General features: G+C 49.8%; 49 protein-coding genes and 1 pseudogene (1 of these 50 running past the window's edge). 16 read left to right on the forward strand and 34 right to left on the reverse strand.

The features are described 5' to 3' along the window. Positions 1 to 595 precede the first annotated feature (595 nt). From BLT02_RS12770 to BLT02_RS12785, 4 genes are all read right to left on the reverse strand, one after another. A complete protein-coding gene (locus BLT02_RS12770) occupies positions 596 to 2317 on the reverse strand; it encodes a bifunctional aspartate transaminase/aspartate 4-decarboxylase (RefSeq protein ID WP_242869810.1) in 1722 nt (573 codons plus the stop codon). Positions 2318 to 2471: 154 nt separating this feature from the next. After that, positions 2472 to 3101: a flavodoxin family protein gene (locus tag BLT02_RS12775; protein WP_092996194.1), complete on the reverse strand. Its 630-nt coding sequence runs from the start codon at positions 3099 to 3101 to the stop codon at positions 2472 to 2474. A 143-nt stretch (positions 3102 to 3244) separates the two neighbouring features. Beyond that, positions 3245 to 3802, reverse strand: a complete 558-nt coding sequence (locus BLT02_RS12780) for an NAD(P)H-dependent oxidoreductase (protein WP_092996197.1) — start codon at positions 3800 to 3802, stop codon at positions 3245 to 3247. Between the two features lie 34 nt (positions 3803 to 3836). Then, on the reverse strand, positions 3837 to 4508 hold the full coding sequence (locus BLT02_RS12785) for an HAD family hydrolase (RefSeq protein WP_092996200.1): 672 nt from the start codon (positions 4506 to 4508) through the stop codon (positions 3837 to 3839). A 318-nt stretch (positions 4509 to 4826) separates the two neighbouring features. Here BLT02_RS12785 and BLT02_RS12790 point away from each other — a divergent pair, with 318 nt between their 5' ends. Next, positions 4827 to 6884, forward strand: coding sequence for a BMP family ABC transporter substrate-binding protein (locus tag BLT02_RS12790; protein ID WP_092996203.1), 2058 nt, complete (start codon positions 4827 to 4829; stop codon positions 6882 to 6884). 158 nt (positions 6885 to 7042) lie between these two features. Next, positions 7043 to 7633, forward strand: a complete 591-nt coding sequence (locus BLT02_RS12795) for a metallophosphoesterase family protein (RefSeq protein WP_092996206.1) — start codon at positions 7043 to 7045, stop codon at positions 7631 to 7633. A gap of 221 nt (positions 7634 to 7854) precedes the next feature. On the opposite strand, the gene BLT02_RS12800 is transcribed toward BLT02_RS12795, so the two are convergent. The 3 genes from BLT02_RS12800 to BLT02_RS12810 form a co-directional block, all read right to left on the reverse strand. Continuing rightward, positions 7855 to 9402, reverse strand: a complete 1548-nt coding sequence (locus tag BLT02_RS12800) for a UDP-glucose--hexose-1-phosphate uridylyltransferase (protein WP_347474985.1) — start codon at positions 9400 to 9402, stop codon at positions 7855 to 7857. Positions 9403 to 9492: 90 nt separating this feature from the next. After that, a complete protein-coding gene (locus BLT02_RS12805) occupies positions 9493 to 10788 on the reverse strand; it encodes a galactokinase (RefSeq protein WP_092996211.1) in 1296 nt (431 codons plus the stop codon). A 291-nt stretch (positions 10789 to 11079) separates the two neighbouring features. Then, on the reverse strand, positions 11080 to 11922 hold the full coding sequence (locus tag BLT02_RS12810; RefSeq protein WP_092996214.1) for an AraC family transcriptional regulator: 843 nt from the start codon (positions 11920 to 11922) through the stop codon (positions 11080 to 11082). 262 nt (positions 11923 to 12184) lie between these two features. On the opposite strand from BLT02_RS12810, the gene BLT02_RS12815 reads away from it, so the two are divergent. The 8 genes from BLT02_RS12815 to BLT02_RS12850 all read left to right on the forward strand — a co-directional run bounded on the left by BLT02_RS12815 (position 12185) and on the right by BLT02_RS12850 (position 23514). Next, positions 12185 to 13225: an AraC family transcriptional regulator gene (locus tag BLT02_RS12815; RefSeq protein WP_092996217.1), complete on the forward strand. Its 1041-nt coding sequence runs from the start codon at positions 12185 to 12187 to the stop codon at positions 13223 to 13225. After that, a complete protein-coding gene (locus BLT02_RS12820) occupies positions 13209 to 15407 on the forward strand; it encodes an alpha-galactosidase (RefSeq protein WP_092996220.1) in 2199 nt (732 codons plus the stop codon). The genes BLT02_RS12815 and BLT02_RS12820 overlap by 17 nt, the downstream gene beginning before the upstream one ends. 373 nt (positions 15408 to 15780) lie before the next feature. Then, the gene (locus BLT02_RS12825; RefSeq protein ID WP_092996223.1) at positions 15781 to 17112 is read left to right on the forward strand and encodes an ABC transporter substrate-binding protein; all 1332 of its coding nucleotides are present in this window, start codon (positions 15781 to 15783) and stop codon (positions 17110 to 17112) included. Between the two features lie 122 nt (positions 17113 to 17234). Then, positions 17235 to 18125, forward strand: coding sequence for a carbohydrate ABC transporter permease (locus BLT02_RS12830; protein WP_092996226.1), 891 nt, complete (start codon positions 17235 to 17237; stop codon positions 18123 to 18125). Positions 18126 to 18144: 19 nt separating this feature from the next. Further along, positions 18145 to 18984 carry a carbohydrate ABC transporter permease gene (locus BLT02_RS12835; protein ID WP_092996229.1) on the forward strand — a complete coding sequence of 280 codons (840 nt, stop codon included), beginning with the start codon at positions 18145 to 18147 and terminating at the stop codon, positions 18982 to 18984. A 300-nt stretch (positions 18985 to 19284) separates the two neighbouring features. Then, positions 19285 to 19968, forward strand: a complete 684-nt coding sequence (locus BLT02_RS12840; protein WP_092996232.1) for a hypothetical protein — start codon at positions 19285 to 19287, stop codon at positions 19966 to 19968. A 229-nt stretch (positions 19969 to 20197) separates the two neighbouring features. Continuing rightward, on the forward strand, positions 20198 to 21019 hold the full coding sequence (locus tag BLT02_RS12845; RefSeq protein ID WP_092996235.1) for a YesL family protein: 822 nt from the start codon (positions 20198 to 20200) through the stop codon (positions 21017 to 21019). 233 nt (positions 21020 to 21252) lie between these two features. Further along, complete coding sequence (locus BLT02_RS12850) at positions 21253 to 23514, forward strand: alpha-galactosidase (RefSeq protein WP_092996238.1); 2262 nt, start codon at positions 21253 to 21255, stop codon at positions 23512 to 23514. Positions 23515 to 23992: 478 nt separating this feature from the next. Here the strand turns inward: BLT02_RS12850 and BLT02_RS12855 are convergent, their stop codons facing one another. The 10 genes from BLT02_RS12855 to BLT02_RS12900 form a co-directional block, all read right to left on the reverse strand. Beyond that, the gene (locus tag BLT02_RS12855) at positions 23993 to 24796 is read right to left on the reverse strand and encodes a hypothetical protein (RefSeq protein WP_092996241.1); all 804 of its coding nucleotides are present in this window, start codon (positions 24794 to 24796) and stop codon (positions 23993 to 23995) included. Positions 24797 to 24850: 54 nt separating this feature from the next. Then, positions 24851 to 25357 carry a GNAT family N-acetyltransferase gene (locus BLT02_RS12860; protein ID WP_092996244.1) on the reverse strand — a complete coding sequence of 169 codons (507 nt, stop codon included), beginning with the start codon at positions 25355 to 25357 and terminating at the stop codon, positions 24851 to 24853. Between the two features lie 68 nt (positions 25358 to 25425). Then, positions 25426 to 25926 carry a GNAT family N-acetyltransferase gene (locus tag BLT02_RS12865; RefSeq protein ID WP_092996247.1) on the reverse strand — a complete coding sequence of 167 codons (501 nt, stop codon included), beginning with the start codon at positions 25924 to 25926 and terminating at the stop codon, positions 25426 to 25428. A gap of 189 nt (positions 25927 to 26115) precedes the next feature. After that, positions 26116 to 26703, reverse strand: coding sequence for a helix-turn-helix domain-containing protein (locus BLT02_RS12870; protein WP_092996252.1), 588 nt, complete (start codon positions 26701 to 26703; stop codon positions 26116 to 26118). 189 nt (positions 26704 to 26892) lie between these two features. Further along, complete coding sequence (locus BLT02_RS12875; RefSeq protein ID WP_092996255.1) at positions 26893 to 27756, reverse strand: SPL family radical SAM protein; 864 nt, start codon at positions 27754 to 27756, stop codon at positions 26893 to 26895. A 105-nt stretch (positions 27757 to 27861) separates the two neighbouring features. Then, positions 27862 to 28077, reverse strand: a complete 216-nt coding sequence (locus BLT02_RS12880; protein WP_207649411.1) for an Imm32 family immunity protein — start codon at positions 28075 to 28077, stop codon at positions 27862 to 27864. Between the two features lie 16 nt (positions 28078 to 28093). Further along, positions 28094 to 28414: a nucleotide pyrophosphohydrolase gene (locus BLT02_RS12885; RefSeq protein WP_092996261.1), complete on the reverse strand. Its 321-nt coding sequence runs from the start codon at positions 28412 to 28414 to the stop codon at positions 28094 to 28096. A 78-nt stretch (positions 28415 to 28492) separates the two neighbouring features. Continuing rightward, positions 28493 to 29020 carry a hypothetical protein gene (locus BLT02_RS12890; RefSeq protein ID WP_092996264.1) on the reverse strand — a complete coding sequence of 176 codons (528 nt, stop codon included), beginning with the start codon at positions 29018 to 29020 and terminating at the stop codon, positions 28493 to 28495. A 520-nt stretch (positions 29021 to 29540) separates the two neighbouring features. Then, positions 29541 to 29864 carry a TfoX/Sxy family protein gene (locus BLT02_RS12895; RefSeq protein ID WP_092996267.1) on the reverse strand — a complete coding sequence of 108 codons (324 nt, stop codon included), beginning with the start codon at positions 29862 to 29864 and terminating at the stop codon, positions 29541 to 29543. A gap of 171 nt (positions 29865 to 30035) precedes the next feature. Further along, the gene (locus BLT02_RS12900) at positions 30036 to 31121 is read right to left on the reverse strand and encodes a helix-turn-helix transcriptional regulator (protein WP_175453833.1); all 1086 of its coding nucleotides are present in this window, start codon (positions 31119 to 31121) and stop codon (positions 30036 to 30038) included. A 1246-nt stretch (positions 31122 to 32367) separates the two neighbouring features. Between BLT02_RS12900 and BLT02_RS12910 the strand changes: the two genes are divergently transcribed. Then, a complete protein-coding gene (locus BLT02_RS12910; RefSeq protein WP_092996276.1) occupies positions 32368 to 35145 on the forward strand; it encodes a coiled-coil domain-containing protein in 2778 nt (925 codons plus the stop codon). Positions 35146 to 35169: 24 nt separating this feature from the next. Here the strand turns inward: BLT02_RS12910 and BLT02_RS12915 are convergent, their stop codons facing one another. The 4 genes and pseudogenes from BLT02_RS12915 to BLT02_RS17935 form a co-directional block, all read right to left on the reverse strand. After that, entirely contained in the window at positions 35170 to 35760 is a 591-nt protein-coding gene (locus BLT02_RS12915) for a metallophosphoesterase family protein (RefSeq protein ID WP_092996279.1), read from the reverse strand. A gap of 73 nt (positions 35761 to 35833) precedes the next feature. Beyond that, positions 35834 to 37579 (reverse strand): DUF2075 domain-containing protein, encoded by a 1746-nt coding sequence (locus BLT02_RS12920; protein WP_242869811.1) that lies wholly within the window; start codon positions 37577 to 37579, stop codon positions 35834 to 35836. A 162-nt stretch (positions 37580 to 37741) separates the two neighbouring features. Beyond that, positions 37742 to 38155 (reverse strand): hypothetical protein, encoded by a 414-nt coding sequence (locus tag BLT02_RS12925; protein ID WP_092996285.1) that lies wholly within the window; start codon positions 38153 to 38155, stop codon positions 37742 to 37744. A gap of 19 nt (positions 38156 to 38174) precedes the next feature. Continuing rightward, positions 38175 to 38276: pseudogene (locus tag BLT02_RS17935) on the reverse strand (ArsC family transcriptional regulator); the annotation flags it as partial. A gap of 740 nt (positions 38277 to 39016) precedes the next feature. Between BLT02_RS17935 and BLT02_RS12940 the strand changes: the two are divergent. Further along, complete coding sequence (locus BLT02_RS12940) at positions 39017 to 40159, forward strand: hypothetical protein (RefSeq protein WP_092996291.1); 1143 nt, start codon at positions 39017 to 39019, stop codon at positions 40157 to 40159. A gap of 158 nt (positions 40160 to 40317) precedes the next feature. Here the strand turns inward: BLT02_RS12940 and BLT02_RS12945 are convergent, their stop codons facing one another. The 4 genes from BLT02_RS12945 to BLT02_RS12960 all read right to left on the reverse strand — a co-directional run bounded on the left by BLT02_RS12945 (position 40318) and on the right by BLT02_RS12960 (position 43450). Further along, positions 40318 to 40950 (reverse strand): DUF5052 family protein, encoded by a 633-nt coding sequence (locus BLT02_RS12945; RefSeq protein WP_092996294.1) that lies wholly within the window; start codon positions 40948 to 40950, stop codon positions 40318 to 40320. 190 nt (positions 40951 to 41140) lie between these two features. Beyond that, positions 41141 to 42142: a TFIIB-type zinc ribbon-containing protein gene (locus tag BLT02_RS12950; protein ID WP_092996297.1), complete on the reverse strand. Its 1002-nt coding sequence runs from the start codon at positions 42140 to 42142 to the stop codon at positions 41141 to 41143. 55 nt (positions 42143 to 42197) lie between these two features. Continuing rightward, positions 42198 to 42614 carry an iron chaperone gene (locus BLT02_RS12955; RefSeq protein WP_092996300.1) on the reverse strand — a complete coding sequence of 139 codons (417 nt, stop codon included), beginning with the start codon at positions 42612 to 42614 and terminating at the stop codon, positions 42198 to 42200. Between the two features lie 164 nt (positions 42615 to 42778). Next, entirely contained in the window at positions 42779 to 43450 is a 672-nt protein-coding gene (locus BLT02_RS12960) for a hypothetical protein (RefSeq protein WP_092996304.1), read from the reverse strand. A 203-nt stretch (positions 43451 to 43653) separates the two neighbouring features. Here BLT02_RS12960 and BLT02_RS12965 point away from each other — a divergent pair, with 203 nt between their 5' ends. The 3 genes from BLT02_RS12965 to BLT02_RS12975 all read left to right on the forward strand — a co-directional run bounded on the left by BLT02_RS12965 (position 43654) and on the right by BLT02_RS12975 (position 46124). Continuing rightward, complete coding sequence (locus BLT02_RS12965) at positions 43654 to 44412, forward strand: AzlC family ABC transporter permease (RefSeq protein ID WP_092996307.1); 759 nt, start codon at positions 43654 to 43656, stop codon at positions 44410 to 44412. Further along, entirely contained in the window at positions 44405 to 44728 is a 324-nt protein-coding gene (locus BLT02_RS12970; protein WP_092996310.1) for a branched-chain amino acid transporter permease, read from the forward strand. Before BLT02_RS12965 ends, BLT02_RS12970 begins: the two co-directional genes overlap by 8 nt. 97 nt (positions 44729 to 44825) lie before the next feature. Further along, positions 44826 to 46124: a glycoside hydrolase family 10-like protein gene (locus tag BLT02_RS12975; protein ID WP_092996313.1), complete on the forward strand. Its 1299-nt coding sequence runs from the start codon at positions 44826 to 44828 to the stop codon at positions 46122 to 46124. 294 nt (positions 46125 to 46418) lie between these two features. Here BLT02_RS12975 and BLT02_RS12980 read toward each other — a convergent pair whose 3' ends face one another. The 3 genes from BLT02_RS12980 to BLT02_RS12990 form a co-directional block, all read right to left on the reverse strand. Beyond that, entirely contained in the window at positions 46419 to 48533 is a 2115-nt protein-coding gene (locus tag BLT02_RS12980; protein WP_092996316.1) for an ABC1 kinase family protein, read from the reverse strand. A gap of 16 nt (positions 48534 to 48549) precedes the next feature. Further along, the gene (locus BLT02_RS12985; protein WP_175453834.1) at positions 48550 to 49101 is read right to left on the reverse strand and encodes a DUF308 domain-containing protein; all 552 of its coding nucleotides are present in this window, start codon (positions 49099 to 49101) and stop codon (positions 48550 to 48552) included. 77 nt (positions 49102 to 49178) lie between these two features. Then, positions 49179 to 50108, reverse strand: coding sequence for a putative ABC transporter permease (locus BLT02_RS12990; protein WP_278277412.1), 930 nt, complete (start codon positions 50106 to 50108; stop codon positions 49179 to 49181). Between the two features lie 478 nt (positions 50109 to 50586). On the opposite strand from BLT02_RS12990, the gene BLT02_RS12995 reads away from it, so the two are divergent. Continuing rightward, positions 50587 to 51123, forward strand: a complete 537-nt coding sequence (locus tag BLT02_RS12995) for a methylated-DNA--[protein]-cysteine S-methyltransferase (protein ID WP_092996327.1) — start codon at positions 50587 to 50589, stop codon at positions 51121 to 51123. A 241-nt stretch (positions 51124 to 51364) separates the two neighbouring features. Here BLT02_RS12995 and BLT02_RS17230 read toward each other — a convergent pair whose 3' ends face one another. From BLT02_RS17230 to BLT02_RS13015, 6 genes are all read right to left on the reverse strand, one after another. Next, a complete protein-coding gene (locus BLT02_RS17230; RefSeq protein ID WP_175453835.1) occupies positions 51365 to 51538 on the reverse strand; it encodes a hypothetical protein in 174 nt (57 codons plus the stop codon). An 81-nt stretch (positions 51539 to 51619) separates the two neighbouring features. After that, the gene (locus BLT02_RS13000) at positions 51620 to 52726 is read right to left on the reverse strand and encodes a hypothetical protein (RefSeq protein ID WP_092996330.1); all 1107 of its coding nucleotides are present in this window, start codon (positions 52724 to 52726) and stop codon (positions 51620 to 51622) included. A 94-nt stretch (positions 52727 to 52820) separates the two neighbouring features. Then, positions 52821 to 52943 (reverse strand): hypothetical protein, encoded by a 123-nt coding sequence (locus tag BLT02_RS18125; protein ID WP_278277410.1) that lies wholly within the window; start codon positions 52941 to 52943, stop codon positions 52821 to 52823. Positions 52944 to 53001: 58 nt separating this feature from the next. Continuing rightward, a complete protein-coding gene (locus BLT02_RS13005) occupies positions 53002 to 54351 on the reverse strand; it encodes a radical SAM protein (protein WP_092996333.1) in 1350 nt (449 codons plus the stop codon). A gap of 183 nt (positions 54352 to 54534) precedes the next feature. Beyond that, positions 54535 to 54660: a hypothetical protein gene (locus BLT02_RS18130; protein WP_278277411.1), complete on the reverse strand. Its 126-nt coding sequence runs from the start codon at positions 54658 to 54660 to the stop codon at positions 54535 to 54537. Between the two features lie 294 nt (positions 54661 to 54954). Then, on the reverse strand, positions 54955 to 57671 hold the 3' portion of the coding sequence (locus BLT02_RS13015; protein ID WP_278277413.1) for a Cna B-type domain-containing protein. 6310 nt of this gene lie beyond the right edge of the window; only the last 2717 of its 9027 coding nucleotides appear in the window; its start codon lies beyond the right edge, outside the window — the gene reads right to left on this strand; the stop codon is at positions 54955 to 54957.

The following is a 57671-nucleotide window of genomic DNA, read 5'->3' on the forward strand; positions in this document are numbered from 1 at the left end:
GGTCGTTAATGACCTTCTAAATATAAGGAATATATTCAGGGTTGCATTTCTGTCTTGTTCTCATATAAGGTTGGAAATGTGTTCCGGAGCCTGCAGGGCAGGTCCCCGTTTTTGTTTTGCTGCCGTGCTTTTGTCTTGCGCGACAACTTCTATAATCTATCACAGCTTTTCGATTCTGTCAACAACTTTTTTTATTTTTTTAAAAGTTTTTTTGATGTGGTTTTTCGAAATCCTTTAATGCGGTTCTTTCGAAGTCCTCATCTTTTCTGACAGTCTCAAGCTGTTCAGCCGCTCTTTTTCAGCAGCGAAACAAATACTATCACACCAAAGCGCCCTGTGCAAGCACTTTTTTTGTTTTTTATATTTCCGCACACTATGTGTATTCTTCTTGATTTATCTGACAAATCAAGCCCGGTAATGTGAGGTTTTCAATTATCTTTTATCTGATAAATCAAGCCCGCCCGCGAGTGAAAAATCATCTGTCAATCTTCTGTCACCAGTTGATTTTTCACTCGCGGGCAGGCTCTTAAAAACCAGGGGCATTAGAAGTCCTTTTGCTCTTCCTCAGTCCACAGACAGAAGATGCCTGTCTTGATCATGCCGCCGGTTCAGCAGCCATTTCTTCTTCGTACTCCTTGTAATACTCGTCCATAAGTTCAATGAGCCTGTCCGCGATCTCAGCATAATCCCCGACATTCAGGTTAGCCAGGGAAATCCGCACCGTGCCCTTCGGTGCGCTGAAACCGGGGCCGTACATCAATACTACGCCCTTTTTTTCAGCCAGATCATTCAGAATATCCAGGTCTGTCCGGTTTTTAGACAGCCATTTTACAAAATCTTTTCCGTAGTGTTTTTTCACAAGAGCACGCAAATTCAGCAGGGTATAGTACTGCGTATTTTGATCCTCGTCGTCAGCAGGCAGATCCAGAGTTTCCATCAGTGTATGATAGCGCTCTTCCACCATTTCATTTGCCAGCTCGATATAAGGATCCTCTTCAGCATAAACCAGGTGTGTCAGTGCCATCATATCCATAAATGCCTGGCTCGGTGTAGAAAGGCCGCTGGTATGATACAGACCGATAGCGCGGCTGTCCGCCACGACCCGGTCCAGGAATTTTAACTCTTCCGGATCCGGAGTGATAATAGAGTATTCCTTTTTCAGGACAGTCTTGTCCTCCTCTCCCAGTTCTGAGAGCAGACGGTCGCAGACGTTTTCCTTATTCATCGCGATCAGGCCGACACGCCATCCTGTCACTCCGTAGAGTTTTGAAAATGAATAAACCAGAATAGTATTGTAGGGCAGCACACTATAGACGGTCTGGAAATCCTCCGCAAATGTACCATACACATCATCCGTCAAAATGATCAGATCCGGATTCTTCTCCACAACCTGCTTAAGTCTCTCAAGCGTTCTTTGTGAAAGTGCACGGGATGCGGGGTTGGAAGGATTCACCAGGAAAAAGGCCTTGACTGAAGGGTCCTCCAGCTTGGCCAGTTCCTCCTCTGAAATGTCCCAGTTGTCTTCCTCCGTGCTGCTTATGTCAATGGACACAAGGCCATAATTTTTTATAGAAGGAATCTCCAGATAGGGGGTAAAAATTGGAGTTGCGATCGCGATCTGGTCTCCGGCTTTTAAAAGCCGGTTGTGACTGAGCGCTTCAAAAATATATACCATCGCGGCACTTCCTCCCTCTGTAGGGAAGATCTGAGTTTCCGCCGCCAGATCAACACCATGGTACAAAGCAGACTGCAGGTAAGCATTTAAAATTGTTTCTGTGCAGGGCAGGCAGCGGCTGGGGGATGGATAATAATCTCCAATCACGGCATCCGCCAGTTCCTTCAGGAGCACATCCTTGTCCAGACCAAGTGTATCCGTACAATATTGAATCATATCAATAAGGAAAGCGTCTGTTTTGTCATCCGGATCCATTGCTTTATCGAACCGTTCTCCAATCCCTTCCTGGATGGCATGTCCAGCCATGCTGCCTTTTGAAAAATCGTTTTCACATTCTTCAATGGCAAAATTCATAAATCTGGTGAGAGCATACCGGGACTGTGTATTGATCCAGTTGGGATTTCCCCGGCCCGCATCCAGCACCGGGTATCCCGCTTCATTTTCCGCTGCCATTTCCCGGTGTTTTGCAGTGATCTCAAACGCGCTCACCTCTTTTTGGAGCTCTTCCTCCGCTTCCTGCTGCAGAGGGAAGGGAATAACCTTCTGATCTGCTTCCTCTGCGGCTGCAGCTGTCCCTGAAACTGTCCCCAGCATGCAAGTCATCAGGATTGCGGCACAAAGTTTTTTTACCCATTTTTTCATTGTTATTTCCTTCCTTCCAAGCAAAAGGCGCCGATGTGGTTATGAAAACCGAGGTGCTTTCGCTCTTTCTGCTATTCTGAATTCCTGAGGGAGACGAATCGTCCCATATCTCCCCTCCCTGCGCTCTCACTTGTAGAAACCTGCCTGTATAAACTTACTTGCCGTCCGCAAAGTTCGTGAAACATCCTGTTTCCAGTTCAGGATATCCATATTTTTCTTTTGCGTCTGCAAACGCCCTGATCATAAAGGTCATATTCCTGGCGAGGTTTCGCATGGTCTGAAGTCCTTCCAGGTCTTTCCTTACGTCATCCGCCGTAAATCCGTGCACCTGGTTCCAGTAGGTGCTGGAGGCCACCGGCATACCGCTGATCGTGAAATATTTGTTCAGCACATCAAATGTCGCCGTATTCCCGCCCCTCCTGCAGCTGACAACAGCGGCGCCGACTTTCATATGCTTGGAGAACGGCGTGCTGTAGAAAAGGCGGTCCATGAAGGAAAGGATGGTGCCATTAGGGCTTGCATAATAAACAGGGCTGCCCACTACAAGGCCGTCTGCCTTTTCAAATTTCGGAGCAGCCTGATTTACCAGATCGTCGTCGAAAACACATTTCCCCAGCTTGCCGCACTTGCCGCACGCAATACATCCCCTGATGCTCTTGCTGCCGACATGGATCAGCTCCGTTTCGATCCCTGATTCCTGGAATACGTTGATCATTTCATTCAAAGCTGTTGCTGTACAGCCATCTGCGTGAGGACTTCCGTTCAATAAAAGGACTTTTGCCATGTGAACCTCCTTATTCTCTCATTCACCACTTTATTCATTATACCGGCCTGTGCCGGCCGGTTTTCAACCATTACATTATTATCATTGTTATCATTGATTATCATTGTCAGAAATGTCTGTCAGTAAACCGGATACCCGACCTCTTACATCTGCCTGATACTTTCCATGCTTTTTTGCAGGATCTCTTCCGCGTCGGCTCCCTCAATATCCAGCCCTACGGCCTGGAACAGCCTTACATCTTCTATTCCGTAATAGCCCTGCGCCAGAGCTTTTACATACCCGAAGCCAAATTCTTCCGGTGTGTAATCGCCGCCGGCCGTCATCACGTAATAAACCTGCTTTGCTCTGCACAGTCCTTTCGGGATTCCCTCGGGTGTATAGGTAAAGGTGATTCCGCGGACATTGATATGTTCAAAGTACTGCTTCAAGGCTGCCGGAAAAGACAGGTCCCAGTACGGCGCGGCGATCACGATCTTGTCAGCTGCCGCGAACTGCTTTGCGAGAGAAAACGCAGGATTTGAAAAATCTTCTGCCTCGATCAGTTCATCCCGCTTTGTGAGAAAAGCCTCATTTGATACAGGAAAAACAATGTTTTCCAGACGAACTTCTGTGAATGGTTCGTCCAGTTTTTCCAGAAGGCATTCCGCCAGTCGTTTTGTTCTGGAATCCCTGCGTACGCAGGCATTGACATAAAGTATCATTTGCGGTCCCTCCCTTCTTTATATATTTACTTCTTTATATATTTAGTTCGTCCAGAGTCCTGATCACCCGTGCTCCGTCAAGAACAGCGGGCTCTTTGCGGGAAATGTAGATCGGGGTGATGCCGAGAAGCCGGGCCGGTTCAATGTCTGATGTCACGGAATCTCCTATAAGTACCGCTTCGTCGGGCTTCACTCCCGCGATTTCCATTGCTTTTTCAAAGATCAGCCTGTTCGGCTTGCAGGCACGGGCTGTCTCCGCTGAAATGATTCCTGCGGGGTGCAGGTCTTTTACACGCATGGATTCTTCCAGAAAACACATGTCATCGTTGGACAGGACATAGACGGGTAGTTTTGTCCTGTCAAAAAAAGGCTTTACATCTTCAAAGAGGGGGGCGTAAACCCACACTTTGTGCCATACCTCATGAATGTAGGCAAAATCACCCTTAAGGCCATGTTCCCTGGCGCAGTATTCCAGGATCAGATCGATCTTTTCATCGTTCAGGAGAAAGGAGTCCCCAAAACTTTTCGCTTCGATTATTTTAATCCTGGTCCAGACAACTTTCAGAATCTCATTTGGATCTTTCAGATCACTGTGGGAAGCAAAGTATCCGACCAGCTCCCTGGTGTATGGTTCATCCTCCTTGACCATGGTCCCGGTATAATCCATAAAAACAGCTTTGATCATAGTGTTTCCTTTCGTTCTCATGCCATTTCCATGCCAGTCATATCCTCAGGAGCTGTAACGAAATAATCTGCGTAGTCTGCACAGTTAATTCTGTTACAATTCCTTACTATAGAACTATAACACTTACGGGTTTGATTTTATAGATACTTGTTTGTGGCTGTGTTAAAATGGCTGTGTTAGAAACATGACAGAGCACGTTTGTCCAAAACATAATAGATCAGGACACATTCATTCAGGCTATTCTTATTCAGGGATCAATCATTCAGAAGATATTAGTTCAAAACATGATAGTTCAGGACATAATGATCCAGGACATGATATGAGTACGGAGGAAAAATTTTGACCATCGACTATGAAAAGGCAAAAAAACTGGGAGAGCGGGCTTACCGGCACGCACTGGTACGGGGAGAGTATCCCTATCTGCCGGCTCTGGAGGATATGGTTCCGGAAGTGGACCGATACCCTGAGATCAGTCTGGGGCTGTTCGAGATCCCGCTGGAACTGTTCGCAGGGACACGTACAAGCGGCAGAAAGACTGCCTTTGCGTCCAACTTCATGCCTTTGATGGAGGAAAACACGGAGTTTTCATTCAAATGGAGCGCGCTCTGCGACGCCCAGGTCGAGGAGGGGATCCGGGAACCTGTCAAAGCCTATGAGTTTATGAACCTCTTCTATGTCGAAGAGGGCAACAAGCGGGTCTCGGTACTGCGCTATGTGGGGGCAGTCTCAGTCCCCGCGCAAGTGATCAGGATCCTTCCTCCCAGGGACGATTCTGTCCAGAGCAGAATCTATTATGAATTCCTGGATTTTTTCAATGTCACGCGCATGTTCGAGATCACCTTCTCGGCACCGGGGCGTTACACCCGGCTGGCGGAGATCCTGGGACAGAATCTCCAGGAGCCATGGCCTGAAGAACTGCTTGAAAAACTGCACGCAGCATTTATCTCCTTCCGCTCTGCTTATCCGGCCCACCCGGCGCGGACCAGCGGAAAGCTTGTCCAGACCCCTGCCGACGCGCTTCTGGTCTATCTGGGTGTTTACAGCCTCGACAGTCTTTTGCGCGAGGACAGAAAGGAGATTGAAAGGCGTCTGACTCTGCTCAGGAAAGAGTTTCTTGCCGCTTCCCGGTCCGGAGAGATTGCACTGATCGAGAACCGGACAGACGCGGAGGCGGTCCGGAAGGAACATCCGATGGAAAAAGCGGTCCGCCTTGTGGAAAAAACCGGGGCAGCCAGTGTGGCCGGGGCAGCTCATTTCGCCGGAGCTGTGGCCGGGGCGGCGGCAGGGCTTGCCGCAGGCACAGGCGCGGCGGAGACCACAGCGGAAGTTACCAGAAAGGCTGTCGAGAACACACTTTCCCGCGTGGTCCCTCAGACTGCGGCGGATACCGGACAGAAAATAATCTCCCCGGCCCACCCCCTGAGGATCGCTTTTATCCATGAAAACAATATGAAGAACTCCGGCTGGGTCTACGGACATGAGCTTGGCAGAAATCATCTGAAAGAGGCGTTCGGGAGCCTGGTGGAAACCTTGTGTTTTGAAAACTGCACGGACGACAAGAGCATCCGCGAAGCCTTTGAGACAGCCAAAAAGGAAAACTGCGGGATGATCTTTACGACATCGCCCGCCCTGGTCCAGCCCTCCCTGCGGTTCGCGGTGGACAATCCCCGCGTGAAGGTACTCTGCTGCAGTCTGAATCAGTCACTCCCCACTGTCCGTTTTTATTATGGAAAAATGTACGAAGCCAAATATCTGATGGGAGCGCTGGCAGCCAGTCTGACAGACGATCACCGAATCGCCTATACGGCAGGCAGAAAAGATCCTGCCGCCCTGTCCTCCGTGAACGCCTTTGCCCTCGGCGCCCAGCTCATCGACCCCTACTGCCGCGTCAGCCTCAAATGGACCGGAGAAGACAACGCGTCTGTTTCTAAAGAAGACGAAGGAAGATGCGTTCATGTCTTTTCCGACATCGACATGGTCCGGCTGAGCGATGAAAACCGCAGATATGGCCTCTACCTCAAAGAGAAAGAGGGAGAATTCCGCCGTCTCGCCGCTCCCGTCTGGAACTGGGGATCTTTCTATGAACTCATCGTCCGCAGGATCATGGACGGCACTTATGACAATCTCCCCTCACAGCAAAAGGATCTCGCGGTGAATTACTGGATGGGACTCAGCTCCGGGATCATCGATATTGTGTTGTCCGACCACCTGCCCGCCCCCTCCTACAGGCTTATGGAACTTCTCCGCCGCGGGATCACGGAAGATCGTGTCCATCCCTTTGCCGGAGAACTGCGCGGCAGAGATGGAGCCATACATGGAGAAAAGGACTCGTCCCTGACGGCAGCACAAATCATGTCCATGGACTGGCTTGTGGAAAACATTGACGGAGAACTGTGATGACACCGATAATCTGAAGGAAAACCACCTTAGAATTGACAGACTAAAAAAGTGATCTGCCCCGGAATCAGCAGATTGCGAAAAAGGATTATCGTGAGAATGGCAGACAAAGGAAAGGAAACTATCGAGAAACCGGAAGACCGGGGGGGGAAAATGCTGTGAAGATACTTGCCATATCGGATATTGAATCCAAGTCCTTGTGGGATTATTATCAGCCCGAAAAACTTGCGGATGTGGATCTGATCATCTCCTGCGGAGATCTGGCTCCGGCTTATCTGGAGTTTCTGGTGACCATGGCACACTGCCCGCTCCTGTATGTGCACGGAAACCATGACGGAGGATACAACAAGACATCCCCGGAAGGATGTACATGTATTGAGGACAGGATCTTCCGGTACCAGGGACTGCGGATCCTGGGCCTGGGCGGTTCCATGCGCTATAAGGAAGGTCCGTTTATGTACACAGAAAATCAGATGCGTTCCCGCGCCTTTAAAGCCCATCTGAAATCTGTTTTTACAGGCGGAATCGACATTCTTGTCACCCATGCTCCCGCCAGAGGATGGGGGGACATGGAAGACCTTCCCCACAGAGGCTTTTCCTGCTTCAACAGTCTGCTGCGCACAACCAGCCCCCGCTTCATGATCCACGGCCATGTACATAAAGAGTACGGCCATTTCGTTCGGGAAAGAATGCATAAATACGGGACGAAACTCGTCAATGCCAGCGAGTATGTCTATTTAGAAATATAGACCTGCGCCGCTGCACCGGGAAAGCGCTTCCCCGAGCCGTTTGACCGGGAAACAGGAAACGGATCCCCAAGCCGCTAAGACAGGGGAATGGGGCAGACCAAAAGAAAACAAGTGTCTCCTTTTAGCCTGCCCCTGGCTCTTTCCAACCTGAGAAAAACACAAAAACAACAATGGCGGAGTTCCTGCTGTTCCATGCAGGGGCTCCGCCATTTTTCCAGTTGTCAGAGCAGCGAGGTAAATCTCTCAAATGCCGCGCTGCCATCGGGTGTGCGTTTAAATACTCCGGCGTCTTCGAGTACATGGGCGAAGACCTCTCCCACTTCCTGACGGAGGATCTGCCGCACGTTCCCGGGGGTCATTTCCGGATGTCTGTTCCTGACTTCCTGTGCCCACTGGGCATGGGAAGCTGTAAGGGGGTCAGCCTGAAGATCACTGCCGTCTGTCAGGCCTTTTTCTACAGCGGCCAGTTCGTCCAGGAGCCGGGCGGGCAGTACTGCCAGACCCATGACTTCGATCAGGCCGATATTTTCTTTTTTAATATGATGCTTTTCCGCGTGGGGATGGAAAACTCCCAGGGGATTTTCGGGTGTGGTAATGTTGTTGCGCAGCACCAGATCCAGTTCGTAATCCTCTCCTCTTCTGCGGGCGATGGGAGTGATGGTATTGTGGGGCTCCCCTTCTGTCTCGTGGAAGACAAAGGCTTCCGGGTCGTCATAGCCGCGCCATTTTTCCAGAATATGGGCAGCGAGCTCAATGATCCGGTTCCTGTCTGCCGCTTTGAGACGGATCACTGACATGGGCCATTTGACGATGCCCGTCTCCACGTCCTCATAGCCGGGGATGGTAAAGGGCTTCTCGATCTCTGCCCTCGCCATGGCAAATTCATATCTGCCGCCCTGATAGTGGTCATGGCTGAGTACACTGCCGCCTACGATCGGCAGGTCTGCGTTGGAGCCCACAAAATAATGCGGGAACATCGTGATGAAATCCAGCAGACAGCGGAAGGCGTCGGCATCGATGTGCATCGGGATATGCTCTTTGTTAAACACGATGCAGTGCTCGTTGTAGTAGACATAGGGGCTGTACTGGAGGAAGAAATCCTTTCCGCCCATGACGATCGGAATGATCCTGTGGTTCTGTCTGGCGGGATGGTTCAGGTGTCCCGCATAGCCTTCATTCTCGGCGCAGAGCAGGCACTTGGGGTAACCGGTGCTCTTCATTTTGCCCGCTTCCGCGATCGCTTTGGGATCCTTTTCCGGCTTGGAGAGGTTGATCGTGATGTCAAGGGTGCCGTATTCCGTGTCCACTGTCCACTTTTCGTCCCTGGCGATCCGGTCTCTCCGGATGTAGTTGGTATCACCGGAGAAGGTATAATACCAGTCGGTCGCCAGCGCAGGGGATTCCTGATACCGTTTCCTGAACCGGGCGATGACCTCCGAAGGACGGGGAACGAGAATTCCCGTCAGGGCCGTATCCAGCAGATCATAGTAGGTGGCGGATCTGCCTGCGATCACGCCGTGTTCGAAGGCATAGTCGCACAGACGATCCAGGATCTCCTGGATCGGAGGCAGTTTAATGCCCTCTTCCCCGGCAAGTTCGTCAGGATGAGAATTCTCACCTGCATTTACTGGAGAAAGAGATACAAGACCGTCAAATCCATCCATATGCAGGACTTCCAGAACACGGTTGGCGGCCCATACCCTGTCCTCTTCACTGATCCAGCACTTCTGCACTGCGTATTCGACCAGCTGGGAGATACACAGTTCCATATTCTCCATCAGATCCCTCCTTATTCTATCCACTGTTTAACCACTATTTATCCACGTATTGATCCATGAGCGTGACTCACTTCATCTTTATCATTCCACGAGCACACAGCCGCCCACGGGACGGATATAAGTCACTCTGCAGGCGCCGCTGCCCAGAACAGAATCCATGTCGGCCCGGAATCCGTCGACCATGTCGAGGGGGACGAAAGCCTGGATGGTGCCTGCGAAACCTCCGCCGTGGACCCTGAAGGCGCCTCGTCCTGCCAGATAATGGTCAGCCATGGCCAGCGCCAGGGCGACCGGCTGATGGGCAGGATCCCGGTAGGTGTCCACATTCTGCAGATACATATAGGAGGAATGTCCCGATTCAGTGACCAGGTCCAGAAAACGGTCAAATGCGTTCTCCTCCAGCGCCTTCACCTGCTGCTCTACGCGGCAGCAGTCGGCATAATAGTGGACCGCGCGCATGAGGGCGCGGTCACCCAGCTTTTTCCTGAGTTCCGGAACCGCTTTATAAAAGTCCTTTTCATCGACTTCAGAGAGTACCTCTTTGCCAAGAGCCTCTGCCACTGACCGCATTTCCGCAGGGACTGCGGCGTAGTCTGCCGTCAGGTCGGAATGATCCCCGCCTGTGTCGATAATACAGAGGGCATATCCGGCGGACGCAAAGTCATATTGCACCTCGTGGTATTCAGGCGCTTCTTTCTTGAAAAAGTCAATGGCAACTATTCCGCCCAGCGCGCACCCCATCTGATCCAGGAGTCCGGACGGTTTGCCGAAATAAACGTTCTCGGCATACTGGCCGATCCTGGCGATCTCAGCAAGGGAGATCTCATTTTTACAGAAAAGACCGTTGAGCATGACACCCACCAGCACTTCAAAACAGGCTGAGGACGAAAGTCCCGATCCGCCCGGCACGTCGGAGATAACAAAGGCATCAAAACCGGCAACGGAATACCCCTTTTCCGCGACCGCTGCCAGCATTCCGCGGATGATGGCTTTGGTCGTGTTTTCTTCTTCCTTCACAGGTGCCAGCGCACTGCAGTCGACAGCTGTCATGCCATATCCCTCGGAAAAGATCCGCACTGTACCGGTCCCGTTGGGAGCGGCGCAGGCAACGGCATCCAGGTCCACGGACCCGGTGAGCACTTTCCCGCGCTGGTGGTCGGTGTGGTTTCCTCCGATCTCGGTCCGTCCGGGCGCGGAAAAAATCGCCGCCTCTGTGTTTTCATCCCTGTCGAATTCTTTCATGAATCCATCGGCAACGCAGGTAATCCTGTCGCGGAAGGGCTGCAGCTGCGCGGCAGGACGACAGTAGATATGGGAAAGCAGCTGATCAAAGCCTCCCTGTGCCAGAGTGTTTTTTATGGAAATAATGGGTCTCATGCCTGATTCTCCTTTTTACAGATATTTAATTTGTATGTCGCAAAGTTTTGTGTGCTTTAAAACACTTTAATCAAAACACTTTGAATTAAATCTCTTTGAATTTAAATCTTTGAATATAAATCTGTGAATAAAAAATCTGTGAATATAAATACTTTGAATAAAAATTCTGTGAGTAAAAATTCTTTGTAAAGGCGCTAAATCTCCCGAATTTTCAGACATACACCTAAATTATATGATATCCGGGTCCTTCTTAGAATGAATAATCCTGCAGTATATATGGAAATATGACGCCTATACCCGATTTTTGTTTCTCCATTCGCGGGGCGGTATGCCGTAGACCCCCTTAAAAGCCCGGGAAAAATGGAGCTGGTTCTGGTAGCCGACCGAAACGCCGGTCTCTGCCACAGAGAGATCCGTTGTCTGCAAAATATCCGCGGCCTTGGCCATTCTGTAAGAAAGAAGGAAACCCTGGGGGGATTGTCCCTCTCTTTCCTTGAATATCTTGCCAAAATAACTCCGGTTCAGACCGACGCTTTTTGCGATATCCTCGACAGAAATATCATTCTGATAATTACTTTCTATAAAGGAAATGGCTTCATGGACATAGTAATCCCTGAGGCTGCTTCCCGAATAGGTGTTGACTTGTCTGTTGGACCGGATGAGGGAGTCAAAAAACAGATAGAGATGCCCGACCAGATGCAGCTGGGATTCCTCCGGATGTTCTGTGATATACAGGGCTTCCTCTTTTACCTGTTCCCGGTAATCCGGCAGTGAAGCCCTGTAAACAGGAGCATCCAGGGAAAATCCTGCCCGGTCGATCCCCTCTCTGACGCTCATACCGTCAAATTCGATCCAGACATATTCCCAGGGCTCATCCGCATCGGCGAAATAAGTCGTGACACAGCCCGGGAAAATGAGGAACCCCTCATTTTCCCGGATCACGTGTTTTTTCAACTCTCCTGATGAATCCGGACACAATAAAGTCCCTTTTCCTTTCAGCACATAATGAAACAAAAAATGTTCCCTGGACGCCGGACCAAACAGGTGTCCTGAGGGACATTGCTCATGCCCTGTCTGATACATCCCCAGATCAACAAAATGCCTTCCGGAATATATTTTAAAATTAAACAGCATTTCTCAGGTCCTCACTTTATTGTCCTTGCACTTCCCCGCGGAACAGTGTACAGACACCCCCGTCCCCCCTGTCTATATTTCCATATTACATCAAAATATACCAAAATGAGTCTATATTTATCGGTTTAGATTCAAACATTGCAAAATGGCATATAACTACTGGCTGTACGCCATACAAATATCGCATATTGGCATATTATAATGGCTCGAAAGGATAAGGAAGAGATATCACTTTTACGATAAGCACGGGCAGGGAGGCAGCATGAGTGAACAGGTAAAGCGATATAGGAAAGAGGCAGATAAGCTCTTCAGGGATTTTGCTTCCATACAAAATACACTGGAGGAAATACCTCCTCTGTATCTGGATTACTGCGGCATCGAGGAATGCCGTCCGGGCCACAGTTTCGGTCCCCACATCCGGGATGAATTTGCGCTGCACATCATACTGGATGGAAAGGGGGTATTTCATAACGGGAAGGATCGTTTTGAAATCGGACCGGACAACATGTTCCTCATCTATCCGGGGGATGAGACCTTTTATAAGGCAGATCTGCAGGATCCGTGGTATTACGTCTGGATCGGATTTCACGGTGCCAGTGCCGAACGCTTAATGGAGAATATCGGCTTTACAAAAACGAATCCCGTACTTCCTTTTGCCGATGGCAGTTTAGTGCTGGAGACTGTCCATGCCGCCATGCAGATTGAGACCGATGTCCTGGCGGAAGCTTTTTTCCGCCGTGCCTGCATAAACAGAGTGATCGGACTGATTTTAGACGGTTCCACCAACCGCAGGCCCCTGGGTATGGTCACGACTCAGGAGGTCTCCTATACAACCTATGCGGCGCGGTATCTGCAGCGTCATTTTTCCGAGCAGGTCCGGGTGAACAAGCTGGCTGAAAGAATCGGTATCTCCCGCAGCTATCTCGTCCGCCTGTTTCGCGAGCATTATGGTATCTCTCCCCAGGAATACCTGATCCGTCTCAGAATGGTACATGCATCAGAGTGTCTGCTCCTCACAGACGATTCCATCCACAATATTGCCCTGGAGAGCGGTTACCAGGATCCCCTGGCTTTTTCAAGATATTTTAAACAGCGTTTCGGTGTCAGCCCCCGCTTGTACCGGGAACAGCACAAACAGGACAGCGTGACACAGAAAGACCCAAATCCTTTTGAATCCGACACAGACAGTACATCTGATGAGCCCGCCCCCCATGACGGTCAGAAGGTTCATCACGACGATAAACAGACAGCACGGCTGCCCCGCCATCAAGAAAAAGGAGTTCACCATGGCAATTGTGTATAACGAAAACAAAAAGACCTTTTCCCTCCATACCGCCAGGACGACCTATCAGCTGAAGATCGGGAATCTCAACTATGTAAAGCACCTCTACTACGGAGCGACGATCCGGGATGAGGATCTGGTCTATCTGATCCGGCAATATGACCGGGGTTTTTCGGGCAACCCCTATGATTCTCTGAAGGAGCGCACCTTTTCGCTGGACGCTCAGCCCCAGGAGTTCACGACGCAGCAGCAGGGAGATTTCCGGATCAATTCCATCGAAGTGCAGAATTCTGACGGCAGCTTCTCCTTCAATGGCAGGTATGTTTCCCACAGGATGTATCATGGTCCCTTTACCCTGCAGGGGCTGCCCACTGCCTTTGCCACAGAAAACGACACCGTTGACAGTCTGGAACTGACCATTGAGGATGCGGTAACCAATGTCCAGGTCACACTCCTGTATTCCGTCTTTGAGGAGGCGGACATCATCATGCGCGCAGCCAGAGTCCATAATGGAGGAAAAGAAACGATCCAGCTCAAGCGGATCATGTCTCTGAACATGGACTACATGAACGGACAGAATCTGGATCTGATCTCCCTGCCGGGCAGATATGGTCAGGAGAGACAGGTTGAGCGTCAGCCCCTGACTCACCATGTGCACAAGATCCGCAGCGGCCGAGGCATATCCTCTCACCAGCAGAACCCCTTTATTGCCCTGGCGGAGAGGACGACGACCGAAGATTTCGGTGCCTGCTATGGCTTTGCGCTCATGTATTCGGGAAGCTTTCTGGCAGAGGTCGAGCTTGACCAGTACGACCAGGCCCGCCTGGTAATGGGCATCAACGACCGCCTGTTCAGCTACCCGGTAGATCCCGGTGAGGACTTTGACACTCCCGCTGTGCTCATGACCTATACTCACAAGGGTCTGACCCGGATGAGTCAGAACTACCACAACTTTATCCGGAACAATCTGAATAAAAGTAAGTTTGTCCGCGATGTGAGGCGCCCCGTCCTGATCAACACCTGGGAAGCAGCCTTCTTTGACTTCGACGATGAAAAGCTCATTGAGATCGCAAAAGCTGCCAAAGGAATGGGCGTCGAAATGATCGTCATGGATGACGGGTGGTTCGGCAAGCGCGACGATGACAACTCCGGCCTGGGCGACTGGTATGTCAATGAAAAGAAGATCAAGTGCGGCCTCACAGAGCTGGTCCGCCAGATCAATGATCTGGATATGAAATTCGGGATCTGGTTTGAGCCCGAGATGGTCTCCGAGGACTCCGACCTTTTCCGGGCCCATCCCGACTGGGCAATGGAGATCCCCGGGCGCAGGGCGGTCCGGAGCCGCAACCAGCTGGCCCTCGATGTGGGCAGAAAAGAAGTCCAGGACTACCTGATCGAGAGCATCAACCGGATCCTGGACAGCGCCAATATCTATTATGTGAAATGGGACATCAACCGTGCCATCACGGATCTGTGGTCCAACGCGCTCCCGGCGGAATGCCAGGGAGAGGTCTCTCACCGCTACGTGCTCGGACTTTATCGTGTCATGGACGGCATCATCAAGACCCACCCGGATATCATGTTCGAAGGATGCGCGGGCGGCGGCGGACGCTTCGATCCCGCCATGCTGACCTATTTTGTCCAGTACTGGAGCTCCGACAACACCAAGCCGCTGGACAACCTCAAACTCCACTACGGTTCCTCCTTCCTCTATCCGGTCAGTACTATGGGGGCCCATGTCTCGAAAGCCAGTCCCATGGTCCCCTTCGAGACCAAAGCCGCCATCGCCATGTGCGGTACCTTCGGATATGAGCTCGACGCGACAAAGCTCAAAAAGAAAGAGATCCGGACCTGCAAAAAGATGAGCGGCCTCTACCACAAGTATTACGACCTCAACTTCTTCGGCGATTACTACCGGCTGGCAAACCCCTTTGAGCAGGTCAATCTCGTGGCCTGGGAAAGTGTCGCAAAAGATAAGAGCGAAGCCCTGGTAACCGTGATCACTGTCAACCTGACTGTCAACGGCCCCCAGGAATACATCAAATGCAAGGGTCTCTCTCCCGACACCCTCTACCGGGTTGAAAGAGATGGCAAAGCTCTGACCGCAAGCGGAATGGCACTCATGCACGCCGGTCTCCCCATTCCCCGGGAGGTCCCTGAATACACTGCCTTCCTCTATCACTTGACCGCGGTCAAAGAATGATGACCTCGTTTTTTCGATTACATGTCGGGTTTTCCGCGAAAAACCCGCGAAAAACGCCTCGAATTTCGATGGGGTCCGTACGGTAACTTAAACATCATTTTCCCATGCCCGGTAAACATGGTTCCATGTACGTAATCGTGAATTATTTGTAAACTTTACGTGAACAAAACTTACTATTTCATGGCATTTTGACGAAAAAAGCGCAATTCCATCGGATAAGTGCCTGAAAAACCGCAGATCCGGCTCAGCGGATCTGTTAATCCAAAGGAATCAGGGAAACCATGAGACCTGATGATCATTTCACAAAATACCATCTGCTGAAGCATTGGTTTCCGTGACTCCTTCTCATCATGATCAGAAAGGAGAAACTGTTATGATGAAAAAGTTAATGGCACTGGCGATGGCGGGCATGATGGCCCTGTCCCTCGCAGCCTGCGGCGGCGGTTCCAGCTCCGCCAGCCCCTCCGGGAACGGCAACTCCGGCGCAGCCCCTTCCAACAGCCTGACGATCAATATCTGGGATTCCAACCAGCAGGCAGGTCTTCAGGAGATCGTGGACGAATGGTCCGCGGAATCCGGAATCTCGGCCAAGATCGAAGTCGTCGACTGGGACAACTACTGGACACTTCTCGAAGCAGGCGCTTCCGGCGGCACTATGCCGGATGTCTTCTGGATGCATTCCAACACGGCACAGATGTATATGGAAAATGACCTCCTGCTCGACCTCGACGACTATATCGCGAACGATGAGTCCATGGATATGTCCAAGTTCTATCAGGGCATTGTCCAGCTGTATACCCGCAGCGACGGCAAGGTCTTTGCGCTCCCCAAGGATCACGATACCATCTGCCTTCTGTACAATAAGGCGATCTTCGATCAGTATGGAGTCGATTATCCGACAGCAGACTGGACCTGGGAGGACATGTACGAAGCCGCGAAGAAGATCACGGAAGCTTCCAAAGGCGATGTCTATGGCATGGCAATGAACACCTCCAACAACCAGGACGGCTGGTACAACCTGATTTATGATTACGGCGCAGAAGTCATCACCGAGGATCATAAGGGCACCACGATCGGTTCGCCGGAAGGCAAGGCCGGTATGGAAATGGTCCGCAAGCTCCTCTCTGTCGGTGCTCCCCAGGCAGTCGTCGCCGAGACCGGCACAGACTCCCTCTTCCAGTCCGGCAAGTGCGCTATGATCACTCAGGGTTCCTGGATGATCAACAGCTTCTACAAGGCAGAGAACCATGCGGATTATTACTGGGCTCTTCTTCCCTATGCAGATGTAAACGGAAACGGCCAGTGTGATGACGGCGAGCGCCAGTCCTGCTACAACGGTCTCGGCTGGGCAGCCAGTGCAAGCACCTCCAATCCCGATGCCTGCTACAGCCTGATCTCCTATCTCTGCTCTGAGCCCAGCCAGATCAAACAGGCTGAACTGGGTGTCACCATGGCCGGTATGGAAGGCGTCTCCGAAGCTTTCGGCAAAGCCTTTGAAGGCATGGATGTCTCTCCTTTCATCGAGATGGAGAACTTCAAGCTGTACTTCCGTCCTTACACCAGGAACACCACTGTCTGGGAGGACAAGCTCCAGCAGGCAGGCGCTTTCCTCGACGCATGGCAGGATCCCTCCGACCCCGCGAAGATGGAACAGGCCTGTGATAACGCGCAGAAGATCATTGAAGACTGCATAGCGGCAGAATAAAAAGCAGAATAAAAATGCTTTAAGCCTTATCAGTTAATAAATCTCAATGAATCTGTGCAGACTGTCCAGAATCTTTATAGAATCTGTATAATTCCCTATAAACAAAACTTATGGAGGGAAGCATGAGTAAACAGAAAATGACTGCGAGGGCCAAAGAAGAAGCCCGTTGGGGATGGCTCTTTATCCTCCCTACGATGATCGGTCTTATCGTCCTCAACTTCTATCCCGTCGTAAACACGATCTATCAGTCGTTCTGCAAAACCGGCGACTTCGGCAAAGGCAATAAGTTCGTAGGTCTTGCCAACTACACGGCAGTGCTGAGCGCAGGAGAGACCTGGCAGTCCCTTCTCAACACGATCAAATACGCGATCATAGAGGTTCCTTTCGGAGTCGTGATCGCTCTGGTCCTCGCTGTATTCCTGAACCAGAAACTGAAGGGAACTTCCATCTACCGGACGATCTTCTTCCTCCCCATGGTCTGCGCTCCCGCAGCGGTAGCCATGGTCTGGAAATGGCTCTACAACCAGCAGTTCGGTCTTTTCAACAACATTTTGCACACTAATATCGCCTGGATCTCGGATCCCAGGATCGCCTGGATCTCCATCGGTGTGATCGGCGTCTGGTCCGTGATCGGCTACAACATGGTATTGTTCATCTCCGGTCTGCAGGAGATCCCCGGTGACTATTATGAGGCGGCCTCCATTGACGGAGCTACCGGCATCAATCAGTTTTTCAACATCACTGTCCCGCTCCTGTCCCCGACGACCTTCTTCATCGTGCAGACCAGACTGATCGGTGCGCTGACGGTCTTCGACCTGATGTTCATGGTCATGGACAAGACCAATGTCGCCCTTGAAAAGGTGCAGTCCATTGTTTACCTTTTCTACACCTACGCTTTCACAAACGGCAACAAAGGATATGGCGCGACCATCGTCATCGTCCTTGTCGTTTTCATCATGATCGTAACTTTCATCATGCAGAAAGCGGAAAAGACGCTCGTGTATCACAACTAAGGAAAGGGAAAGGTGAAATATGGATATTCAAACCAGAGATCGCCTGAACAAGGTGATCATGTATGTCATCCTGACGATCATGGCTTTTATCATGCTCGTCCCCTTTGTCTGGATGATCCTCACGGCTGTCAAGACTAATCAGGAAGCCATCTCTGTTGCTCCTTTCTACATTTTTCCTCAGAAAGGCTGGCACTGGGAAAACTTCGCTACTGTCTGGAAGAGCTACAACTTCCTGATCCTGTATAAAAACACGCTGCTGATGATCTTCTTCCGTGTGGTATGCGCCTGCCTGACTGCCACCATGGCAGGTTATGCCTTCGGGCGGCTGCACTTTCCGGGCAAGAACCTGATGTTCTCCCTGGTCCTCATCCAGATGATGATCCCTTCACAGATCTTCATCATCCCCCAGTATCTGATGGTCTCCAAGCTCGGTCTGCTCAATACCACAGCCGGTCTTGTTTTCCCGGGTATCGTCACGGCATTCGGCACCTACCTGCTGAAAACAGGATATGAGGGCCTCCCCATGGATCTGGAGGAAGCCGCCGGTCTCGACGGCTGCAACATCGGGCAGAAATTCCTCAAGATCATGATGCCCCTGACCCGGTCTTCTATGGTCTCCCTGGGTATCTTCACAGCCCTGTTCGCTTTTAAGGATCTGATGTGGCCGATGATCGTCTGCACAAACTCCGCGACGACCACCCTGTCCGCAGGTCTGGCCAAGATGCAGGGTCAGTACGGCAGTGATTATCCGTCCATGATGGCTTCCGCCGTTCTGGCTGTCATCCCCATGATCGTGATCTATATTATCTTCCAGAAACAGTTCGTGGAAGGTATCGCGACCTCCGGCGGTAAGCTGTGATTCTCGATCTTTGATCCCGCAGGGGAAAAGCACACCTGAACAGTGTGAAATTATGGTGACTGCCTTGATCCTGCAGGGGAAAGGCCTCAGGCCATACCCTTAGATCCGGAATAAGTTAAAAAGAACAAAACCGGGGCTGTTATAGGTTCCGGTTTTGTTCTGTTCATCAGCGAATGTAACGATTTTTATTCATCAGTGAATGTTCTATTTTTATTTGCAACTTTGTAACGCTTTTTATTCTTCATCTTTTCAGATCCACGGCTGCCGGAATAATATTCTGCATCGCAGGGAAACGCGTCTATGTTCAACAGAATCCGCTCTTTTTTTAAAAGTGAATCCGATAAACTCAAAGGGCTGACCATGAAACAGAAGCTTGGTTATGTCCGCGACTACTACTGGCTCCAGATCTCTCTGGTCGTGATCGTCCTTACCCTTGGTTCCTTTGTGATCTACCGCGTACGGACCACACTCTCCGACCACTGGTTCTACCTCATGCTCGCCAACACGCGGGAGGAAGCCGGGACGAACTCCCCGCTCTGGAAGGGATACGTCGATTACAGTGGTTATGACCTGTCGGAAAAGCTGATCGAATTCAATGACGAGGCCTGGTTCGATTATGGAAAAAACAAGGCGGCAGGAAATAAATATTACGAGATCTTCGTTGGATTCACCGATGTCGGGATCCTTGACGCAGTGACTATGGAACCTGACAATCTGACTTCTCTGGGGGAGAGCGGACGGCTCCTGGACCTCAATGCAGACAAATGTTCCCGGATCCGCGAAAAATACAAAGACCGCTTCCTGTACGCCATCCCTTACGACAAGGAATACAGCACAGATCCGGTTCCTGTCGGAATCGATATCAGCGACAGTATCCTCATGACCAGATATCATCTGTATACGGAAGGGTGCGCGATCGGGATCGGGGCGCAGAGCGAACATCTGGAAGCCGTAGAGCTCTTTCTGGACTATATTCTCCAGTAAACCTCTGTTAAACCGCCGCCCGAGAATCCCCCTGAAAAAAGAAAGACAGAAACTGACAGCCGGATAAAAAAGATCAGACAAAAAAGCCGGATCAAAGAGATCAGATAAAGAAGCCGGATAAAAAAGATCGGACAAAAAAGCCGGATTAAAGAAATTGGATAAAAAGCCGGATTAAAGAGATCGGATAAGCAACGGTAAAGGAAAAAAAGGATTATAAGAGGATCAGATTATGAACGAACTGCTCAGCAGTTTTCTCAGCAATGACAGTGCCTTCGGGAAGCTTATGACGCGCTGCGGTGTGGTCATCGGAGCAAATCTCATGTTCGTCCTGTTCAGTCTGCCTGTGATCACGATCGGAGCGTCCAGCGCTGCCCTCCATTATGTCATGCTCAAGGCCCTGCGTGGAGACGGACAGATCAACCCCTTCAAATGCTTCTGGCAGGGTTTTCGAAGCAATTTCAGGCAGGCCACCATCGCCTGGCTCCTTATAGCCGCTTTGGCAGTCTTCCTGCTCTTTGACCTGCGGATCTGCCTCCAGACCGGAATGCCGCTGGAACTGTTAAAATACCCGCTCTACGGCATGCTGCTGGCTGAGGCTATTCTCGCAGTCTGCCTGTTTCCGGTCATGGCCGCCTTTGAAGACACCCTGCCCCGCCTGCTGCGAAACACCTTTTATTTTGCCATTAAGCGGGCATATGTCCTTCCGGTCCTTTTGTTTTTCAATTTTTTCCCCCTCTATCTCACCTATACGGATCCCCAGATGATGCCCCTCTATGCCTTTCTCTGGGTCTTCTTCGGATACGGCGCCATCGCCATGCTCAACAGCAGGCTCCTGCTTCCAGCCATGAAGCCATGGCTTCCCCTGGTCGATGAGTACGGCGATTTCATCCTCACAGAGGAGGGAGAAAAGCAGACTGCCGCAGGGGAAAACCTGGCGGGCGGGACTGAAGGCTCCAAAGCGGCAGGTCTATACCGGTCCGATACCAATGCGGCAGATGAAGACCGCGCAGCACAAAAGACACTGGAAGACATGGAGAGATTGGGAATGTGACCATATTTCCACAACCTTTTACATACCCGGACTTGTATGCAGCTCAGAACGTATACAATCAGAAAATGATTTGCTGAATTCCTTCAGAGGTCCGGATATGTTATACTTGAAACCGGTTTCAGAATCTCGTTATCGAGTATGCAGCCTGATAACAATGAAACAAAGCACGTTCAGGCAGGCTAAACTGTGATTGTTAACAGCCATAATATTTACGACAAGAAAAGAGGAAGCATATGAATATCCGCTATTTCGAGAAAGAAAGAATCTTTAAAATCGACACAGAACACGTCAGCTATGTGATGGCTGTTATCGATGAAGAGCAGTTTCTGGAACACGTCTACTTCGGGAGACGTCTGCAGGATTCTGATCTGCGTTATCTCCTCCGGCATCAGGAAGCTCCTTTTCTGCCCTCCACAAACGGCGGGGAGAGGGGCAAGGTCCTGGCCTGTATGAAACATGAACTGCCCGGGGAGCTGGGCGGCGACCACCGCGATGGAGCCGTCACGGTCCGGAGCGCGGGCGGACACACCGCTTTGCAGCCCTATTATGTTTCCCACAGGATCTACCGGGGAAAAGACAGGCTCGAAGGGCTTCCCGCCACTTTCGGCCATCCGGAAGAGACAATGACCCTCGAGATCACAATGGAAGATCCGGTCCTGGGCGTACGCTTTCTTTTATCCTGGTCCATCTTTTCCGACAATGATGCTGTCATGCGCAGCCTCCGCGTCCTCAACTGCAGCGATGCGCCTGTCCGTCTGGAAAAAGCACTCTCCCTTTCTCTTGATATGGACTGCACCGACCCCGACCAGAAGCCTTTCCGTCTGCTCACCCTGGACGGCATGTGGGTCCGTGAGCGTCATATGAATTACCGCGACATCGGTTACGGCTTCCAGGGCGTCTCCTCCAACCGGGGCGAGACCTCCCACCATGAGCAGCCCTTCCTGGGCCTGGTCTCCCCCTCAGCGACTCAGCATCAGGGCGAGGTCTACGGATTCCACCTGGTCTATTCCGGCAACTTCCGCGGCCAGGTCGAACGTGATTCCTACGATACGATCCGCGTGACTCTGGGCATCAACCCGGACCGTTTCTCCTTCACACTGCAACCCGGAGAATCCTTCCAGGCACCCGAGGGAGTCATGGTCTATTCCTGCCAGGGGCTGGGCGGCATGACCCACACCTTCCATGACCTCTATCGGAACCACCTGATCCGCGGGATCTGGAGAGACAAAAAACGTCCCATCCTCATCAATAACTGGGAGGCGACCTATTTTGATTTTGACAGCGACAAGCTTCTGGACATTGCCCGCGCCGCCCAAAAGGCAGGCATCGAAATGCTGGTCATGGACGACGGCTGGTTCGGCAAGCGCGACCTGGATGTCTCCGGTCTCGGAGACTGGTTTGTCAATGAAAACAAGATCAAGGGCGGTCTGAAAAAGCTGGTCGACGAAGTCAACGCCCTCGGTATGAAATTCGGCATCTGGTTTGAACCCGAAATGATCTCTCCCGATTCCGACCTCTACCGGGCTCATCCTGACTGGGCCATCAAGATCCCCGGCCGCACACCGACACAGCTCCGCAACCAGTATGTCCTCGACCTCTCGCGCAAGGAAGTCCGCGACACCGTTTATGATATGGTCGCCGCTGTCCTGCGCAGCGCCAACATAGAATATGTCAAATGGGACATGAACCGCACTCTCACCGACTTCGGCAGCGCCTGCCTGGGAGCGGAAAATCAGGATGAGCTCTGCCACCGCTATGTGCTGGGCCTCTATGAGATGCAGGGCCGTCTGATCGACGATTTCCCCTATCTGCTCCTCGAAAACTGCTCCGGCGGCGGCGCGCGCTTTGATCCCGGCATGCTCTATTACAGCCCCCAGATCTGGTGCTCCGACGACACTGACGCCGTCGAGCGCCTGATGATCCAGGAAGGTACCTCCCTCCTGTATCCGCTGTCCACCATGGGCGCCCACGTTTCCGTAGTTCCCAACCACGTCGTCGGACGCAGCACCAGCTTTGAGACCCGCGGGATCGTCGCCCTGGCCGGCACCTTTGGCTACGAACTGGACATCACAAAGCTCAGCGAAAAGGACCTGGCCGCCATCCCTCAGCAGATCGCCCTCTACCACAAATACAACGACCTGATCCGCAGGGGTGACTATGTCCGCATCGCCTCCTATCGTGAAAACCACCTGTATGACTGCTACGCTGTCATTTCCAAGGATAAATCAGAAGCTGTGGTCACCTATGTCCAGGTGCTCAAAGTCCCCGAGGACCGGAGCCGGATCCTGAGGATCCCCGGACTCGATCCCGACCGTGAATATGCCGTCATCGTCGACCGCACCTCCGACATCATGCCGGAGGAGGATCCTACCATGACCCTTCCCGTCGGCCCCCGGGCCTGCATGCGCGGAGATGCCCTCATGTACGCCGGACTGCCCATGCCCAACTTCAGGGGAGACTTCCGCTCCGCCCTCATCTACCTGTCGGAGATCTGACCCTCCCTCCGGAAAACCATGCCCGAACCCGCCGGCAATCCAACTATAATGCATATAATGCCTCCGGCAGGCCATATATAATGCTTCCGGCGGGCCATATATATTACTTCCGGCGGGCCATATATAATGCCATCTATAATGCTGAAACCGGCTGCGGATCCTGTATATCCGCAGCCGATTTCTATATTTCTATTATTCTTTTCCAATTCCGTGAAAAGCGGCCGGAAAAATTATGAGGGGCAGTGCTTCAGAGGCGGAGCGCTGCCGCTCCCGGTTGGCAATATTTTATGTGATCAAAAAAGGAAGAGGACGGTTCTTTTCCTCCTCCTGAGAGGAAACAAAGAACCGTCCCTGTCTCTCCTGTCTCCTTACGTCTGCCTCGGAGTGGACCGGGGAGCCATCCCCCAATCCGGTCATCTAGTCCGGCCATCCTGTCCGGTCATAGAATCCGGCCGTCTGGTCCGGTCATCCGATCCGGTCACCTTTTCTGAATAAAGAGTTTATATCTGCAGTCGGGGTCAGACCATTCTTCATCGCCTGTCTGAATATCAATGAAATAGGCGCGTCCTTTGGACAGGCTGACTACCGCGCTCATATAATCGCCGGTAGGATAATAGTCTTTTTTCTTCAGCATTGTATTGCTTCCGTTCACCACTCTTGATCTGATCCAGCCCACCTGGCTCATATTCTTCACAACTACTCTGTAATTCCCTGATGATTCGGGAACAAATTTAAAGTAGTCCGCATCGACCGGATAGGTGTGTTTCCCGTAGTAATTCTTGCCGACTACTACGCTTTTGGCTGCGGTCATCGTATTCCCTTCCAGATCTTCTGCACCCCAGACCTTAAACTTGACTTTACCCGAGCTTCTGTTTGTGTTTTTGATAATAACGTAATACCAGCTGTTTTCTTTCAGTGATTTTTTATAGGTATGTATATAACAATCATTTCCTTTGGTCAGGTTTTTGGTATCCAGGGCAGTGCCGGCATCCAATCTGTCTGTCCCACGCAAGTATATGTTGATCGGTCTCGCGACACTTACATTGGTAAGCCGCAATTCATAATAGCCTCTGTAGCTGTAAGTTTTAAATTTAAAAATAGAGTAGTCCTGTGAGCTGCCGATCGTGGTGATATAATCTTTGTTAATATCTATCACCTTTGCATTCCCTCTGCTGCTTCCACCGGTCACCCTGGTCTCCGCAGCTGAAACCGGGAACACGAAAGTCCCCATGATCAGCACTGCACACAGCACAAGTACCAGTTTTTTCCAGATTCTGTTCATAATAACCTCCTAATCTGCGAAAATCTATGAAAATATGTTTCCAGAATCACAAACTCATGTGCGGAAGGTTTTTTCAAAAGCGAGGCGCGGATAATCATCCTCCTCCACATAAATCGTGCCGCAGTGGACAAATCCCAGCTTCCGAAGCAGGGCCTGCATGACGATATTGTCGCCATGGGTATCCATTCGCAAATGCCCGCACTGCTCAAATGCCCAGTTTATGCAGAAAGCCCCGATTCCCTTCTCGGACCCGTCCCCGGCGACTCTGTGAATGACGCCGTAAGGACTGTCATCGAGCCATGCACCATCCGTGATGATCCGGTAGACCGGCTCGATGTCTTTTCCGTGAATAAAGAAAAAAGTACCGGCGACCTTTCCTTCATCATTGACGCAGACATAACTGTTTCCGCTCCGGATGTCACGATGGATCAATTTCTCCGGAGGCCAGTTGGTAGGCCCCCACTGGTTGGGGTTCCCATGCTCCGCCATGAACCTCCTCGCGAAACTGTAAATCTCCATCATCCGGTCAAAATCCTGTTCCGTTGAATTCCTGATCACCATATATCCAATAGCTCCCCTGAAAAGCAGAAATCATTCTTCTACATTCATGATTCCGCATACCGGTTTGTTTACTTTATCTTACCATACAGACACAAGTCATAAATTCTGCCATCTTTATAAACAGCATTTTTCTGCAGCCCTTCCTTCACAAAGCCGTTTCTTTCCAAAACACGCTGAGAGGCTGTATTCGGCGCATATACCAGGCCTGTAATGCGAATGATGTCCAGTTCGGCAAAAGCAGCCTCGCAAATCTGGCGAACTGCCACCGTCATGATTCCCTTAGACCAGAAGTCCGTCAAAAGTAAATAGCCTATTTCACCATCCCTGCAGTACACATCAGCTTTCTGCTCAACGGAGATATTTCCCGCAACCTTCCCGTCTACAACAATGGCACGGAACAGACCGTCCTTTCCGTCATGTTCGGATACCATCCCCAGCCACCAATCCGCCGCTTCTTCTGTATAGGGGTATGGCATCCGGCCAGAAAGGAAGGACCGGTCTGCCTTATTGCATAGATTGATCAGATCCCCTTTCAGATCTTCCGACCATTTCACAAGCTTTATTTCCATTCATTTTCCCTCTTTAAACCTGCTTTGACTGCTCATTGCTCATAATAAGAATACATTATTTACCAATATTTCTAAACAGATATTCAGCATTTCCAAAGAGCTATTCATGCAATGCCATTTAGCCAGTTGTTCGACATCAATCGAACAACTGGCTAAATGGCATTGCGTATGAGCATCCTCAGTAAGAGATTATACTGGATTAATTGAAAAAAAGCCATCACGGTTGCAGTAAAAAAAGATCCTTCTGACTCCCCTGATTTTAAACCGTGCTTCGGCGTTTCCCTCCGGATAGAGTTTCACCATCTGCATTTCATCAGAAGATGCCGCTGCCGCAAAGGAAATATAATGGTCCTTAGTCATGCTGTGATCGATCCGCACATAATATTCATCTTCTACGCGCTCGATGAAAAGCCTGTGGCGCTCGTCTGCAGGTTCTACTTCTAAAGGTGTGAGCAGGATCCCGTGGCAATGAATAGCCGCTTCACCCATGCTGTGTATGGCATTGCCGCACACCGGGCAGACATAGAATCTGGACCGCAGCATATTGGCAGACACATTTGAATTGAAAACAGTATTGCCGGAGATCAGTTCCGTTACCGAAATCCTGAACGCCTCTGCGATCGGTTCCAGGAGTGTGATATCCGGATATCCTTTTGCCGTCTCCCATTTCGAGACGGTCTTGTCGCTTACCCCGAGTTTTTCCGCCAGCCGGGCCTGGGTCATCCCGCTTTTTTCCCGCAGTTCTCTGATCACTGCACCTGTAACATATTGGTTCATATTATTTTTCACCTCCATGTACAGATTGTAGATCAAGGCGGCTGTATGCACCACCTACGGTAAGTAGAGTTCAGGCGGATGTCATTTTTCACTGATCAGGTCCCATTTCAGGTTTTCAGCCCATTAAACAAGTTTTACTTTTGATTTTGCTCTTCTTCAAAACCTGTTGTGCAGGGCATACCATTCCATTCAAAATAATGTCATCTGCTCATATCGCTCCGGCAGCTCATGCATATAGGCAAAACAGGCCTCCGGCGTATGCAGAATACCGTGTTTTTCACATTGGTCATGGAACCATGTCATAAGCTCTGCATTGCGGCTGCTGACCACCTCATAACTGTTCCCGTATTTTTCCCTGTATTTCAGTGAAAGCCCCGGGAAATACCTGTCCACCGCCCGGTAATAGTACTCCCTGTCACCTTCCCGAAGCGTCATGCCCATATTCCAGCAGATGATCCCCTTTACGCCTGCGTCGATACACCAGTCCACAATTGCCTCCACGTTTTCCTTCGTGTCCGTCAGAAAGGGGAGGATAGGTGTCATCCAGACAACTGTCGGTATACCGGCTCTCTGAAACTCCTTCAGCACCTCATATCTGTGCCGGGAATTGCAGACATTCGGTTCCAGCTTCCTGCTCAGTCCCTCATCGGCAATCGTCAGCGTCATCTGGACAAGGGCTTTTGCTTTTCTGTTGATACTCGTAAAAAGATCCAGGTCTCTGAGGACCCGGTCTGATTTCGTGAGGACTGCTGCTCCGAAGCCGTACCGGTCGATCAGCTCCAGGCAGCGCCGGACGATCCTCAGATCCATCTCGCAGGGCTGATAAGGATCGCACATCGATCCGGTTCCGATCATGATCTTTTTTCTCTTCGTCCGCAGGATCTTTTCCAGAAGTTCCGGGGCATTCTCCTTGACCTCAATATCTTCGAAGGGGTGAGTAAACTGATAGCACCGGCTGCGGGAATCACAATAGACACAGCCATGCATACAGCCGCGGTATACATTCATTCCATTCTCCCGGTTGAGGAGCGTTTTGGCCTGTACAAAATGCATCTCTTTATTTACTTCCTCTTTTTACTTCCTCTTTTTAGGAGCCGGCAGCTCTTCGTACATCGCTTCCAGCAGTTTCCTCAGGAAATCCATATTCTCAACAGGAGCTTATCTGATCCTCTCGACAATCAGATCTGCAGATCCCTCTTCCAGAGAATTGTACTCGTCAAAATGTATGTGGCTTCCCGGGGCCTCTTCCGCAAGAGACGCCAGATGTTTCGCCAGAGAAAGCAAGCCCTCCCGGTTTGCCCGGATGACCGCAGCTTTTCCATCAACGCTGGTGCTGATTGTAAAGCCTTCCACCCATTTCAGATCCATAGACATAGGTATCTCCCACTTCTCAGAGCCTGTCATACTTTGCCGCGCTTCCCTTTGATTTCTCAACGGGATACTTTGCCTCGTTCTGGTCCATCTTTCGATTTACGATTTCGTCTTCGTCCAGATCCAGCTTGTCGAGCAGGTTCCGGCAGTATACGAGCACATCCGCAAGCTCCTCTCCGACATGTTTCAGATCATAATCCGTATCGCTCCACTGAAAACACTCCAGCAGTTCGTTGGCTTCTATAGAAATGGATTTCGCCAGGTTTGCAGGAGTATGAAACTGATCCCAGTCGCGGTCTTCGGTAAACTGACGTATTCTTCTGATGGTTTCATCTTTCATATTAATGTACTCCTCCTCCCGGAATCACTCTTTCCTTTTTTCCTTTTATAGTATCTTATAAGATATGTGAGCAGGCGATCATTTGCAGTATCTGTAAAAATCCCTCACGTCATCAAGCCTTATCTTCCTTCCAATTTTGATCGGGTTCCCGTCTTTGAAGAACAGGCTTTGCTCCCCAAGAATCGTCCCATGACCCTCCTGGTCGGTCCTTGCCATGTGGATAAGCTGATAACCGTCAAATTCGTGGAGGACCAATTCTATATATCCCTTCAGTGTGATCTCTGTTTTTTTCAAAAGCCTGATCAGAGCATTTATATCATATTTCTCTTTGTCATATTCATTCTGCCTGATCTTCCATTCTGACGGGTCATTGTTTTCAGCTTTGATATTAAATACATAATAGGCAGGAGAAAAAAATTTGTATTCGTCTGCCCTTTTTCCAAAGATCACACAGTGTTCGTACCTGAACACGCTGACTCTTTTAATCTTATTGCCGTTAATGAAAAAATAGGCCCTGTAAGCGGGAATGAACCCATTGTCCCGCCTGGCACAGATGTAATACTTTGATCCATTATCATGAGGGGCATTTTGGCGAATGCTGAACATATTCATCTCCACTATACTTGGCGGTTTCTACACCTGTTATTCATTAAAAAGGATCCGGCTATTATAAAAACAAAACTTTATCAAAAAACCTGAATGCAAAAAAACCGGAGCAGCTAAATCAATCGTAAACTATTCCTATTTTGCATAGCTTTATCGTTACTGTCCACGCCCCCTCGAAGGGCGTGGACATGTAACGCTTGCGCGCGGTGATTCAACAATGCGAAGCTTTGTTATATGCTTCGCTGTGCACAACACACTCTGAGAGTGTGTTTGCGCCGTTGAACTCGGGTTTTTCGCGAAAAAGCCGCGAAAAACGCCTCGAGTTTCGAGCCGGTCTGTACTGTAACGCTTTATCCTCTTCGCCCTGCATCCCGGCCGAAGCCATAGCAGTTTGAAAGAAGAAGCTCGTACGTCTGTATATCCTTTCGATCTTATCAGTCAGCTGAAATCTGTTTTCCTGTCACGTCAAACACAAAAGATTCTGAATAGTCCTGGAACGGCCAGACTTCGTTTTCATCGATTATTTCATCCTTTTCTTTTTCTTTGGAGCCGGCAGTTCATCATACATGGCATTCAGCAGTTCCTGCAGAAACTCCCTATTCTCCACATTGTCCACAAGCAGCATTTCTTTTGCGCCTTCATAGGGCAGTTCCTTATCCGCGTCCGGCATCATCGCCACAGCAGATTTTGTCGGCTTCACCAGAAAACGGTCATCATAGATACCACCGACGATCCTGCCGCGATAGTAAACAATATATTCACCCATCATCGCATGGCAGGAAATATCATCCAGCCCGGAAAGCTGGTCCAGTATGAAATTCAGATATCCTTTACTTGATGCCATATACAATCGCTCCTTCTTAATCTTCCTTGAAAATACTCATATAGTCTCCTTGTTCCATTTCTCCTTGTGGATCAATATTCCGGTAATACAATCCATTTCTCCTTTAATGATACTCCGGATCCTTCTATTTTGATCGTCACTGTTGATCGTCACTGTTGATCGTCACTTTCGTCACTTTCCGGCGGGGTCCCCTCCATAGGCCTCATACGCCTTCCTGTACTCTTCCCGCAGCAGGTCGCGGAGGGATTGGGGCTGCAGGACCTGTGCCTCGCCGCCGAACCTGTAAAAATACTGCAGGATCTGGTAGGTGGAGCACTCAAAATGGTAATTCCCATTTTCATCAATCTCAGAAGGGAGGGGTTTCATATACTGGATCGCCTTGTAAAGCTGCTTTCCCTTCTGTGTCAGATGCACGACGCATTCTTCCTTTTCCCCGACCAGGAACTGGACGCGGCCGTGCGCGATTTTTTCCTCGATCTCTTTCTTTTCTGAAGAGGACAGGCTTCCGGACCGGATCCCTGACGCAGAGAGGATCCTGACATCCACAAGGCGTGACAGGCGGAAGGATGCTATGCGCTCATCTGATTTGAGCCCGCCTTTTAGCACGCAGCGGCCGACAAGGTAGTGGAAGATCCCAGCTTCATTGGGAAGGATACCGTACACGCGAAGGTCCCAGGATGTCTCTTCTCCCCTGGGGTTCCGTGTCGTGATCCGCAGAAGCTTTCCCGCTGCTGCGGCGGCATCGGCTTGGGAGATCCACTCGTTGAAGTAAAAAGCCTCCCGCTGGTACTGCGTATGAGAAGCGTACTCCTCTATAAGAGCCTTCATATATCTGGCAGGTTTGTTCCTGTAAAAAGCGGCGTCAGGCCAGTCCGGGTCATAAAAGAGATCGCTGTTCCGGTTGCTCAGCCTGAACAGGACGGATATTCCCTTGGGGTACGATACCGCCTTCATCTCCAGTTCCTTTCGGACGGGTAAAAGGAGGGCCTTCGTGACGGCCTCCGCCGTCTCGGGATCAAGCCTTTTTTTCTGCATCCCGAGGTTTTCCAGCTGCAGGAGGATCGTCTGCCTTCTCCTTTCGAGCGTCTGTGAGATGGACGCCCCCGCCTGCGGTGCAAAGCGATACAAAAGCTCGTTGAAGAACCCGTTCTTCGTCAGCTGCGGGGCGAACTGCTCCCGGTCCGCCTCCAGGATCTCCTGAGCGTGCAGCGATAGATTGACGCGCTGTTTCTGCTCCGGATTAAGTTCCAATACCATCCCTGACCTGCCCCCTTCTTTCCTGTCAAACATTCGTCTTGCTTACGGTTATGAGCATAGATCACAGACTCACATGCAAGAAGTTGCGCATGCTGTCGCGTCCTCGATGCTCTCAGCCCGCTCCAAACATTCGGGATTCCGCCTGGCTGCGGACACTTGCTCGTTGTTTATTCGTGTTTTTTCATCTGTATCATTGTACCATGAAAGGAACAAAAAGCCCATAATAATCCCGTAAAAACCATATAAACAGGAACAATAAAATATTTTTCATGTTCATTTACGGTCAATTCCGCAATGAGTATACTGTATAACAGAACAGGGGAGCCGCTCCCCTGAACAAAGCCGCCCAAACCTGCGGCCTTTAACCTTGACAAGTGCATACAGGAAGAAAACAGTGACTTACTCCAACGCATATGCTTGATGAGAATATGCGCCCTGAAAACGGCGGGTGCGGGATGCACGCGTGTCCACAGGGTGAAGCGTACTCAAGTGCCGGAAGATGATCATGTGCTTAAAATGCGCATGTGCTTAAAAGAGCTGAGCAGAGAATGGCTGTAAAGGACAGCCATTCCGCCATCCGAATAAGCCCGCGGGTGGCGGCGATCGACTGCCTTCTGAGAATCTTTGGGAATAACGAGGCGCCGCTTATGGCGCAGCGCCTGAAAGGTTCTCACCCGATTCCGCAAAACGCGGAAGATCTCCCACATGGAGGGAGGCCCCGGAAACATCGGGGCGGGGGGGGGCTTGAAGGCCGGGCAGGCGCGGCCGGAGACACGGCCTGTCCACTGGAGAGGAGCAGGAGGACTTTTTATAATTTCCTCAGAGGCAGCGAATAAGAACGCTTCCTTTCCAGTCTAAACAATAATCGCTGCCGGAAGACGCTGCGATCCTGCCCTTACATGGTTGAGATCCGGCGGCCTGACGCTCTGCGTCTAACCCGACACGGAGTCCCGCCCCTTACACGGCCGGGACCCGGCGACGAAACGAACTGCAATTTGTGCAATGTAATTACTACAATTCCTGAGAACAAGTAATCAGACAGAAAACCAATGGGCAGACGGTTCTGCGTGGTTTTCCCAGATGACGTACTTCTATGGTCTATTGTGATTCTTAATGCATCCCTGAGAATGGGACGCAAAAGCCACGCGGATGTTTGTCATCGGATAGTCTGCCCATTGGTTTTCTGTCTGATTATTTTTTAGAACAAAACGGAGATTTTTAACAGAACAGATCTAATATAGAAAAAATGGAGCTTTCTTATCATAAGCTTCTTTTAAGCACAATGCATATGGTCACCTGCGCAAAAGGGGATCCGGACAGGATCACTGATGAGACTCTTCTGCAGGCTCTGACTGTGAATGAAAACCTGCACGCGCTGGGCTTCACCCTGCGTCCGCAGGATATCGGGATGCTCGCCGCGAGCAGCTCCATGGAAGGGTTTTACCAGCAGGTTAAGGAGCTCGTCCCCGAAGTGAAGGCGGAGCCCATGTACCCGGATTTTCCCATCCAGGTGATGGAAATTGATGAGGCGCAGTTCAGACTCCACCAGATGATGCACTATTTTTCCACCTACGGGCTGGAATGGCTGACCGGACAGAAAGTCAGCAAAGGCTGGCTCCCTAATGTGACTTCCACTCCCAAAACGGAAAGAGACGACCGGCTCCTGGAGGACACGGTCCTGGAACTTGTATGGGAGGAGGACAGCCGTGGGCTGTGCCTCAGACGCATCCTCGGAAGGCGCGAACGACTGACGATCCCGGAGAAGGAACTTGTACTGATGTCCCTTCCGCACGTTTCGGAGGAGACCTTCGACGGTATGAAGATCCTTTTCAAGGAGAATCTGGAGCTTTTATTTCCTGATATTGTCGCGAAAACGCCCGGGAAAGAGGCGGTCCGGATCCTCGGCCACCTCTGCCAGCACACGGGTGACGTGCTCAACAACGCCGCCATCCTGCTCAAAAAGAACAGGTACCATCTGCGCACCGCCCAGAAGCGCATGCTGGTACACCTCCTTGAGAGCTATCCCGCATCGGATCTTCGGGGGAACCTGATCCTGTCCAATACAAAGAGGGAACGGAATCTGCTGATCCTCCGGCACCTCGACTACAACATCTATTCCCGGAGCGCTGCCCATAAAAAGGCGGTTGCCGACCTGCGGGCGGGATCTCTACACTCCTGGGAGGGAACGGCAAAGCGGATGCTCACAGGGCATGAGGAAGGCGCGCTGGCCTTTACCGCAAAGCGTCCCGGAGTCGTGCTCCGTATGCTGCAGTGGATCCTCTCCCTCGGCTACGACGAGGAGGAAATCGCCGGCCTTCTCTGCGCGCAGGCGGAAAAACTCAGCACCCAGATGCTGGTAAAGCTCCTGCATACTGTCCGTGTCGAAACGGAAGAAGGAATCCGTAAGGAAGAGGAAAAAGCCTTCCGCGAGATTGAAGTTCGCTTCCTCCAGAAAAAAAGGCCGTACATCAACTTACATAGCAAGCTCGAAAACGAAGTCAGATGGGAGAGATGGCGCCATCAATCTGCCATGAGTAGGTGCAGGAACCAACTGTCTGCGAACCTCCACGCGTGGTCCGAACCCGTGCTCTCGCTGAAGTGCCGGAAGGAAATCTCAAAAATCATGGAGAAACTGGAGCAGCAGGCCGGCATTCTTTTGCAGGGTCAGAAAAACAGGGCGCTGGCGCTCGAAAAGAGCATCCGGAAAATACAGCAGCGAATCCTGTTTCTGGAAGGCACCGTCCGCTCCAATAAGGACGGCAGAGAGGGAACCGGCAGGTGCGCGGAAAACGCGCAGCGCCTGATTTCCTCTCTGGAATCGGACAAGAGGCGGATGGAGGAAAAACTGTCTGCTGTCCAGGCTGAAATCGACGGACACATGCAAATGGCACTCTCCGAAAACAACGTAGAGGAGATTAAAGCGGATATCATAAAAAAATATGATCTGCTCCGGGAGAGGGCAGGTGCTGAGACCCTCGCCCTGAGCGAAGCCAGTGCCCGAAAGATGGAGGAACTGGAGGCTGCCCACAGGGAAAGGCTGGCACGGATCGAGGAAAAGTACGCTCTTCTCCGGGCTTCGGCACCCTCCGCCCTTATAGCCATTGAGGAGGAAGAAGTCGCCGAGAAGGTAAAGGCCGCCGCCCGGTTTGAAAGGCGCGTCCGCGCCCTGCACTCCATTCCCGCGAGGAAACGGATCCTCGAACGGGTCCTCCAGGCACACCTGGAGACCGTCACGACGCCGCTTAAAGGCAGGAAGGTGTGGCTGGATCCCGGTCCCTTCGACCTCGCCCATTCCCTGATGCAGACCACGGACAAATCGCAGGACGGCACATACGTCCGCAGCGGTTTCGCCTGGCGGATCCCTGAAAAAGCAAGGCGAGTACGGTTTTTTGTCTACTGGAATGACGAAAGCCGTGTGGATATTGACCTGCACGCCAGCGCAGCGGATTACCCCGTGGGAAAACCGAATCTGCTTTCCTGGTTCCACGTGGGCTGGAACGCCGGCTTCCGCGAGAGAGGAGTCTGCCATTCCGGCGACATCACCCACAGCGACGCCGCGGAGTACATCGATATCGACCTCAGTCAAAACCTGCGCTATGTCACCCTGAATGTGGACCTGTTCGACGGACATAATGGATTCCGCGACATCGACGAATGCTTTGTCGGCCTCATGGCTGTCAAAAAGTACAAAGAGAACGTCCGGCTCTATGACCCTGCGAACTGCTTTTTCACCCACGACCTCATGCAGGATACCCGGTTTTTGAACTACGGCTATATCGACGTCCTGAACCGCTATGTCCGTTTCGTGGGAAAGCCCTTTACCAGGGACTTCGCTTCCCATCTGGACAGGGACCACGACGCCAGCTTCTACGTGCAGGAGTATCTCGACATCCTGTTCAAAGCCCAGGGCGCTGTCCCGGTACAGACGCAGGAAGAGGCCGACCTGGTCCTCACCGTGGGGAAATCCACGATCCCGGGCGCCATCAGCCTCATCGACAACAATTTCTTCCTGGATGCACAGTAGGGTTACCCGGCATACCTGACAGTTTCAGGTGATGGTAAAGGGGTGGGTCAGGTGATTCTGTTTCTGGGTACTGTTTGTTTTTCTCTTTCGCTGTTCAGAAGTATTTCCGGCAGGAGTTTCGTGAGGAATATCGATGCGCTCGACAACCATTTTTCTCCCGGATCCGGTTATGTAGAAATCATCAGATCCGCCCGGTTCATCCGGTTCAAACAGCTTCAATACTGCCATCGTGATCTCCTGATTGAATCTGCGGGGACCGCAGCTCCCTGGATTAAGATACACAGTATCCCTTTCCCTGGAGCAGGAGTAGCGGTGGCTGTGCCCATAAATGACGAGATCGGCGTTGTGCTCCTTCGGGATATTTCTTTTAATGTGCGTCATGCAGATCTGGAGACCATACAGTTCAAACTGCCGGACAAGAGGGATTTCCCGCGCCCAGTTCCGGTCGTTATTTCCACGTACAGCATAAATTGTCCTAATATTCTGCAGACGGTCATAAATCTCCGGTGTGGAAATGTCACCGGCGTGCAGAATGACTTCACACCCCTCAAGAATAGAGAGAACCTCCGGGCGGAGAAGGTTGTGGGTATCTGAGATTATGGCTATTTTGTGCATGGCTATAGTGCCTTATCCCTCCAATAACATAGGATGTTACAATCTTTTACAGTATGCTCTTTTGTCAGGCTTTTTATTGTATTCCGGGATTGTATGCCCTCAGTCTTTGTTTCATATATTCCTTCATTCCCGGGTCTGTACAATAGACATAACAGCCTTTCATTCCGCGGGTCATCAGGGTTCTATATGTGTTTTTTATAATCTCGTCAGCTCTTCTCTCTGCCTCTTCAGAGTTCTGTTTATAAAGCTTTTTGATACCTTTCAAAGACTGGTCAGTTTTGGCACGTTTAGTAAAGTCTGTAACTATATGACCATTTTCAAAACGCAGATCGTCCCCTATGATCACTCCAACATAGTCAAATTCAAGTCCTTGTGTGGTATGGATGCAACCCGCCTCGTTGACTGAGTTTTTTCCAATAGCAAATGCCTCACCGGAATCCAGATTCCAGCTGATTCCAAAATCACCAATCGTAATATCATGAAATCCAGTATCTTTTCGATGCTCTTTCGGCCAGTTCCAGCAATACCCTGCCAGGATTCTGGCCCGGTTTGCTAATCTGTTTTTCTCGATTATTCTCGTGCGTACTTCCTCCGGTGAGTCAAAGATCTGAAAATCAAAATCCAGGCCTTCCAATGTATAATTGGCTGTATTTCGTATTTCAAGAACATCATCCACCCATGCAAGATATCCATTTGAGCCATTACAGCGGAACTGGGAAACCAGTTCCATTTCATAGATCTCCGAGCCCTCTTCGTCTGCCCATTTTTTGATTTCCTCTACAGATCCGATATCGTCCATGGTGACACGTTGACTCTCATCGATAAAAAATACAGAACAGCCCGCCGCGTGGATCACCTCTTTAATCTGGTTCTCTCCCATGTTATGAAACATACCGGATTTTTCATTCAACCGATGCGCTTCATCAACCAGCAGAGTGTGGACCATGTTTTTACCGGCTTCCGTATATGTACCGGAGCCTTTAAACATATTATCAACACTGCTCTTTTTTACTTTTCCTTTCAGCTTTACCTTATAAACATCTCTGGGGGCGCTGTTTTTCGAAACATATTGTACAAACTGACCGCGTTGTGTGAGTTCCGCTAATAGTTGAACAGCAATAACACTCTTTCCTGTTCCGGGACCTCCTGTACAGATGACAGTTCTCTTTTTATGGTCTTTCCAGCACTTTTCAGAAAGCTTAATGATTTCTTCATAGACCACACGCTGTTCATCAATCATGATGAATTCTTTATTGCCTTTTATCATTGAAGCAACCGCGTTCTGCAGACTTTTAGAAGGGCGGATTTTTCCATGATCAATGCGATACAGCACTTCTTTATTATCGCCTTTTCTCACACATCTCTTTATAAAAGCCCTCAGTCCAGGAATCTGTCCATTTGTAAAAGCCGGTGCCTGACTCGTATAGGCATCATATTGGCTATCATCAAGAGGGTCATTGTCCTTCCGATAATAATTATGAAGATATGCACAGGGTTCAAGCCTGACATTGTCATCCTGGACAGCGGTATTATAATCAGAAATCAGCTGAGCATAGGACCAGGCCTGATAAGATGGGTGTACTACCTTTCTTAGTGCATTACCTGTGTACGTTTCCACAAGTGAATCACTTTTGTCGACCTTTTCAAGCTTACTCCACTGCTTCAGTTCTATAATCACCATTCCGGGATTTCCGTTTTCATCATATCCCGAAATCATAAAGTCCACTCTCTTTGCAGTCTGAGGAATATTGAATTCGATAGCTATTCCTGCATCAAAAGGAATCTCCGGGTCATTCATAGCCTTGTACATATATTCCATGGAATTGACCCATGACTTGAATTCATTCTCCGGTGTATGCCTTCCCATTTTCCGCAGAATGTTGTCCCGGATTTCGTCCGCAATCGTGTCATTTTCTACGCTATAGATAAAATCACTTTTTATACCATCATAAACAATCATCTTCAGATCCTCGTCTGCAAACTATTTTCCACAAATATAAACAGCCTTTTCCCATGCATTTTTCAGAGAAGTCTCATGCAGGGGCGAAAAATGAGTATATAGCCATTCAGGGGAGACCATTTTCATCATTTTCCTGAAGGAAAGCCCTTTTTCATAGTGGGTATACACATACAACTCTGCCAGCCAGTGCAGGATAATCTGATCCGCCTCTTTCTGTGTGATTTCCAGATTATTTTCCCGGAGAATATCATTGTACACATTGATCGGCTGTTTCAGGACATGGTATTCAGAGCCTGCATCTGCTCGAATGCGGCTATCGGTTCTGCTGTAGGCCTCAATTAAATCGAGGGCATTGTATGGTGAATCCGCAAACAAGTCAAACAATTGGATCACATGTCTGCGATCCACTTCCCTGATCAATTCATCTTCTCTCATGGTATCTCAAGCCTTTTTATTTGAGGGCAACAGACTGAAGCTTAATCCTTCTTTCCCTGAAATACCTCTCTGCCTTGCGGGTATCCACGGTTTTCTTTGTGCTGAAGATCTGCATATTCATTTTGTACTGCTCCAGGGAATACAGGTTTTTTCCTTGTCTGAAAACAGCTGCTTTCCAGCTGTGAGCCTACTCAATCTCAATAATATCTCTCGGCTGACATTTCAGATACTCACAGATCCGGTCAATGATTTTATCATTAACCATCCTGCCTTTTCCCATCTTCGATACAGTAACCGGGCTAAGGCCGACGTCATCGACCAGGTTCTGTTTCCGTAATCCGTTCTCTTGTAACATTTTCCATAAGCCACTATAAGAGACTGTCATACTTTTAACTCCTTCTAAAAAACTATTTTTTGCTGAGCAAGTGCAACAATAAACACTTTTAACCAGTAAAGTATATCACTTATTTGCCAAATGCTCTACGATTAAATGTAGCTTATTTATTGAACTTTATTGAGGCTTTATTGAAGGATTTGTTAAAACTTATATTGAAAAAAGCCCATTGCCCGAAAGTAATGAGCGCAGTGGTTTCCCTTGCTTTCGGACGCATTCAGGACCATCCTGGTCACGCCATTTTTTAAAGATAATTGATCGTTCAGGCAGGCTGAAATCTTGATTTTTTCAGGTGTAACCTCCACGGGATAATATTCGACTTTTTATACAAAGAATAGTAAAATTACATTAATCAAAAAGAGTTCCTGCATCTCCCCGGGCGGGCGGGATCTGAAGGCTTACAAGTGTTAGTTTTTATTCTTCTATTTTTATTCTTCTATTTTTATTCTTCTATAAGGAGGCAGACGATGAAAAAGAGGGTGGCCGTTTGTATCTGCTGTATTGCCATGCTGTGTACTCTTTTCAGGATACAGAGTCCGGTGATGGCACAGGATGTATCCGCAGAGGGAAATACGCAGCGGGAAACCGGGTCTGAGGAAAGCGCCGAGACCGTGTCAACAGACAGGGTTTTATCAAATGGTCTTTTTTCAGTGACCATGCCGGAGGATGTCGAGGGGCTGTACGAAGGTATTATTGAAGAAAATAAGATCGTGATCTGTGACAAGAAGTCCCGTGAGGAGAAAGCCGGCGGGCAGGTATTTGAGATTTCTGCAGAAAAGACCCCCATGGAATACACCAGAAATCCTTCATTGAAAAAGTATGGTGAGCTGACGTCCGGAGACGGAGCTGTCTATGATATGACACTCAGCCGGCCCACAGATGTGCGGTACACACCTGTGAATGGCGGCAAGCCGGAGTCCTATTCCAGGCTTCAGGAGAAAGCTCAGCAGGTCATGGATTCCATAGCCAGTGCGGACGGTGGTTCCTATTCCGCGGGTGCGGGAATGAAGGGGGAAGACCTCTATCAGGATGTGTTGAAAAAGTATGTGACGGCAGTCACTGAGAGATGGAATGCCGCCCGGCTTGAAGAAGAAGAAATGAGCCCGGCCTACGAGCTGATCGGAAAAATCTATGGCGAAGCTGCTCTTGACCATATTTACTACGCATATACTGACCTCACGGGTGAAGGCGTGGAGGAGCTCCTGATCGGTGAGATCCGCGGCGAGGACCGGAAACTGGCAGCTTACGATATTTATACAATCGACGATCACAAGCCCTTCCATTCCCTTAGCGGTTGGAATGAGAACTGGTATTATGCCGGAGAGCTCTATTTGATCAATGTGTATAAAGGCGTAAATGATGAAGAATACTGGTCCGTTCAGGATGAGGATTACACTATAACAAATAGTAAGGCGAAAGGTTTCTCAAATGGTTTTGATACATTCGTGATCGACCGCAGTAAGAATGAGGACCAGCCCTGGTTTATCTCCGGCTACAATGGGTCCTGGCAGAATGTCACTCAGGAAGAATATGAGGAAAAATTCAACAGAAGTGTAAAGCTGAAAGAGCTTGAATCCAGGCCTTTGTCGGAACTGTCAGCAGGACAATAAAAAAGGCCAATACAATAAGGCCAATAAAAAAAAGGGAGCTGCGCTCCCTGGAATTTTTCTATGCTCCTGTCCTTTATGATCCGGCCGGATCAGTAGTCCGGCCGGATCATGTTACCTTCACTTTTCGAACTGCCTTCAGGAGTAATCTGTTTTCTGCCCTAATCCAGCAGCGATTTATCGATGATCTGGAAGTTTGCCCTGTGGATATAAAGTGCCTTTCCATCAATCATCAATTTTGTAAATCTCGGCAGGTCCTCCTCGATCTCCCAATATACTTTTTTTCCTGAAAATGCATAGATCGGGGCTCCCATCTGCGATTTGATGACTACTACCATCGGTTTACCGAATTTATTTTTGATACTGTTTATCTTTCCGCTGATCAGGGTCGAATCCATGATCCCGGAGGATGTACTTTCTATTTTGTCCAGGTAAAATTCATGGTCCGGAGTGAGCCGCGTATCGTAGAAAACACAGGTATCGCCGCAGGAGATCAGCTGCCTGCCGTCAATCGTGATCGTGATCACAGAGCTTAAGGTCTTGGTCGAATACCATTCATCCGTATTGGAGGCATAGGTCTTTTCCTCGACAATGTTGTTATCAATGTCGATCCTTTTTCCATGGGTTCTCATGGTACGGATCCCGGTATTGTCAAACGTGTCGATATAGTACTCATTTCCGATGATACTTCCATGGAGATCATGTATCCCGCTTCCCGTCTTTGCACAGCCGGCCAGGGCTGTCATCAAAAGCAGCAATACCGCAATTGTAAGAGCTTTTTTCAGCTTCCTCATAGTCCGCTCCTTCGTTTCATTGGTTTTAAGCAGTCCTGTGACTTGCTTCAGTCAGAGATTTCTTTATCAGATATTTGTCTGCTGTTTCTGCATCGGTTTTTCTGTTTTTCCGCCTGTATTTCTTTGTCTGTATTTCTTTGTCTGTTTTTCTTTGTCTTTTTTTCTGCGCATGTTATCGGCTGTCAAAATGTCAGTCCGCCAGGTGGTACCCGTCCCTTACGTGGCGAAGGTTTGCCTCCATTTCGGCGGCATCGGTCCAGCCGGAAAAGGACTGGGCATAAGAAAACCCCTGTGTATATCCAAAGTTAAAGCCCTGAAGGCTTCCATAGCCAGCCGTCAGCACCCCGTCTGCCGGGATCTTTAAGTCGGTATAGCGGCAGGCTTCGTAACCGGTGAAGACCGTTCCGTCTTTTCGCGTGACGTTTACTTCGTAAGTGTCGTAGAGTACATTGTGCTCATAGGAGGTTTCTTCGTCCGAAATGAACAGGTACATCCGGTAAGGGGTATAAGTCAGATCCCGGGCAAGCGATGAGGAAACAATATCGTCCCAGTCTTCCCGGATGAGGCGTTCGGTGTTGGCGTGGATAGCAGCGAGATTGTCCCCTTCCAGCTGATCAGTTCCTGTCACCCATTCCGTGAGCCCCTCTACTTTAAACTGTTTTTCGGCAGGTTCAAAGCGCCAGCCTGCAGGGGCTTTTGCCTTCACCGTGACCGTGTCGCCGTTGTACAGACCGGTCTCCGGTATGACCTCAAACCGGGATTGATCGGCATACTCCGCGGCAGTGCGGTCGGAAATCTGCAGTTCTGCCCTGCCCTCGCCGGACATACCGGAAAACTTAAGGCTCACAGCAGTGAAAGGATCGGTTGTGCGGGGAAAGGCGAGCTCGTGCATCGGAGAGCCGGGAATGAGTGCATAGATCAGGCATATTCCTGCGATTACGCAAAAAGCGATAAACCAGCCCCTGAGACGGCGCTTGCGCTGTCTGTTTCGCTGCAGGTCCCTGATTTCCTCCTCGGCGCGGGCCTTCGCTATACGCCGCTCATATAACCTCTTCGCGCTCTCATCCTTTTCAATGAGCATTTCATGCCCGCAGTAGGGGCATGCGGCCTTCTTCCCGTCCGCCGACAGTTCCATATTCCCTCCGCAGGAGGGGCAGACAAGCGACAGTGTCTTCATTTTTACCTGGTTCATGTTATTGCAGGCCTCCTGATATGACTGTGATTCTGTAGATTGAGTACCCGCTCATTTAGGGGTGGTTTCCCGTATCCCGGCACCAGGCGGCTATCTCCGCGATCAGGCTCAATGGAAGCTCTACTGAGCAGGGTATTCGGATCGCCCCTTTGCTGTATGGACAGCCTGCCTGATCAAGCTTTTCCGCAAAGTGTTCTACAGCCTCAGGACCGGGATAGAGGCCAATGTGTTTTTTCGCTGCGGCAAAATGAATGATATTGTGCCCCTTCCAGTAGGTCGGCATCGACCATGAGATCTTCTCTGTCGCATCCGGCAGTTCACTTTTAAGTACTGACCGGATACTAAGCAGCTGATCCCGGATGCCTTCGTCCTGAGCAAGGATATATTCATCTACCGTTTCCGGTGCTTTCCCGCAGTAATGGCTCTGGTTCTCTTTTTTAAAGGAACGTCCGCATTTCGGGCATTTCCACATGTTTTGATACCTCCGTGTGACTCAGTGTGTTCGAATATCTGTAAAGTCGGACCAGGGGGGCTGTTCCCTGGTCCATTGTGTCTTTTTCAGGATATTAATTGGACTGAGGACCCGTTTTCTGGTCCACTATGAACTGACGAAACCGTTCTCTGGTCCACTGCCCGTTACTTCGAAGAGATTCTGGCATTCACGCATCGCCCGGTGATGTAGGTCCAGACAAAGTCATACGCATCATCCGGAACGTAAATCATCAGATACTGCAGGAAAGTATTTACCCAGATCAGGTTCTCGCTTCTTTTTCCCTTGACTGATCTTACTTTTGAAAAATCTGCGCGGTAGGAATTCGGTCTCATCGACAGGCCGGTTCCCGCAATCACTCCTCCGACATTGCCTCCCGCGGCACTTGCCGCAGCCGACGTAGCTGCGATCGCACGTGTGATCTGAGCCTGATCAGTAGTCTGAGAAAATGCGATCCCCTCATTATTCATTTCATAGATGAGCATATAGCTTCCTTTAAAAAGCTTATCCACAAGCCAGAAGGAAAACAGAACGATCAATATCACAGCAAGAAAAACAAGCCCCAATATACCAAGCGCCCAGAGAGTATTACCGGAGTCTCTTGTCAGAAAGAGCAGGCTAAGGATAATTATCGCGTATGTAATTGCTATAACCTTCAATACAAATTTGAACATAGAAAGGTTTTGCAGCATTTTCAGACAGTAGATCCAGTCATAGGTTCCGTCTTCTTCCAGGAAGATGACATTGAGTCCCAGTTCCCTTGCCTCTTCGGATGTCAATGATCCAGGGTCGAGGCTCTCTATATTTTTGATATCCATACCTGATCCTCCCTTTTGGAATCTGTTATTTGGAATCTCTTCTTTGGAATCTGTGCTTTAAACCGTAAATATATAATCAAATATAACTGTTTTACACGGCAGCTACAAGAGTTTATGGTACAATACTTTTTGTTGAACGCCCGTGTCAGAATCATCACCAGAATGCTTTTCGAAACGGGAGAATTACGATTTGCGGTGAGGTCATGAAAGAATTACGATTTGCAGTGAGGAATACGTTTGCGATCTTCTTCACTTATCTTTTTATTGGAATAGCCTTCGGCATTCTTATGAGCGATGCGGGGTACGGTGTGCTGCTCTCCACTGCCTCGGCTCTCTTCATTTTTGCCGGATCCATGCAGCTTGTCATGGTTCCCATGATGACGTCCGGTGCGTCTCTGATCTCGCTGGCCCTGATGGCTTTTTTCATCAATGCCCGCCATATTTTCTATGGCATCGGGTTTATAGAAAAATTCCGGAGGATGGGATGGCGCTGTCCCTATATGATCATGGCTTTAACCGATGAAACCTATTCCGTGCTGTGTTCTGTGCAGTACGAGGAAGGACTGGACGAGGACAAGGCTGCCTTTCTGATCGCTATGCTCGATCACCTCTACTGGGTGTTCGGCTGCTTTATAGGTGCATGTGCGGGACAGTTTTTACAATTCGATATGCGCGGAATAGATTTCTCAGCCACCGCCTTCTTTCTGGTCGTCGTTGTCAACCAGTGGCGGGAACATCGTTCCAGGCTTCCTTTTTTAACTGCAGCTGTCTGTGCTCTGGGTTTCTATCTCCTGCTTGGCAGTGAATATTTCCTGATCCCGACCCTGGTCACCTGTCTTGCGGCACTGATCCTGCTCCGTAAACCCATAGAAGAAAAGGAAGGCACACAGGAAGAAAAAGAAGATACACAGGAAGAAAAGGTCAGCACACCGAAAACAAGGGAGGGCATAAAAAATGAATGATGCAATCTATCCGATAGCCGTCATAGGTGTCATTGCCCTTGTCACGTGGGCTCTGCGCGCGTTTCCCTTTCTTCTCTTTGGCAGCAGGCCGCTGCCAAAGACGGTACAGTATCTGGGAAGAGCTCTCCCTCCCGCCATCATGACGGTGCTGGTGATCTACTGCCTCCGGAATACGTCTTTCGGGCAGGCTCCCTATGGTATTCCGGAGCTTATTGCCTGTGTGCTGGTCGTGATCCTCCAGACCGTGCGCAGGAATATGTATTTATCAATTGTCGCAGGGACCCTATGCTATATGATCTTAATCAGGGTAATGTGACAAGCAGGCTGATCAGCCGATCAGGCCTCCCTTCTCCGGCTGTATTGCCGACGGCAAGGTGTGGGGCGCGGCTCGGTCGATACGGAGGATTGTATCGATGAACTCTCCTGCCAAAGCAGACGTGGACAGGGTTCCGGAAAGGAGCAAAATGCTTTCAGGTATTTCATTTAAAAAGACGCCGGCATTTCTGTTGATCATGATGACGGCGCTTTGTGTTTTTTTCGGGCTGATGATTATTTTTTCCGGTCAGACGGATGCTTATGCGGCGGGCAGCTCCAGGATCGATGCAGAGACCGATTCAAGTGTTGATCAGGCAGACGGATCAGCCATCACCCCTCACAATGCCACGGCTCATCAGATGAGGGGCATATGGCTTTGCTTTGAAGATTATCCTGCGCTGGGGCTGTCTCTGTCTGTCGATGAGGCGGCCTATCGATCTAATGCGGACAGGTTTCTGACGGAAGCGCAGACCTTCGGAATCAATACTGTGTTCTTACATGCCAGGGCTTCTGACGATGCCTTCTGGCGGAGCGGGTCCTTCCATGCCTCCAAATATGTGGGAGGGGATGAAACCTTACCGGCTGCGGTGGCTTATGATAAATTTGATCCCTTCGGAGTATTTTTAGAGGAGGCGCACAGGTACGGTATTGCGGTCCATGCCTGGCTGAACCCCTACCGTATCTCTACGGATTATTACCTGGATCCCGGAGATGATGCAAGCACAGAGAGAGTGCTCACTGCAGTGAAGGAACTGCTGGCTTATGAGAGCAATGGAGAAAAAGTGGACGGCATCCATTTAGATGATTATTTTTATAATGCCGAAGTTGGATATATCCGGCTTGGACAACCCTCTGACATTTATGTCATCACAGATTCAGAAGCAGCTGTGCCGGAGACCGGGAAATACGCTGTCGTGACGCCCGCCGAAAAGAGGGAAAATGTCAACAAAATGGTAAAGGAACTCTGCCGGGTCGTCCATGAAGCCGGCAGGACCTTCGGAATCAGCCCCGGCGGAAATTATGATAACGATATGAACGACGGCGCGGATATCGATACCTGGCTCTCAGAGGAAGGGTACATCGACTACATCGTCCCTCAGATCTACTGGTCCAACCAGTATGGAGAGGATGGTGACACGACAATGTACACGGACCGCCTGAATCTCTTCCTTGAAAAAAGAAAAAACAAGGCTGATTTCTACGTGGGGCTGGCCCTGTATAAGACTGAGGAAGGACGGGCTGCCGGCGATCCCGGATGGAAGATGAAGAGCACAAACCTGGCTGAACAGATCGCCGAGTTTGAGAGCAGGGACGCTGACGGATATGTACTGTTTTCCGCCAGATACCTCTTCGAAAGCTGTGCCGCACAGGAACTGTTCAATATCAGGGATCATTAGATACCAGAGCCGTCGGGAGATACATCTGCCGACATTTTAAGCATTTCAGCCCTCTTGTCCGAAGTTCTCAGTCAGGCCCCCATATACTGTGATAAAGTCTGCGCGGCGTTGGATACAGTAATCACAATATCGTCAGGCTCCCATATACTGGGATAAAGTACACGCAGCCCTCCGGCTCACGCCAGGTGAAACGGGAAAGCTGGTATTCCCTGAACCAGGGGTTCAGGGAATACCAGCTCTTTAGATGTCACGGCAGGGGCTTGAATCTTCATGACCCAGAACATGCGTGCGGCGTCACTTCTTCTTGTGGAATATTCGCTTGATCGCGAAGAGGATCAGGGATATACCCAGGATCAGGATGATCACAGCGATCAGGGGCATTCCGTTGGGTGTCACCGGTTTGATCTCTGTCTGGCACAGCCTGCACCCGCCGGAAAACAGGACGCAGCCCACGATGACCAGGATCAGATCATTGATCTTCTCGTTGAGGTCCGCGAGCAGGTCTTCATAGCCGGTCAGCTCCAGATTGATCTTCAGTCTGCCCTTAATGATATCGGTCAGGGCGTCGGAGATTACCTCAGGGATCTTGGAAACCTTCCTTCCGGTATCCAGGACGCCCTTGCCCAGGTTCATGATCTCCTTTTCCAGGCTGAAGGATTTCTTTACGCGGTCCATCAGCTTGTCGGAGATCAGCTCAAACAGGTTCAGTTCCGGGCAGAGCTGCTCCATAACGCCTTCTATGGTCAGGAAAGAACGTACCAGCATCGTATACCGGCCCGGCATCACGATGTGGTGTTTGTCCGCAAGGTCGCACACTTCGCCAAGAACCGCCGAAAAGTCGATCTCGTTCAGGCTGGTGACATTCATGTACTTATTGCTCAGGTATTCCAGATCCTCTCTGAGTTTGGTCCTGTCTGTGTGGGCGGAGCTGGTTCCGATGGCCAGAACCCCGTTGGTCATTCCTTCCACATCGCCGGTCAGCAGGCCTATAACCAGATCCTGGAGGGCGTTCATATCAGCCTCGGTGATCTGGCCGATCATGCCAAAGTCGATCCATTCGACTTTGCCGTTACTGGCCATAATATTGCCCTGGTGGGGATCCGCATGGAAAATACCCACGTCAAACACCTGGTGCAGATAGCTCTCCAGAATGTCCCGGCCGGCCTGCACAGGATCAATCCCCTGCTCGATGAGCTTATCCTTTTTGGCGATGGAACAGCCGTCCACATAGGTCATAGTGAAAATGCGCTCCGTCGTCAGCTCGTCGATGACTGAAGGGCAAGTGACCTGTCCGCCCGCAAGAATAACATCTTTAAAGAATTTGGTGTTGGCAGCTTCGATCCTGAAATCCAGTTCTTCCTTTGTGACCTTCTCGAATTCATTGACGATCGTCACCAGGTCCATGGCGTCCTCGCCGTCCTCGGAAGAAGCCACGCCGCCCACCATGGGCGCCAGTTTCTTTAAAAGGTCAAAGTCTCTCTGCATCATCTCCGCGATCAGCGGACGCTGTACCTTGGTGACCACCTTCGTGCCGTCAAGAAGCACGCCGTAGTGCACCTGTCCGATAGAGGCGGATCCGATGGGTTCATCCTGGAATTCGGAAAAGATCTCTTCGATCTTCTTACCTGTCTCCACCTCGATCACAGCGCGGGCAACAGCCGGATCCAGTTCCTTCACATTCTGTCTGAGCTTCTCGAGTTCCTGGCAAAAACTCTCCGGGAATATATCCACACGGCTGGACATGATCTGGCCGATCTTGACGTAAGTAGGACCCAGGTCCTCCAGTGTTGTCCGGAGCTCTACCGGTGTGATGCCGTTCGCGTAGAAATTATGCTTGGCCAGCACAGAGAGCATCTCCGCGGCGCGCTTTTTTTCCTTCTTGCCCTTTTCCTTGATATCCTGATGGAGGAGCTTTTCCAGCTCAGGAGTCATCTCCAGAGGCGTATGCTCGAATCCCGCCTTCATTTCCTCCAGTTCCCTCTGCATATCGTCCTTGCTGCGGGCGGGCGGTTCCGGACTCTGATTCTCTTCTTCTTCCTCAGCTTCTATCCTGGCTCCCCTTTTGATCGTCTCATTGATGGACTGCAGTTCTTCTTTCAACTCCTCCATCCAGTCTTTTTTTCTGTCCCCTGTGTCATCGGCAGAAGGATCGACGGATGAGGTCTCTGCAGGAACAGTCTCCGCGGGTTCCTCTGCAGGATTGGCAGCCTCGGTCTCCACGGGCTCTTCTGTAAGGCCTTCGTCCTGAATCTCGGCAGACTCCTCTGCAGGATTGGCAGCCTCAGTCTCCACGGGCTCTTCTGAAGGATTGACATCCTGAGTCTCCACAGGATTTTCTGTCGGATTTTCATTCTGTACCGGTATAGCATTCTGTCCCGGATCATGGTTCTTTTTCTTCCTGTTACTCATTTCACATCCTCCTTTCTTATTTGTCTTTATGAAGCGGCCACACCAGGATCAGTCGTACAATTCCTGTGGCTGACGAAAACAGAATGACCCCTCCAATCACCTTGACGAAGGAATGTGCCCTGGGCCACCAGGGATTGTTAAAAATAATGACTCCCGATAAAAACAGCAGGATACTCAATATGACCAGGAGCCCCCACCATTTCCTTCCTGCACGGCGGGCATATACCCAGGCATATACAAGGCTGTGTACACCGTCAACCATCAGAAGGATCCCGAACAGGACACTTAAGACCCTCAGGATATTGTCACCTGAAACCAGGATAAAAACGCCCAGAAGGATCAGGAGCAGGGCAACGGTAAACATGATACAGCTGGACAGGTGTTTATCTCCTGCGATAAAATCCCATACCATCACTGTCCCGAGTACCACGATCACATAGCCCAGAATGTTCACGAGCGACGCGTCATACTCCGGCGGGATGACCAGCATAAAAAGCCCGAGAACCATCATTACGATCGAAGTTATGATCGTATGCTGTTTCAGTCTGTCAAGAGCCTCAAAAAGCATATAATTATCCTCCTTTTTAAAAATATTTTGCAAATACAAATGCTGTGAACAGTAAATCAGAGAAATATAACCCCGGATCATTCCGTCCCTTTATGCCTTCCAGTGGGATATTTTACAAAAGCATGGGCTTCCAGACGTCCTTTAAGTCTGTCGATCTCCGCTTTCAGTCCCTTCATCTCATCACTGGCCGTCTGTTCATCATAAAGCAGGGCGATCAGGTCTTCCTGTGCTCCGATCAGATCCGCGCGGATCAGGTGTACAGGCTCAAGGCTGGCAGCGACTTTCTCTGCCTGCGCCTCCAGGTGTTTCTCCGCTTCCTTATGCAGACGTTCCGCTTCTTCCTTCACAGCAGCGAGACGGGCCTGTACGCGCTCGGTCTTATAGACAACATCGGGATAGGCATCCGCAAAACGGGAGTAGAAATAAGACTTGCTCGTCAGAATATGACGGACTTCCTTGCTGATCTCTTCTGTGTTGTCCGCTTCACTGCTGTCGATACCAACCTTGACCAGCTTCAGGACAAAGAAGGAGATCACACAGTCCGCAGCAAAAACCAGCAGAAGGAAGGACAGGACCGCTTCCCTGACTCTCAGCGAAAAGCTGCCGAGGAAGGGATATAACAGAGCCGGATTGATCAGATGTATGATCACCACACCTGCAAGGCCGAAAAGGATCAGATTTCCGATCCAAACCCTTCCATGGAGGTTCATTGGTTTCTGGCTATAGTCCCACCAGCGGGCATGGAAGATCTTTTCCAGGATCAGACTGGTTAAATACTCCACAGCGCCGCAGATCACAAAGGACAGGGCAAAGGTCATGACAAAGCCGGACTCGATGCTGGTGAGCTTCCCGATGATCGCAGTGATCAGCACTGCTCCGCCTCCATAAATAGGCAATAAAGGGCCTGTCAGAAAGCCGCGGTTGATAAACCGGTGATACTGCCTGTATTTCAGAATGACCTCCATGCACCAGCCCCCGAAGCCATAAATGAAAAACAGCAGAAAAATATTAACCCAATATTCCGTAACAGATTCCTCTCTTTCTAAAGTTTTTTATATGTACCATTATACCGTTAAGATAAATACGAAACCAGTTCATATCCTGTTTTTTATCAGTACGGCATTTTGTTGCTGCAGTACACGCCCTATCGAGGGCGTGTACTGCAGCTTACGAAAATCCCATTCCAAATCGCTTCGCGATGGGATTTTCGCCGTAAAACTCGGGTTTTTCGCGAAAAAGCCGCGAAAAACGCCTCGAGTTTCGAGGGAGTCTATACTGTAACATTTTGTTACAAGATAAAGAATCTTATTAAATATAAGTTTTGTCAAGATGAGTGTCAAGGCATCTACAAGTGTTTAGAGTTTATGATAGAATACTTTTGTTGGATACTTGTACTTTGAATACTTGTATAAGAATCATCACCAGGAAGCTCTAAAAAAGATATAATATACTGGCAGAATTTTTCAAAGAATCGGGAGGCCGGAAATGATCTATACCAATAATTATGAATCACCTTTGGGAAGCATTTTGCTTGCCGGTGATGAAGAGGGATTAACGGGACTATGGTTTACAGAAGGCAGCAGGTATAGTGGACTCGGGTTGAAAAAAGATGCCAGTCCACGGGAAATGGACTATTTTGATCAGGCGAAAAAGTGGCTGGATATTTATTTTACCGGCCGTGATCCCGGTTTCTTTCCCAAAATGCACCTGGTCGGTTCAGATTTCCGCAATCGTGTCGGAGAGATTATGTGCGGCATTCCTTATGGGAAGACGGTCACGTATGGATGGATCGCCGATCAAATTGCAAAAGAGCGCGGAATTGAAAAGATGTCCGCACAGGCAGTGGGCGGTGCAGTCGGCCATAATCCGATCTCTATCATCGTGCCGTGCCACAGGGTAGTAGGATCAAACGGAAGCCTGACCGGATACGGCGGAGGAATCATGCGGAAAAAAGCCCTTATGGAACTGGAGGGCATAGATATGAGCCAATTTACAATCCCGGTAAAGGGTACTGCGCTTTAAGTATGGTTGCTGAGTTGAATGGACCGGGGGACAATGGACCAGAACAATGAACCATGCCAAAGTTCCCGGATTCATTGCGGCTGTTTATGATCTCTTACGCTAAAGGAGACGCAGACAGGGTTCCGGAAAGGAGCAAATATGCTTTCGGGTAATTCATCAAAAGAGACGCCGGCATTTCTGTTGATCATGACGGCGGCGCTTTGTATTTTTTCGGGCTGATGGTTATTTTGGCGAGATCCATTTAGATGATTATTTTTACAATACCGGCGATCCCGGGTAGAGATTGAAAAGCACTAATCTGGCAGACCAGATCGCCGAGCTGGAGAGCAAGGGCGCTGACGGATATGTACTGTTTTGCGCCAAATACCTCTTCGAAAGCTGCGCCGCGCAGGAACTTTCCAATATCAGGGGCCATTAGAAACCTGCGCGGGCAGGAGATGCTTCCACGAACATTTTTGGATTTTAATCCTCTTGTCCGAAGTTCTTAATCAAATTTTCAGTCAATGGGAATTTCGGGCAGAAGGATCCCTTCGCCAAAATCGGGGAGCGTCAGATCCGGCTGTTCAGTTTTCTCATCGTCCTGATGGGCAGGAACATTTGATTGGTCGTCACCGGGCTCCACCGGAACCTCCTGGTCAACAGGACGTTCACCGTTATCGTTTCCGACTGAGACTGCTTCGTTTCCGCTCCCGCTGCCGGCAGGGGCAGCAGATTCATTCCCGGTCCCCTTATTTGTTCCCGCATTGGAGCCTCCTGCATTGGAACCGGAATCCCGGCCAGTTCCGTTACCAGCATTTGGTCCTCCCGCATTGGAACCGGAAACCTGCTTCCTGCCGGAGCCGGAACCATTATTCGTTCCAGATTCTTTATCCGTACCGGTTCCGGAGCCTTTATCCGCACCGGTTCCAGAGCCCTTTTCCGTGCCGGTTCCAGAGCTTTTACCTGTGCCGGTTCCACTGTCGGAGCCGGAACCGCTGTTTGTGCCTGACCCCTTGTCCTTTCCGGTATTTGTGCCGGAATCCGCATCACTGTCAGTTCCGGAATCCGTGCTCGTTTTTCTGCCGCTGCCGCCCTCAAAACCAGTGCCTTCATTCAGATCCGACCCGGTACCTGGCTGTGAACCTGCATCGGGGTCCGCGTCAGTCTCAGTCCCGCTGGCAGTGCCGGAGCCGGAGGAATCTGATTTTTTGCTGTTACCGGCATTTGTCCCACCGGTCCTCTCCGTTTCCGTTCCGCTGAAGGGATCTTTACTGGAACCGGGAACATTATTGGAATCATTACCGGCACTGTCTCCTGATCCTGTATCAGGATTGGAACCGGCGTCTGTATTCTCATCGGTATTCGCATTAGCGTTTGCGCTCGCTTCATCATCGGGGGACACAGAGGACTCCGGTCCGATTTCCACTGCCTGTGTTTCCGCCCAGTTGTCTCTATTCCCGAATTCGGAGTCACCAGCGGTACTCTGCTCTTCTGTTTTTGCTGGTTCAGAGGAAGATAATCCCGTCCCGGTGTCAGGATGATGAAGAAATACAAATACCAGCAGGATTGCCAGGAGGGTCACGACAACTATGATGACTGCAGCCAGGGTTCTTCTATTCTTCATTAAGGTTCCTCTTTCATGAGTTATAAATATTGCACTCTTCCAATGCTTCCGTTGGATTCCTGCTGCTTGCAGCTAAATAAAATTAATCAGAATTTCAAGAAATGACTATCTCCGGCGTTTCAACTGTTTCAATCCCAGAAGAACAGTATGGGCTGGCGCTGACTACTTCTGATTCGAACTCAACTATTTCTATCCAGGGGGTTTCATACTTTTCCATATTTTTCTCCATTGGTTGTTATTTGTTGTTCTCTCTAATGTTATCTGGTCTTAAAATGTTATCCGGTCTTAAGCGGTTGACATGCTGATTCAACTTGTTCTTTCACCATTTGCCTGAGTATATAAATATTGCTTTCTGTTCTTGTTATTTTACAATAATCATTCCGGTTTGGGCATCTGGAAAAAGGTGTACATTCAGGTAAAATGGGACAATCCCTGCATTTTTCCCTGACATCTCCCACTTCTATAAAGCTGCGTAAGATATCAGGTCTTGTTGTCCCCCGGAAAATATCCCCGTGAGAAGTTCCGGGTTCACAGTGTAAACAAGTGTATAGCTCACCTCCCGGCGCAATAACAGCATACCCGGATGGTTGATCAGCCATACAATTATTGACCCGGAAAGATTTTAAAGACGATGTGGTAACATTTCTGAAGCCTGCTCGTTCTATCAACGTTCTGGATTCAATTATCCTGTTCCAATATGAAAGGAAAGCCGGGCTTTCTCTAAAGGCATGTAAAGGAGCAAAATAAATGAGGATCTTGCTTTTTTCCTTGATCACGTTTCCCAAATCGGAAAGGAAATCCGGAATCCGTTCTATGTTCCCTTCATCTACATTACACCGGATTCCGACAGCTACTCCACGGCAAGCGAGTTTTTCGGCATTCTTCATAACATTCCAATAGGTGTTTTCATATTGGTAATATTTTTTTCTGGCAATATAATCCTCTTCCGCACAGTCCATTGAGACCTGGACCTCTTCTATATGCCAGTCCTCAATCATCTTACTGACTAACTCATCATTGATCAGGCTTCCATTTGTCACAATTGATGATTTAAACTCTATCCCGTTTTCAGCCATCGCCATACAGATAGTGTCAATCACATCTGTACGTAAAAGAGGTTCGCCGCCGAACCAGGAAAAATGAATCCGGGTATTCTTTCTTCTGGTCTCCAGAATATATTCTATGGTCCGGTCCACGGTCTCCATGGTCATGGATCTCCGCGGTCGGTTCTTTTCATAGCAATAAACACATCGCGCATTACATCCAAGTGTCGGCAGGATCATATACCCCGCAAACCCCTTTTTTTTCGCAATAGTTCTCATGAGCTGGTAAATGCTTATGTAGAAAACAACCTCATCCTTTTGTTCAGGTACAAGAAAATAATCCTCTGCCAGTTTATACAGCTCAGAATCCCCTATGATTCGGGTAAAAGAAAAACTGGAATCCTTGCTCAAAGTGCAGTCTGTCAACAGACACTGTCTGGTCATAGTGTTATATAAGCAGGTCTTCCCATATAATTCAAATGTCAGAACAAATTGAGACAGTCTGTACTGATCAACGGAATTCAACTTCTGTTTTTTGAGCACTGACCTTATTTTCTCGTCCTGCCCCCATATCTCCTTCATGGATTGATTATCCTCTATATCTTTTTATATTTTATATTGTTTGAGGCGGTGCTCCGGTTTTGTTATCAGGTATCAAGGAGCACCGCCTCATAAAATAATAATCTTCTCATAAATTAATGCAATGATGGCAACTAAGAAACCAACTGATTTCACAATAAATGCTTTATGCTATCAGTTTATAGATCAGCCGCCTCCTATTGGTACTGTTTCCGTTTCTGGATCAAGTTGTCCTCCGCATACACTCGCTGTAACAGCGATTTCAGAATCAAACTCAACAATCTCCATCTCGGGCACTTCATACTTTTCCATATAAAGCTGGCCTCCTTTCATGTTGCTTTTTCCCTTATCTAACTGCATCCTGATAGTAATAAACCGGAACATCATACCTCATATACTTTATCAAAACAGGAGATTTATGATCCTGTAATAATTATATCCTGCCTATATCGGAATTAAAACAACAAAATACCGTTTTTGAAAACCTACAGACCAATTACTGATTGATCACCGCTGCTGTCACCCCCCTGAGGGTGTGACAGCAGTTTTTCATAAGCGGCGATGTTATTACCTGAGCTCTGTTGCAATCCCGTCCTTATCTGTTTTTTATTTGATATAGTTAGCTGCAGCTCGATAGTAATTGAACAGAGATGTAACAGCTTCCTTCGCTTTCTTCGAATAAGAGCCTTTGGGCGGGTTGAGGATCGTGTTGACATAGGACAGTGCGCAGACGTTTATATCAACATTCTCCTCTCCGGCTGTAACGTTTATGGTATGCATCTTATTAAGCTCATGGGCAGGTATACTGGGAATGGTCAAAAGATAATAACCATCATCCAGGGGGTCTGCCGCAATGTCTTTTCCATCCAGTTTCGCGGAGACTTCCGTTCCTTCCTCCGGCTTGACATATATGTAGATCAGCGTGCCGGACTCCAGATTCAGGGAATAGGTCAGGGCAACTTTGCTGTCGGTTCCTTTTGTCGTACTCAGAGCATAAGCTTTTACTTCCTCGCTGACACTTTGGATCATGTCGGATGTGATCTCGGAGGTCCCGGGCATTTCCTGAAAATCTGTTCCTATCGTCCAATGACGTATCCCGGACAGGTAGGGCTGTACATAGTGTCCGTAATTGCCCAGGGCTTTCAGAAGCGCCACGACATCAGGATTGTTGGCAAATATCTTCGAGCACTGGTCAATGTAATTGGATGCCTTGACGACTGTGGTTATGGTTTTTTCACCATTCTCCCCGTAATGGTAGGTGCAGGTGATCGGCTCGGCCATCTGGATGGAATTGATGTGGCCGGTAAAACCGTAGTACTGTTTTGTGGTGTCTTTGAATGAACTGTCAAAGTCCGCTCTCTCCTCCTTTCCGTTGACCGTAAAGACCATATAGCTGTCCTCGTACTTGTCCGGTTTTCCGGGCAGATCCATGTAGACATTCACACCGATTAAACCGGTGAGCAGCAGGGCGTAGGTCTTGAAGGTCGGTTCAGTTGACAATGTATTCGTGACATTCATGCCGTCGATCACAGTAGTATAGTTCTTGACAGCGTCTTCATAGACACTGTAAATGACCGCTTTTCCGTCATTGTTTTTGGGAAGTCCGGTAAAGCTCCATTTCCACTCTCCGTTTTCGTCCGCATTGACGGTCTCCTGCTGTCCTGTTGCCACTCCGTCAGCCAGGAGACGGATCTTGATGCTCTCAGGACGTGTATTGTTGTAGTTGTCATCATCCACCCAGGTCTTGGTTCCTTCCAAATCGACCGTCTCCGGTTCATGGGTGAAGGTGATGCGATAATAGTTTCCGGTTTCTCCTTCTGGCGTCAAAGAGGTATTGACCATGGAAACTCCATAGGTCCCCGGACCGGGATTTCCGCTCAGAACATCTGTCGCTTCAGGGAAAACGTTGTAATTGATCCTGGTTCCTTCTCTGGTAATAGGAAGATCCGTGAAGGATCCCTGCCAGCTGTCGGCTTCTCTCAGGGTCAGGGTCTTGCCTGTGACGGCTGTATCACCTTCGTAAAGCTGGATGGTGACTGTCTGCGGACGGATGCCGTCCCGGTTGCTGTCATCGTTCCATTTGAGGACTACGTCCACCTGGGTCTTACCAGGTGTGTATGTATTAGTGACATCATATCCGTCCACTTCAGCGGTATAATCGGGAACAGGATCTTCATGAATACTGTAGTTGATCTCCTTTCCTCCCGCATTTCTGGGAAGTCCGGGGAAGCTCCAACTCCACTGACCATCCCCATCCGCGCTTACTTCCGCGGCTTTGTCCGCCAGTTCTGTCCCGTCCGCCAGCAGGTGGATGGTGATGTTCCCGGGACGTTTGCCTTCAGCATTATCGTTATCCACCCAGGTCTTCTTTCCTGCGATCGTGACTGTCTCCGGTGTATGGGTGTTTTTCAGGAACCGGCCGCCCGTTGTTCCGCTTTCAGGGTCAGCGGCCTCTGTGACCATTTCAAAAGCGTAGGTGCCCGGACCATCGGTACCGGTCAGCACTTCTGTCTTTTCTTCCGTGACGGAATAGCTGATCTCCCGTCCCTTCTCGTATTTGGGAAGCTTCGTGAAGCTCCACTTCCAGTCCTGCACTGCGGAGATCTCCGCCGTCCTTCCTTCGACCTCCTCTCCGTCTGCGAGCAGCCGGACAATGACCTTGTCCGGACGGATGCCATCCTGATCGTCGGCATCATCCCAAGTCACCGTTCCGGTGAATCTTCGGGTCTGACGGCTGAATGTATTGGTGACATTAAAGCCGTTGACCGATCTGTTGTAATCCGTAAGGGGCTCTTCGGAGATCGTGTATACAACTGGAACGGCGTTCCCTTCCTCGTCCTCCTTAGTTCTGGGAAGACCGGTAAACGTACATGTCCAGTTCCCGTTTTCGTCTGCATTCTGCGGAGTGAGCGTCACAGCCTTGTCTTCGAGTTCCGTACCGTCAGCATAGAGATGGATGGTCACACTCTCAGGACGCTGGCCTTCGGCGTCGTCATTGTCCTGCCAGATGACAGAGGCTTCGATATCCTGCTTCGTGGGAGCGTAGGTATTGGTGATGTCAAGTCCGTCGATGACAGACTGGTATTCCTCTACCGGGTCCTCAGTGACGCTGTACTCGATCTCTCCGCCTGCCCGGTACCGACGTATATCTTTCAGAACCAGACTCCAGGTATTGCCTGTCCCGCGCGGGATGGTTATCCCTCCTGTTTCACCGGAAGCAGAACCGGCAGGAGTGCCGTCTGCATTGATCTCGTCTCCATTGGCAAAAAGATGAACGGTGACATTCTCCGGGCGGGCTTTGGCCGCATCGCTGTCATCCTCCC

It is taken from the genome of Sarcina sp. DSM 11001, assembly GCF_900101015.1.
Taxonomy (GTDB): Bacteria; Bacillota; Clostridia; order Lachnospirales; family Lachnospiraceae; genus CAG-791.

Coding starts and splice junctions, on each gene's coding strand:
- BLT02_RS12855 (WP_092996241.1), bottom strand. CDS start 24,796: ATGAACAGAATCTGGAAAAAACTGGTACTTGTGCTGTGTGCAGTGCTG.
- BLT02_RS12845 (WP_092996235.1), top strand. CDS start 20,198: ATGAACGAACTGCTCAGCAGTTTTCTCAGCAATGACAGTGCCTTCGGG.
- BLT02_RS18130 (WP_278277411.1), bottom strand. CDS start 54,660: ATGGAAAAGTATGAAGTGCCCGAGATGGAGATTGTTGAGTTTGATTCT.
- BLT02_RS12960 (WP_092996304.1), bottom strand. CDS start 43,450: ATGGATATCAAAAATATAGAGAGCCTCGACCCTGGATCATTGACATCC.
- BLT02_RS12910 (WP_092996276.1), top strand. CDS start 32,368: ATGGAGCTTTCTTATCATAAGCTTCTTTTAAGCACAATGCATATGGTC.
- BLT02_RS12875 (WP_092996255.1), bottom strand. CDS start 27,756: ATGCATTTTGTACAGGCCAAAACGCTCCTCAACCGGGAGAATGGAATG.
- BLT02_RS12820 (WP_092996220.1), top strand. CDS start 13,209: ATGGCAATTGTGTATAACGAAAACAAAAAGACCTTTTCCCTCCATACC.
- BLT02_RS12890 (WP_092996264.1), bottom strand. CDS start 29,020: ATGTTCAGCATTCGCCAAAATGCCCCTCATGATAATGGATCAAAGTAT.
- BLT02_RS12895 (WP_092996267.1), bottom strand. CDS start 29,864: ATGGCATCAAGTAAAGGATATCTGAATTTCATACTGGACCAGCTTTCC.
- BLT02_RS12950 (WP_092996297.1), bottom strand. CDS start 42,142: ATGAACCAGGTAAAAATGAAGACACTGTCGCTTGTCTGCCCCTCCTGC.
- BLT02_RS12775 (WP_092996194.1), bottom strand. CDS start 3,101: ATGGCAAAAGTCCTTTTATTGAACGGAAGTCCTCACGCAGATGGCTGT.
- BLT02_RS12880 (WP_207649411.1), bottom strand. CDS start 28,077: ATGTCTATGGATCTGAAATGGGTGGAAGGCTTTACAATCAGCACCAGC.
- BLT02_RS12785 (WP_092996200.1), bottom strand. CDS start 4,508: ATGAGAACGAAAGGAAACACTATGATCAAAGCTGTTTTTATGGATTAT.
- BLT02_RS12965 (WP_092996307.1), top strand. CDS start 43,654: ATGAAAGAATTACGATTTGCAGTGAGGAATACGTTTGCGATCTTCTTC.
- BLT02_RS12815 (WP_092996217.1), top strand. CDS start 12,185: ATGAGTGAACAGGTAAAGCGATATAGGAAAGAGGCAGATAAGCTCTTC.
- BLT02_RS12825 (WP_092996223.1), top strand. CDS start 15,781: ATGATGAAAAAGTTAATGGCACTGGCGATGGCGGGCATGATGGCCCTG.
- BLT02_RS12840 (WP_092996232.1), top strand. CDS start 19,285: ATGTTCAACAGAATCCGCTCTTTTTTTAAAAGTGAATCCGATAAACTC.
- BLT02_RS12980 (WP_092996316.1), bottom strand. CDS start 48,533: ATGAGTAACAGGAAGAAAAAGAACCATGATCCGGGACAGAATGCTATA.
- BLT02_RS12850 (WP_092996238.1), top strand. CDS start 21,253: ATGAATATCCGCTATTTCGAGAAAGAAAGAATCTTTAAAATCGACACA.
- BLT02_RS12955 (WP_092996300.1), bottom strand. CDS start 42,614: ATGTGGAAATGCCCGAAATGCGGACGTTCCTTTAAAAAAGAGAACCAG.
- BLT02_RS12770 (WP_242869810.1), bottom strand. CDS start 2,317: ATGAAAAAATGGGTAAAAAAACTTTGTGCCGCAATCCTGATGACTTGC.
- BLT02_RS12835 (WP_092996229.1), top strand. CDS start 18,145: ATGGATATTCAAACCAGAGATCGCCTGAACAAGGTGATCATGTATGTC.
- BLT02_RS12805 (WP_092996211.1), bottom strand. CDS start 10,788: ATGAGACCCATTATTTCCATAAAAAACACTCTGGCACAGGGAGGCTTT.
- BLT02_RS12810 (WP_092996214.1), bottom strand. CDS start 11,922: ATGCTGTTTAATTTTAAAATATATTCCGGAAGGCATTTTGTTGATCTG.
- BLT02_RS12975 (WP_092996313.1), top strand. CDS start 44,826: ATGAACTCTCCTGCCAAAGCAGACGTGGACAGGGTTCCGGAAAGGAGC.
- BLT02_RS12985 (WP_175453834.1), bottom strand. CDS start 49,101: ATGCTTTTTGAGGCTCTTGACAGACTGAAACAGCATACGATCATAACT.
- BLT02_RS12945 (WP_092996294.1), bottom strand. CDS start 40,950: ATGAGGAAGCTGAAAAAAGCTCTTACAATTGCGGTATTGCTGCTTTTG.
- BLT02_RS12920 (WP_242869811.1), bottom strand. CDS start 37,579: ATGGAATATATGTACAAGGCTATGAATGACCCGGAGATTCCTTTTGAT.
- BLT02_RS12915 (WP_092996279.1), bottom strand. CDS start 35,760: ATGCACAAAATAGCCATAATCTCAGATACCCACAACCTTCTCCGCCCG.
- BLT02_RS12800 (WP_347474985.1), bottom strand. CDS start 9,402: ATGGAACTGTGTATCTCCCAGCTGGTCGAATACGCAGTGCAGAAGTGC.
- BLT02_RS12900 (WP_175453833.1), bottom strand. CDS start 31,121: ATGGTATTGGAACTTAATCCGGAGCAGAAACAGCGCGTCAATCTATCG.
- BLT02_RS12830 (WP_092996226.1), top strand. CDS start 17,235: ATGAGTAAACAGAAAATGACTGCGAGGGCCAAAGAAGAAGCCCGTTGG.
- BLT02_RS12870 (WP_092996252.1), bottom strand. CDS start 26,703: ATGAACCAATATGTTACAGGTGCAGTGATCAGAGAACTGCGGGAAAAA.
- BLT02_RS12885 (WP_092996261.1), bottom strand. CDS start 28,414: ATGAAAGATGAAACCATCAGAAGAATACGTCAGTTTACCGAAGACCGC.
- BLT02_RS17230 (WP_175453835.1), bottom strand. CDS start 51,538: ATGGCCCCTGATATTGGAAAGTTCCTGCGCGGCGCAGCTTTCGAAGAG.
- BLT02_RS13005 (WP_092996333.1), bottom strand. CDS start 54,351: ATGAAGGAGATATGGGGGCAGGACGAGAAAATAAGGTCAGTGCTCAAA.
- BLT02_RS13000 (WP_092996330.1), bottom strand. CDS start 52,726: ATGAAGAATAGAAGAACCCTGGCTGCAGTCATCATAGTTGTCGTGACC.
- BLT02_RS12860 (WP_092996244.1), bottom strand. CDS start 25,357: ATGGTGATCAGGAATTCAACGGAACAGGATTTTGACCGGATGATGGAG.
- BLT02_RS18125 (WP_278277410.1), bottom strand. CDS start 52,943: ATGGAAAAGTATGAAACCCCCTGGATAGAAATAGTTGAGTTCGAATCA.
- BLT02_RS12925 (WP_092996285.1), bottom strand. CDS start 38,155: ATGAGAGAAGATGAATTGATCAGGGAAGTGGATCGCAGACATGTGATC.
- BLT02_RS12995 (WP_092996327.1), top strand. CDS start 50,587: ATGATCTATACCAATAATTATGAATCACCTTTGGGAAGCATTTTGCTT.
- BLT02_RS12940 (WP_092996291.1), top strand. CDS start 39,017: ATGAAAAAGAGGGTGGCCGTTTGTATCTGCTGTATTGCCATGCTGTGT.
- BLT02_RS12970 (WP_092996310.1), top strand. CDS start 44,405: ATGAATGATGCAATCTATCCGATAGCCGTCATAGGTGTCATTGCCCTT.
- BLT02_RS12780 (WP_092996197.1), bottom strand. CDS start 3,802: ATGATACTTTATGTCAATGCCTGCGTACGCAGGGATTCCAGAACAAAA.
- BLT02_RS12865 (WP_092996247.1), bottom strand. CDS start 25,926: ATGGAAATAAAGCTTGTGAAATGGTCGGAAGATCTGAAAGGGGATCTG.